At 67.7% G+C, this 54,722-nt stretch carries 55 protein-coding genes (2 of these 55 only partly in view); 25 read left to right on the top strand and 30 right to left on the bottom strand.

Annotated features, from left to right (window positions below; genetic code table 11):
• Positions 1-69 carry the 3' portion of a GAD-like domain-containing protein gene (locus tag ACSVDM_RS16150; protein ID WP_439265866.1) on the top strand. Its footprint begins 594 nt before the window's first position, so only the last 69 of its 663 coding nucleotides appear in the window; its start codon lies off the left edge, out of view; it ends in the stop codon at positions 67-69.
• Positions 70-137: 68 nt separating this feature from the next.
• Here the strand turns inward: ACSVDM_RS16150 and ACSVDM_RS16155 are convergent, their stop codons facing one another.
• From ACSVDM_RS16155 to ACSVDM_RS16165, 3 genes are all read right to left on the bottom strand, one after another.
• Positions 138-1,904, bottom strand: a complete 1,767-nt coding sequence (locus ACSVDM_RS16155) for a glycosyltransferase family 87 protein (RefSeq protein WP_439265867.1) — start codon at positions 1,902-1,904, stop codon at positions 138-140.
• A 21-nt stretch (positions 1,905-1,925) separates the two neighbouring features.
• A complete protein-coding gene (locus ACSVDM_RS16160; RefSeq protein ID WP_439266101.1) occupies positions 1,926-4,097 on the bottom strand; it encodes a transglycosylase domain-containing protein in 2,172 nt (723 codons plus the stop codon).
• 789 nt (positions 4,098-4,886) lie between these two features.
• Positions 4,887-5,306 (bottom strand): DUF5318 domain-containing protein, encoded by a 420-nt coding sequence (locus ACSVDM_RS16165; RefSeq protein WP_159372838.1) that lies wholly within the window; start codon positions 5,304-5,306, stop codon positions 4,887-4,889.
• A 123-nt stretch (positions 5,307-5,429) separates the two neighbouring features.
• On the opposite strand from ACSVDM_RS16165, the gene ACSVDM_RS16170 reads away from it, so the two are divergent.
• The 4 genes from ACSVDM_RS16170 (at position 5,430) to ACSVDM_RS16185 (ending at position 9,101) form a co-directional block, all read left to right on the top strand.
• Positions 5,430-6,494 carry a DUF1707 SHOCT-like domain-containing protein gene (locus ACSVDM_RS16170; RefSeq protein ID WP_439265869.1) on the top strand — a complete coding sequence of 355 codons (1,065 nt, stop codon included), beginning with the start codon at positions 5,430-5,432 and terminating at the stop codon, positions 6,492-6,494.
• Positions 6,495-6,498: 4 nt separating this feature from the next.
• Entirely contained in the window at positions 6,499-7,287 is a 789-nt protein-coding gene (locus tag ACSVDM_RS16175) for a DUF1707 SHOCT-like domain-containing protein (RefSeq protein ID WP_439265871.1), read from the top strand.
• A gap of 154 nt (positions 7,288-7,441) precedes the next feature.
• Complete coding sequence (locus tag ACSVDM_RS16180) at positions 7,442-7,999, top strand: PadR family transcriptional regulator (RefSeq protein WP_067497596.1); 558 nt, start codon at positions 7,442-7,444, stop codon at positions 7,997-7,999.
• Positions 7,992-9,101, top strand: a complete 1,110-nt coding sequence (locus ACSVDM_RS16185; RefSeq protein ID WP_439265872.1) for an inositol-3-phosphate synthase — start codon at positions 7,992-7,994, stop codon at positions 9,099-9,101. The genes ACSVDM_RS16180 and ACSVDM_RS16185 overlap by 8 nt, the downstream gene beginning before the upstream one ends.
• Before the next feature lie 55 nt (positions 9,102-9,156).
• Here the strand turns inward: ACSVDM_RS16185 and ACSVDM_RS16190 are convergent, their stop codons facing one another.
• The 6 genes from ACSVDM_RS16190 to ACSVDM_RS16215 form a co-directional block, all read right to left on the bottom strand.
• Complete coding sequence (locus ACSVDM_RS16190) at positions 9,157-9,588, bottom strand: GyrI-like domain-containing protein (protein ID WP_067643408.1); 432 nt, start codon at positions 9,586-9,588, stop codon at positions 9,157-9,159.
• A gap of 3 nt (positions 9,589-9,591) precedes the next feature.
• Positions 9,592-10,056: a GyrI-like domain-containing protein gene (locus tag ACSVDM_RS16195; RefSeq protein ID WP_067497606.1), complete on the bottom strand. Its 465-nt coding sequence runs from the start codon at positions 10,054-10,056 to the stop codon at positions 9,592-9,594.
• A gap of 170 nt (positions 10,057-10,226) precedes the next feature.
• Positions 10,227-12,494 (bottom strand): transglycosylase domain-containing protein, encoded by a 2,268-nt coding sequence (locus ACSVDM_RS16200; protein WP_439265875.1) that lies wholly within the window; start codon positions 12,492-12,494, stop codon positions 10,227-10,229.
• 65 nt (positions 12,495-12,559) lie between these two features.
• Positions 12,560-13,459, bottom strand: a complete 900-nt coding sequence (locus ACSVDM_RS16205) for a carbohydrate ABC transporter permease (RefSeq protein WP_084476968.1) — start codon at positions 13,457-13,459, stop codon at positions 12,560-12,562.
• On the bottom strand, positions 13,459-14,436 hold the full coding sequence (locus ACSVDM_RS16210) for a carbohydrate ABC transporter permease (RefSeq protein ID WP_067643411.1): 978 nt from the start codon (positions 14,434-14,436) through the stop codon (positions 13,459-13,461). The genes ACSVDM_RS16205 and ACSVDM_RS16210 overlap by 1 nt, the downstream gene beginning before the upstream one ends.
• 45 nt (positions 14,437-14,481) lie before the next feature.
• Complete coding sequence (locus tag ACSVDM_RS16215) at positions 14,482-15,759, bottom strand: ABC transporter substrate-binding protein (protein ID WP_067497614.1); 1,278 nt, start codon at positions 15,757-15,759, stop codon at positions 14,482-14,484.
• A 320-nt stretch (positions 15,760-16,079) separates the two neighbouring features.
• Between ACSVDM_RS16215 and ACSVDM_RS16220 the strand changes: the two genes are divergently transcribed.
• A complete protein-coding gene (locus ACSVDM_RS16220; protein WP_439266103.1) occupies positions 16,080-16,877 on the top strand; it encodes a DUF2786 domain-containing protein in 798 nt (265 codons plus the stop codon).
• The gene (locus tag ACSVDM_RS16225) at positions 16,874-17,416 is read left to right on the top strand and encodes a TIGR04338 family metallohydrolase (protein WP_439265877.1); all 543 of its coding nucleotides are present in this window, start codon (positions 16,874-16,876) and stop codon (positions 17,414-17,416) included. Before ACSVDM_RS16220 ends, ACSVDM_RS16225 begins: the two co-directional genes overlap by 4 nt.
• A 7-nt stretch (positions 17,417-17,423) precedes the next feature.
• Here the strand turns inward: ACSVDM_RS16225 and ACSVDM_RS16230 are convergent, their stop codons facing one another.
• From ACSVDM_RS16230 to ACSVDM_RS16250, 5 genes are all read right to left on the bottom strand, one after another.
• The gene (locus ACSVDM_RS16230) at positions 17,424-17,675 is read right to left on the bottom strand and encodes a hypothetical protein (protein ID WP_439265879.1); all 252 of its coding nucleotides are present in this window, start codon (positions 17,673-17,675) and stop codon (positions 17,424-17,426) included.
• A gap of 136 nt (positions 17,676-17,811) precedes the next feature.
• The gene (locus tag ACSVDM_RS16235) at positions 17,812-18,234 is read right to left on the bottom strand and encodes an organic hydroperoxide resistance protein (RefSeq protein ID WP_378670410.1); all 423 of its coding nucleotides are present in this window, start codon (positions 18,232-18,234) and stop codon (positions 17,812-17,814) included.
• Between the two features lie 8 nt (positions 18,235-18,242).
• Positions 18,243-18,674, bottom strand: a complete 432-nt coding sequence (locus tag ACSVDM_RS16240; RefSeq protein ID WP_439265881.1) for a MarR family winged helix-turn-helix transcriptional regulator — start codon at positions 18,672-18,674, stop codon at positions 18,243-18,245.
• 88 nt (positions 18,675-18,762) lie between these two features.
• Entirely contained in the window at positions 18,763-19,749 is a 987-nt protein-coding gene (locus ACSVDM_RS16245) for an o-succinylbenzoate synthase (RefSeq protein ID WP_439265883.1), read from the bottom strand.
• Between the two features lie 199 nt (positions 19,750-19,948).
• Positions 19,949-21,118: a thiolase family protein gene (locus tag ACSVDM_RS16250; RefSeq protein ID WP_439265885.1), complete on the bottom strand. Its 1,170-nt coding sequence runs from the start codon at positions 21,116-21,118 to the stop codon at positions 19,949-19,951.
• Between the two features lie 92 nt (positions 21,119-21,210).
• Here ACSVDM_RS16250 and ACSVDM_RS16255 point away from each other — a divergent pair, with 92 nt between their 5' ends.
• On the top strand, positions 21,211-21,735 hold the full coding sequence (locus ACSVDM_RS16255; RefSeq protein ID WP_439265887.1) for a winged helix-turn-helix transcriptional regulator: 525 nt from the start codon (positions 21,211-21,213) through the stop codon (positions 21,733-21,735).
• A gap of 55 nt (positions 21,736-21,790) precedes the next feature.
• Here the strand turns inward: ACSVDM_RS16255 and ACSVDM_RS16260 are convergent, their stop codons facing one another.
• The gene (locus tag ACSVDM_RS16260; protein WP_439265889.1) at positions 21,791-22,873 is read right to left on the bottom strand and encodes an ABC transporter ATP-binding protein; all 1,083 of its coding nucleotides are present in this window, start codon (positions 22,871-22,873) and stop codon (positions 21,791-21,793) included.
• A 117-nt stretch (positions 22,874-22,990) separates the two neighbouring features.
• Between ACSVDM_RS16260 and ACSVDM_RS16265 the strand changes: the two genes are divergently transcribed.
• From ACSVDM_RS16265 to ACSVDM_RS16285, 5 genes are all read left to right on the top strand, one after another.
• Positions 22,991-23,326 carry a hypothetical protein gene (locus tag ACSVDM_RS16265; RefSeq protein ID WP_439265891.1) on the top strand — a complete coding sequence of 112 codons (336 nt, stop codon included), beginning with the start codon at positions 22,991-22,993 and terminating at the stop codon, positions 23,324-23,326.
• Between the two features lie 45 nt (positions 23,327-23,371).
• Positions 23,372-24,166 carry an LLM class F420-dependent oxidoreductase gene (locus ACSVDM_RS16270; protein ID WP_067497643.1) on the top strand — a complete coding sequence of 265 codons (795 nt, stop codon included), beginning with the start codon at positions 23,372-23,374 and terminating at the stop codon, positions 24,164-24,166.
• Between the two features lie 79 nt (positions 24,167-24,245).
• Positions 24,246-26,042: an ABC transporter substrate-binding protein/permease gene (locus ACSVDM_RS16275; RefSeq protein WP_439265893.1), complete on the top strand. Its 1,797-nt coding sequence runs from the start codon at positions 24,246-24,248 to the stop codon at positions 26,040-26,042.
• A gap of 40 nt (positions 26,043-26,082) precedes the next feature.
• The gene (locus ACSVDM_RS16280; RefSeq protein WP_357150704.1) at positions 26,083-26,808 is read left to right on the top strand and encodes an amino acid ABC transporter ATP-binding protein; all 726 of its coding nucleotides are present in this window, start codon (positions 26,083-26,085) and stop codon (positions 26,806-26,808) included.
• Positions 26,809-26,892: 84 nt separating this feature from the next.
• A complete protein-coding gene (locus tag ACSVDM_RS16285; RefSeq protein WP_067497651.1) occupies positions 26,893-27,189 on the top strand; it encodes a hypothetical protein in 297 nt (98 codons plus the stop codon).
• A gap of 182 nt (positions 27,190-27,371) precedes the next feature.
• Here the strand turns inward: ACSVDM_RS16285 and ACSVDM_RS16290 are convergent, their stop codons facing one another.
• The 4 genes from ACSVDM_RS16290 to ACSVDM_RS16305 all read right to left on the bottom strand — a co-directional run bounded on the left by ACSVDM_RS16290 (position 27,372) and on the right by ACSVDM_RS16305 (position 32,924).
• Positions 27,372-28,589, bottom strand: coding sequence for a CHAT domain-containing protein (locus tag ACSVDM_RS16290; RefSeq protein WP_439266105.1), 1,218 nt, complete (start codon positions 28,587-28,589; stop codon positions 27,372-27,374).
• Positions 28,590-28,782: 193 nt separating this feature from the next.
• The gene (locus ACSVDM_RS16295) at positions 28,783-30,294 is read right to left on the bottom strand and encodes a tetratricopeptide repeat protein (RefSeq protein ID WP_439265896.1); all 1,512 of its coding nucleotides are present in this window, start codon (positions 30,292-30,294) and stop codon (positions 28,783-28,785) included.
• A gap of 48 nt (positions 30,295-30,342) precedes the next feature.
• Positions 30,343-31,419, bottom strand: a complete 1,077-nt coding sequence (locus ACSVDM_RS16300) for a hypothetical protein (protein ID WP_439265898.1) — start codon at positions 31,417-31,419, stop codon at positions 30,343-30,345.
• Entirely contained in the window at positions 31,419-32,924 is a 1,506-nt protein-coding gene (locus ACSVDM_RS16305; protein ID WP_439266107.1) for a hypothetical protein, read from the bottom strand. Before ACSVDM_RS16305 ends, ACSVDM_RS16300 begins: the two co-directional genes overlap by 1 nt.
• Positions 32,925-33,071: 147 nt before the next feature.
• Here ACSVDM_RS16305 and ACSVDM_RS16310 point away from each other — a divergent pair, with 147 nt between their 5' ends.
• From ACSVDM_RS16310 to ACSVDM_RS16325, 4 genes are all read left to right on the top strand, one after another.
• Positions 33,072-33,584: a lipoprotein LpqH gene (locus ACSVDM_RS16310; RefSeq protein WP_439265900.1), complete on the top strand. Its 513-nt coding sequence runs from the start codon at positions 33,072-33,074 to the stop codon at positions 33,582-33,584.
• 47 nt (positions 33,585-33,631) lie between these two features.
• On the top strand, positions 33,632-34,432 hold the full coding sequence (locus tag ACSVDM_RS16315; protein ID WP_439265902.1) for a hypothetical protein: 801 nt from the start codon (positions 33,632-33,634) through the stop codon (positions 34,430-34,432).
• A gap of 123 nt (positions 34,433-34,555) precedes the next feature.
• Complete coding sequence (locus ACSVDM_RS16320; protein ID WP_439265904.1) at positions 34,556-36,604, top strand: PhoX family protein; 2,049 nt, start codon at positions 34,556-34,558, stop codon at positions 36,602-36,604.
• Positions 36,605-36,739: 135 nt separating this feature from the next.
• A complete protein-coding gene (locus ACSVDM_RS16325) occupies positions 36,740-37,411 on the top strand; it encodes a pentapeptide repeat-containing protein (RefSeq protein WP_439265906.1) in 672 nt (223 codons plus the stop codon).
• Here the strand turns inward: ACSVDM_RS16325 and ggh are convergent.
• Positions 37,408-38,748, bottom strand: a complete 1,341-nt coding sequence (gene ggh, locus ACSVDM_RS16330; protein WP_067497672.1) for a glucosylglycerate hydrolase — start codon at positions 38,746-38,748, stop codon at positions 37,408-37,410. The two genes, ACSVDM_RS16325 and ggh, sit on opposite strands and share 4 nt — an antisense overlap.
• 54 nt (positions 38,749-38,802) lie before the next feature.
• Positions 38,803-39,348 (bottom strand): DUF6069 family protein, encoded by a 546-nt coding sequence (locus ACSVDM_RS16335; RefSeq protein ID WP_067497675.1) that lies wholly within the window; start codon positions 39,346-39,348, stop codon positions 38,803-38,805.
• 84 nt (positions 39,349-39,432) lie between these two features.
• Between ACSVDM_RS16335 and ACSVDM_RS16340 the strand changes: the two genes are divergently transcribed.
• Positions 39,433-40,122 (top strand): SDR family oxidoreductase, encoded by a 690-nt coding sequence (locus ACSVDM_RS16340; RefSeq protein WP_439265909.1) that lies wholly within the window; start codon positions 39,433-39,435, stop codon positions 40,120-40,122.
• Between the two features lie 254 nt (positions 40,123-40,376).
• Positions 40,377-41,165, top strand: a complete 789-nt coding sequence (locus ACSVDM_RS16345) for a polysaccharide deacetylase family protein (protein WP_439266108.1) — start codon at positions 40,377-40,379, stop codon at positions 41,163-41,165.
• Between the two features lie 138 nt (positions 41,166-41,303).
• Here ACSVDM_RS16345 and leuS read toward each other — a convergent pair whose 3' ends face one another.
• Positions 41,304-44,147: a leucine--tRNA ligase gene (gene leuS, locus ACSVDM_RS16350; protein WP_439265911.1), complete on the bottom strand. Its 2,844-nt coding sequence runs from the start codon at positions 44,145-44,147 to the stop codon at positions 41,304-41,306.
• Between the two features lie 169 nt (positions 44,148-44,316).
• Here leuS and ACSVDM_RS16355 point away from each other — a divergent pair, with 169 nt between their 5' ends.
• From ACSVDM_RS16355 to ACSVDM_RS16365, 3 genes are all read left to right on the top strand, one after another.
• The gene (locus tag ACSVDM_RS16355; protein ID WP_067643483.1) at positions 44,317-44,724 is read left to right on the top strand and encodes an SdpI family protein; all 408 of its coding nucleotides are present in this window, start codon (positions 44,317-44,319) and stop codon (positions 44,722-44,724) included.
• A gap of 74 nt (positions 44,725-44,798) precedes the next feature.
• A complete protein-coding gene (locus tag ACSVDM_RS16360; RefSeq protein WP_439265914.1) occupies positions 44,799-45,095 on the top strand; it encodes a hypothetical protein in 297 nt (98 codons plus the stop codon).
• Positions 45,096-45,186: 91 nt separating this feature from the next.
• Entirely contained in the window at positions 45,187-45,555 is a 369-nt protein-coding gene (locus ACSVDM_RS16365) for a hypothetical protein (protein ID WP_439265916.1), read from the top strand.
• A 2-nt stretch (positions 45,556-45,557) separates the two neighbouring features.
• Here ACSVDM_RS16365 and ACSVDM_RS16370 read toward each other — a convergent pair whose 3' ends face one another.
• The 5 genes from ACSVDM_RS16370 to ACSVDM_RS16390 are packed head-to-tail and all read right to left on the bottom strand — an operon-like array spanning position 45,558 to position 50,386.
• Positions 45,558-45,941 carry a hypothetical protein gene (locus tag ACSVDM_RS16370; protein WP_067643490.1) on the bottom strand — a complete coding sequence of 128 codons (384 nt, stop codon included), beginning with the start codon at positions 45,939-45,941 and terminating at the stop codon, positions 45,558-45,560.
• Positions 45,938-46,987 (bottom strand): aminotransferase class I/II-fold pyridoxal phosphate-dependent enzyme, encoded by a 1,050-nt coding sequence (locus ACSVDM_RS16375; RefSeq protein ID WP_439265918.1) that lies wholly within the window; start codon positions 46,985-46,987, stop codon positions 45,938-45,940. The genes ACSVDM_RS16370 and ACSVDM_RS16375 overlap by 4 nt, the downstream gene beginning before the upstream one ends.
• The gene (locus ACSVDM_RS16380) at positions 46,984-47,997 is read right to left on the bottom strand and encodes a 3-oxoacyl-ACP synthase III family protein (protein WP_439265920.1); all 1,014 of its coding nucleotides are present in this window, start codon (positions 47,995-47,997) and stop codon (positions 46,984-46,986) included. The genes ACSVDM_RS16375 and ACSVDM_RS16380 overlap by 4 nt, the downstream gene beginning before the upstream one ends.
• A gap of 2 nt (positions 47,998-47,999) precedes the next feature.
• Positions 48,000-48,659, bottom strand: a complete 660-nt coding sequence (locus ACSVDM_RS16385; RefSeq protein ID WP_439265922.1) for an SRPBCC family protein — start codon at positions 48,657-48,659, stop codon at positions 48,000-48,002.
• 17 nt (positions 48,660-48,676) lie between these two features.
• Positions 48,677-50,386, bottom strand: coding sequence for a thiamine pyrophosphate-binding protein (locus ACSVDM_RS16390; protein ID WP_439265924.1), 1,710 nt, complete (start codon positions 50,384-50,386; stop codon positions 48,677-48,679).
• A 140-nt stretch (positions 50,387-50,526) separates the two neighbouring features.
• Between ACSVDM_RS16390 and ACSVDM_RS16395 the strand changes: the two genes are divergently transcribed.
• The 3 genes from ACSVDM_RS16395 to ACSVDM_RS16405 all read left to right on the top strand — a co-directional run bounded on the left by ACSVDM_RS16395 (position 50,527) and on the right by ACSVDM_RS16405 (position 52,891).
• Positions 50,527-51,051, top strand: coding sequence for an EXLDI protein (locus ACSVDM_RS16395; RefSeq protein ID WP_439265926.1), 525 nt, complete (start codon positions 50,527-50,529; stop codon positions 51,049-51,051).
• Between the two features lie 104 nt (positions 51,052-51,155).
• Positions 51,156-52,112 (top strand): ATP-binding cassette domain-containing protein, encoded by a 957-nt coding sequence (locus tag ACSVDM_RS16400; RefSeq protein WP_439265928.1) that lies wholly within the window; start codon positions 51,156-51,158, stop codon positions 52,110-52,112.
• Positions 52,109-52,891, top strand: coding sequence for an ABC transporter permease (locus ACSVDM_RS16405; protein WP_181699830.1), 783 nt, complete (start codon positions 52,109-52,111; stop codon positions 52,889-52,891). Before ACSVDM_RS16400 ends, ACSVDM_RS16405 begins: the two co-directional genes overlap by 4 nt.
• A 42-nt stretch (positions 52,892-52,933) precedes the next feature.
• Here the strand turns inward: ACSVDM_RS16405 and ACSVDM_RS16410 are convergent, their stop codons facing one another.
• The 3 genes from ACSVDM_RS16410 to ACSVDM_RS16420 all read right to left on the bottom strand — a co-directional run.
• Positions 52,934-53,608: a zf-HC2 domain-containing protein gene (locus ACSVDM_RS16410; protein ID WP_439265931.1), complete on the bottom strand. Its 675-nt coding sequence runs from the start codon at positions 53,606-53,608 to the stop codon at positions 52,934-52,936.
• Entirely contained in the window at positions 53,605-54,114 is a 510-nt protein-coding gene (locus ACSVDM_RS16415; RefSeq protein WP_067497718.1) for a sigma-70 family RNA polymerase sigma factor, read from the bottom strand. The genes ACSVDM_RS16410 and ACSVDM_RS16415 overlap by 4 nt, the downstream gene beginning before the upstream one ends.
• A gap of 67 nt (positions 54,115-54,181) precedes the next feature.
• Positions 54,182-54,722 carry the 3' portion of a YqgE/AlgH family protein gene (locus ACSVDM_RS16420; protein ID WP_084457503.1) on the bottom strand. Its footprint extends 98 nt past the window's final position, so the window shows 541 of its 639 coding nt (coding positions 99-639); its start codon lies beyond the right edge, outside the window — the gene reads right to left on this strand; it ends in the stop codon at positions 54,182-54,184.

Here is a 54,722-nt window from a genome sequence, read left to right on the forward strand (position 1 = left end):
AATGCGGTCGACCACGTGCGGTTCCTGAGTACGGTTACACCGCGTCAGGTTATGAACTGGAAGTTCTGATCGCAACGGTGCGGGGTGCCTGGTTATAACCGACTGGGCACACCCGCTGCCTACGGATGTAGGACTGCTCAGACGACGCGGGGTGGTTCCGCGTCTACAGGGGCGGCGTATGGCGGGGCGGCGTCGGTCCAACTCCTCCGTGGCTGGAGGAAGTGGGGGAGCCAGGGGAGGAGGGGGTCCGGGGCGCGGTCGAGGATGCCGCCGGCGGGGTCGTCTACGTGGTCGCGGCGGACCAGGTCGGCTTCGGGGCGCAGGATTTGGTAGATGATCATGGCGCACAGGCCGACGACGGCCAGGTCACGCAGTACAACCGTGCTGGTGAACCACTGTTCGGGCAGGCCCTTGTTGTCTTCGCCGAGGTAGTAGAACATGCGTGGCACCCAGACCAGGGCGTCGACTGTCATCCAGGCCAACAGGATTCGGCGGTGGGGAAGGGCCAGGACGGCGAGAGGTACCAACCACAGGGAGTACTGCGGGCTCCACACCTTGTTGGTGAGCAGGAACGCGGCGACCACCAGGAAGCACAGCTGGGCTAGGCGGGGGCGGCGGTTGGCGGTGAGTGCCAGGTAGGCGATGCCCGCGCAGGCCAGGACGAACAACAGGAGCGAGACCGTGTTCAGGATGGTCGGGGGCTCACCGTGCGCCAGCGGACCGTCGAAGCCCTCCCAGCCGGTGAACGAGGAGATCACGTTGTAGATCGAATCGGGGTCGGCATGACGGGTCGTGTTGAGGCGGAAGAACTCTCGCCACCCGTTCGGGAACAGCACCGCGATCGGCAGGTTCACCGCACCCCACGTACCGAGGGCCGCCGCCACGGCGAGCGTGGCCGAACCGAGCGGACGCTGCGCGAAAACCTGTGTCCGCGTCGGCGTCGCACGCAGCCAGGCCAGGGCCGCTGCGAGACTGTCGATATCGCGTAATCGCAGACCGGCCTGGGCGGCGGGCAGACGTTGCATCGGATCGGTGCGCAGACACAGCACGATGATCGGTCCGAGCAACAGCAGCGGATACAACTTCGCCGCACCGCCCAGACCGAGCAGCACCCCGGCGAGCACCGGCCGCCGCCGCGCCCACGCCAGCAGCCCGGTGGCCGCGAAAGCCGTTGCGAGGGCGTCGAAATTGGTGAAGATGTGCACGATCACCAGTGGCGACACCGCGATCAACGCGGCATCCCACACCCGGCGCCCGGCTAGTCGCGACGACGCCCACACCGTGATCAACCACCCCACGGCCAACCCGAGCGCGACCACATTGAAGTACACGACAACCGACAGCGCACCGGGCAGCGGCAGGTGATCCCACACATTGCCGATCTGCATGGCCGCGTACTGGTAGAGCCCCGAAAGCACCGGGTACTCCATGTATCTGACCTCGGTGCCACCGTCGGGCGTCGACTCGAGCCAGTACTTCTTGTACGGGAACGCGCCCTCGTTGAGCCGCTCGGCGCCGTAGAGCGGCACCGTGTCGGAGTAGCACATGGCCACGTATTGGCGGCCGTTGTTCCAGTCGAGCATCAGCCCGCCCGCGCCGTCGTCGGTCTGCTGGATGCAGCCCGCCTTCGTCGCCCAACCGAGCGCGAGGAAGACGACGGTGAAGGCGAACAGCACCCGCAGCGGCGTCCAGAACCGGACCCGCCCGATCAGCGCGTGCGCGCCGACCGGGCCGCCGATCACCGTCGACAGTTGCGAGGTGAGGGAATCGTTGCGGCTCGGGCGGTCTCGCCCGTCGATCGAACGCAGGTCCGGTGCCAGTGGCGCGGGCGACACGTACCGCGGCTCGCGGCCGGGCCAGGTGTCGTTCGGCGCCGGCTGGTCCGCGAGTTGCTGATCGGTCACGACATCCGAGGCTACCGGTGGCTATCGGGAACGCGTCGGTGTGGCTCCCGCGCCGCCGCTCTCCTCGTCGTCGTTGCCGCCACCACCAGGCCTGCCGTTGCCGTTGCCGTTGCCGGGCGACTCACCCGGCGTCGCGGTCGGCTGACCGGGCAGCGGGCCGGTGGTCGGCTCGGCCTGCTGCGGCGCCTGCACGGCGGGCTGCTGCACACCGGGCACGGGGATGCGGATACCGGGCAGGATCTCCACTTGCGACGGCACGATCACCGGCGGCGCGATGGTCGGCGCGGTGGTCTCCGGCGCCGTGTAGGGCGCCGACCATTCCGGCACACCGGCCTGGCCCTTGATCGCGGCGGGCTTGGGGAACGTCTCGGTGGGGGTGCCCGCCAGGGCGCCGTCCATCGTGGCCTTCCAGATGTCGGACGGTAGGCCGGAACCGTAGATGTGCGAACCGCCGTAGTTCTTCAGCGGGTCACCCTGTTCGGTACCGACCCACACCGCGGTCGACAGCGACGGCGTGTAGCCGACCATCCAGGCGTCGCGGTTGTTGCCGGTGTCGCCGAGCTGGTGGGTACCGGTCTTGGCGGCCGATTCCCGGCCACCGGCCAGGTTGTGGTTGTTGGAGTAGGCCGCGATCGGCTTCATCGCCGCGGTGACATTGTCGGCGACGGCCGCGCTCACCCGCTGCTCACCAGCCGGTTCGCCGCGATCGAGCAGCACCTGCCCGTCGGCGGTGACGACGCGCTGCACGAAGTGCGGTGCGTGGTACATGCCGGAGGCGGCCAGCGTGGCGTAGGCCGAGGCCATGTCGAGCGGACGCGACTGGTACTGGCCGAGGATGATGCCGTTGTTGGGGCCGGCGCCGTCGGGTTCGGTGAGCGTGGGGCCAACGCCCGGCAGTTCCTTGGCGATGCCGAGCTTGTGACCCATGTCGGCGATCTTCTGCGGACCGTTCTGCATGTCGAGCTGCATCCGGTAGAAGCTGGTGTTCAGCGAACGCTTCAGCGACTCGGCGATCGTGCACATACCGCACGACTGGCCTTCGACGTTGTTGATCTCGATGCCGTTGACCTTGAGCGGCGAGCTGTCGTACATCTGCGACAGCGGAATGCCCTGCTCGAGGTTGGCGGCGAGACCGATCACCTTGAACGACGAACCGGTCGGCAGACCCGCGTTGGCGAAGTCGTAGCCCTGGCCGTCCTCACCGCCGTAGTAGGCGCGAACGGCACCGGTGCGCGGGTCGATGGACACCACCGCGGTGCGCAGGTTCTCGGGTTCGCCGTCGAGCTTGTTGCGCGCGGCGTTCACCGCGGCTTCCTGCGCCTTCGGGTCGATGGTCGTGGTGATCTGCAGGCCCTCGGTGTTGAGCTGCTGCTCGCTGATCCCCGCGGCCGACAGCTCCTCGAGCACCCGGTTCTTCACGTGCCCCTCGGGGCCGGAGTCCAGGCTGTTCTCGCCGAGCGAGGCGGCGGGCACCACGGCCGGGTACTGCATCGACTGACGTTCGGCCGCGGCGAGGTTGCCGCCCGAGACCATGCCGTCGAGCACGTAGTTCCAGCGCGACTTCGCACCGGTGGGGTTCTTCTCCGGGTCCAGCAGCGAGGGCAGCTGGATGGTCGCGGCGAGGACGGCGCCCTCGGACACGGACAGCTCCTGCACCGGCTTGCCGAAGTAGGCCTTGGCGGCGGCGTCGATGCCGTACGCGCCACGACCGAAGTAGATGGTGTTCAGGTAGGCGGCAAGGATTTCCTCCTTGCTCCACTGGCGGGCCATCTTGGCCGAGATCACCAGCTCGTGCATCTTTCGGGTCATCGAGCGCTCGTCACCGACCAGCGCGTTCTTCACGTACTGCTGGGTGATGGTCGAACCACCACCGGCGCTTTCCTTGCCGAGGATGTTGTCGCGGGCGGCACGGGCGAAGCCCGACACCGAGAAGCCCGGGTTGGTGTAGAAGTCGCGGTCCTCGGCGGCGATCACGGCATTGCGCACATGCGGCGGGATCTGGTCGATGGAGACCTCGGTGCGGTTGCCCTGCGGCGGAACCACCTTGCTGATCACGCTCGTGCCGTCGGAGGCGTAGATCATGGCGACCTGATTGGTCTCCAGATCCTCCGGCTTGGGCACAGAGACGGCGGTGTAGGCGACGAGGAAAACGGCACTCGGCACGACGATGGCCAAGGCCATCAGGACATACATTGTCCGGCGCACGGCACGCCACGGCGATTTCTTGGTCACCGAACCATCCCTACCCGAGCCGTCGTCGCCCCCGCCACCATCGCGGCGATTGCGTGGCCCGACCGGCGGGGGTGTGCCGCCGGTTCCGGTGGCGCGGCGTTCACCCGTGGTCGGTCCGCCCGGACGACGACCCGCGCCGGGTCGCGCGGCGACGGGCGTGCCACCGGTGCGGGGACGACCCGCCTCCTCGCGCACGGTCCGCGGCGGATGACTCGCCCGCACCGTCGACTCGTCGACACCGGGACGGGGAAGTTTCTGAGTGGCGCCGGCCGCCCCTGCGGCGGGCGCGGCCGGGCGACCCGGGGCGGGCCTGCCCTGCGGCGCACCGGGACGGTCCTGCGGCGCACCGGGTCGCTGCGGCGGCTGACCGGGCCGACGCGGCGGCAGCCCACCCGGCGGCGGGGCGGGCTGACGGTTCTGCGGCTGCGGACCACGTGCACCCGGCGCGGGCCCACGTCCGGTCGGTGCGGGCGGACGCCCACCCGGTCCACCCTGTGGGCGCGGCGGTCCGGCGGGCGGCGTCGGCCGACGCGGCGGCCCGACAGGACGATCACCGGACTGCGGACCTGGTTGTGCACCCCGCGACGGGCGGCCGCCGCGCGGATCGTCACCGTAGGGGGAGGGCTCGTAGGGCGAACTCACTGACCAGATCTCCATAACTCGTAAGGTTCGACCGGCACACAACATCCGCGCCGGAGGACCGGCGCGGATATTTTGCACCCCGAACTGCGGCGCGTCACGCGGCCGCTGTCATTCGGCCGCAGAGCGACGTCCCGCTCTCGGTCCCGCCCGGCGACGGGCGGGCGCGGGCGCCGACCCGAGCACGTACGACTGCACCAGGTGGTTCCAGCTGCACGAGCGGCACACCTCGACGACATGCACCGAGAATTCCTCGTTCGACTCTGCCATCCGCGTCAACTCGTCGGGTGTGCGCGCCGACCCGGCCGCCTGGCCGAGCCCGTCGCCGAACACCCACGACACCAACGTCAGCTGCTCTTTCCGGCAGATCGGGCAGGTCACCTCGCTGCCGCGACCGTGGAACTTCGCGGCCCGCAGCAGGTAGGGATTGGCATCGCACACCTCGGCGACGCCGACCCGCCCCGCGTAGACATCGGCGAGCAGCGACCTGCGCCGGAGCGCATAGTCCACCACCTGCCGCTGAATTCGCACGATCACCAGAGTAGCCGGGATTGATTTCCACCGCCGGTGCCACCGCTTGTTGCCCCCGACGGCCTTAGACTCCCGATACCGGGTACTTTCCGGGTCTTTTCGCAGGTGAGGCATGGCAAGTAGATGGCAGATTCTCCACAGGCGCGCTCCGTCGCCGATCCCCGGACAAGGGCGCGTGATATCGATCGCGCCGAGGTGTCGACCGTGCTTGACGCGGCCTACGCGGAGGGCCAGCTCGGTGCACAGGAGTACCACGACCGGGTGAAACGGGCCGGTTCGGCCCGCACACTCGGTGAATTGCGTGGACTGACCGGCGATCTGCAGTCGCCCGCGGTGTTCGGCCCGACCACCGAACGGAAGCGCTTCGGCCGCAAGCATTCCGGCGAGTACCCGGCCAGGACCAAGGCGCGCGACGACGACCGGGCACGCACGATCGCCGCCCTCGACACCGCCCGCGCCGACGGTCAGCTCGATGCCGAGGAGCACACGGCGATGACCGAGCTGGCCGCCGAAGCGCGCACGCTCGGTGAGCTGGCCACCCTCGTCGCCGAGCTGCAGCAGCGCCCGGCGCCACCGGTGAAACCCAAGGCGCGCAACACCTTCCGCATCGTGACGATCGCGGCCGTCGTGCTCGCGGCGGTCGGCGGCTTCGCCTGGACGATCCGGGCCGACGAGCCGGCGGCGAAGGAAACCGCCGCGTCGGTCGACTACGACGCGGCCCCGCCCCTGGTGATCCCCACCCCGAACCTCAACACCATCGCCGGATTCGTACAGTTCCGCGACGACTACCGCACCAAGTTCGGCGACGCCGTCGTCGACGAGGCAGTGCTGCACGATGAGCACGCCTCAGCGGTCCGCCGCGCACCCGACAACGGCGACTGGACCGTGACCTACAACTATCGCGGCGGATTCGAACGCTCGAATTCGCAGGTCACCACCCGTGACCGCCAGGCGGTCGACATCGACCTGACCCAGGTGAACACCGACGCCCTCGCCGCGGTGCTGAACACCGCCGCCACCACCCTCGGTGTACCCGGCGGCGTGGTCTCCCACTACCGGATCGCCAACGACACCTGGGTCGGCCGTCCCTCGATCACCGTCTACGTGCGCAACGAGGTCTCCCAGTCCGCGCATCTCGTCCTCGCGCTCTCGGGCGAAGTGCTGAAGACCTACCCGTACGAAAGATGACGCCATGAAGACCACCTCCCCGGCGAAGGACCTGCGGGCCCGCGACGCCGACCGCGCGGACGTGTGCGCCCTGCTCGACGCCGCCCTGGCCGACGGCCAGCTCACCGAGGCCGAGCACGGCAAGCGCACCGCCACCGCCATGCGCGCCGAGACCTTCGGCGACCTCGACCGCCTGGTCGACGACCTGCAGATCCCCGACGGGCTGGCCGCCACCCCGGTCGCGCGCGGTGTCCCCCGCGCCCCGCGCCGCTGGTGGATCCCGGTGGGCGCGGTGGTCCTCGCGGGCCTGGTCGGCGCGGGTGCCGGTCTGCTCGGGCGCAGCACCGTCCTCGCGCCGCCGCTGCCCGATCTCACCACCGGCAACGGCTTCGCCCATTTCCTCGCCGACTACCGCGCCGAATACGGAAGCGCGCTCGCCGACGAGTTGACGCTCTATCCGGAGTACGCGCTGGTCGAGCGCGATTCCGGGAAGCCGGGCAAGCAGGACGAGCTGCAATATCGCGGCGATTTCGACCGGTGGGGTTCACCCGGTTCGCGACCGCCGGGCACCCGCTCGTTCGACCTGGCCACGGTCGACCTGGCGAAGTACGCGCGCCTGATGTCAGGCGCCCCGCAGACCACCCGCGTGCCCGGTGGTTGGGTGTCGCACGTGCTCGTCCGGTTCCCACCGGCCGGCGGCAAGGATGCCGAACCCGAGATCAGCATCTACGTCAAGAACGAGGCGGAACAGAGCGGGTATCTGAAGATCCGGCTCAGCGGCGAACCTATCGCGGTGTACCCGGCAGACTCCTGACCTGCCGAATCGCTCGGTCCCGACGGTCGGTCCCCCACTCATGTGACGGATACGACTACGCCCTGATGTATCGCTCCGATATAGTGGGAAGTCGCATCCATCGGTTAGGTCCGTTCGGCCTGTCAGGCCGTCATAGTCAGGGAGTGAGGTCGGCATGCTCGAGTTGGCGATTCTCGGCCTGCTCCTCGACGCGCCCATGCACGGTTACGAGCTGCGCAAGCGGTTGACGGGCCTGCTCGGGGCGTTCCGGGCCTTCTCCTACGGTTCGCTCTACCCGACGCTGCGCCGGATGCAGGCCGACGGGTTGATCGCCGAGGAGATACCGGAGGGCGCGACCGCGCGCCGTGCGCGCCGCGTCTACCGGCTCACGCCGGTCGGGCGGGAACGGTTCAAAGAACTCCTCGCCGATACCGGTCCGCAGAACTACACCGATGACGGCTTCGGTGTTCATCTGGCCTTTTTCAGCCGCACCCCCGCCGAGGCGAGGATGCGGATCCTGGAGGGCAGGCGACGCCAGGTCGAGGAGCGCCGAGAGGGTCTGCGGGAAGCGATCAAGAAGGCCAGTGGCTCGCTGGATCGCTACACCCGCCAGCTCCACCAGCTCGGATTGGAATCAAGCGAGCGCGAAGTGCGCTGGCTCAACGAGTTGATTGCGGCGGAGCAATCGACGAAGGCGGCACCACAGAAAGAGGGAAAGAGCGGCCATGAGTGATGTCAACAAGGTTGGATCCGGCGAAGTACGCGTCGCGATCGTCGGTGTCGGCAACTGCGCATCGTCGCTGGTGCAGGGCGTGCAGTACTACAAGGACGCCGATGAGAACGCGGTCGTTCCGGGTCTGATGCACGTCCGGTTCGGTCCCTATCACGTCAAGGACGTGAAGTTCGTCGCCGCGTTCGACGTCGACGCCAAGAAGGTCGGCTTCGACCTGGCCGAGGCCATCTTCGCCAGCGAGAACAACACCATCAAGATCTCCGACGTGCCGCCCACCGACGTGACGGTCCTGCGTGGCCCGACCCTCGACGGCATCGGCAAGTACTACGCCGAGACCATCGAGCAGTCCGAGGCTCCGGCGGTCGACGTGGTCAAGGCCCTGAAGGATGCCGAGGTCGACGTCCTGGTCTCCTACCTGCCGGTCGGCTCCGAAGAGGCCGACAAGTTCTACGCCCAGTGCGCCATCGACGCGGGTGTCGCGTTCGTCAACGCGCTGCCGGTGTTCATCGCCTCCGACCCGGTGTGGGCGAAGAAGTTCACCGACGCCGGTGTGCCGATCGTCGGCGACGACATCAAGTCGCAGGTCGGCGCGACCATCACCCACCGCGTGATGGCCAAGCTGTTCGAGGATCGCGGCGTGGTGCTCGACCGCACCTACCAGCTCAACGTCGGCGGCAACATGGACTTCAAGAACATGCTCGAGCGTGATCGCCTGGAGTCGAAGAAGGTCTCCAAGACCCAGGCCGTCACCTCGAACCTCACCGGTTCGCTGGCGGGCAAGGTGCACGACCGCAACGTCCACATCGGTCCCTCCGACTACGTGGAGTGGCTCGACGATCGCAAGTGGGCCTACGTCCGCCTCGAGGGCCGTGCCTTCGGTGACGCCCCGCTGAACCTGGAGTACAAACTCGAGGTGTGGGACTCGCCGAACTCGGCGGGCATCATCATCGACGCCGTCCGCGCGGCCAAGATCGCCAAGGACCGCGGCATCGGTGGACCCGTCATCCCGGCCTCGGCCTACCTGATGAAGTCCCCGCCGGAGCAGATCGCCGACGACGTCGCGCGCACTCAGCTCGAGGCGTTCATCATCGGTGCGGACTAGTCACTGAACGAAAAGGCCGGGCACACAATGGTGTGCCCGGCCTTTTTCGTGGGACTCAATCCAGGGAGACGTACACCTCGACCGAGGTGGGCCCGGTGTAGCGCTCCAGTTCCGCGGTGTGGGAGCGGGTGATGGTTCCGGCGTTCTCGGCTTTGATCACCTGGGCCCAGGCGGTGCGCAGCAGGTCGTAGGGCTTGTCGGAGACGACGAATTTGGCGTAGCGGCCCGCGGGGATGCGGGTCAGGACATCGCCTTCGTCCACGTCGTCGAGGCCGGCGACCTCGTAGCCGAGGACGGCTACGGCGTGGTCGTTCTGGCCGATGTAGGCGGCGGCCCGGGTGACCGGCTTCTCGCGGGACAGGTAGCGGTCCCAGGTGAAGTTCACCAGGTCGAGATCGCGGGCGGTGACCTCGCGACCGGCCAGCGGCACGGTGAGTCCGGCGATCAGGCTGTTGTCCAGGGTGACGATCTCGAAGTCGGCGGTCATCGGCTATTCCCCGCTCTGCGCGTCGTCGGTCAAGGAAACGAAGATCTCGACGGTGCGTTCGTCGGGGTACTGCTCGCAGTCGCCGGTGTAGGCGCGTACGAACTCGCCCGCGGCCTCGGCGTCCCAGACCTGCCGCCACAGGGCGACGATGGTGTCGCCGATCTCGTCACCGTGCGCCACGAACCGCGCGTAGCGGCCCGCCGGAATCCGCGCGAGCACATCGCCTACCCGCAGGTCGGCGAGGGTTTTGCATTCGTAGCCGACGATATGGGTGAGGTAGGAGTTGATCTCGGGCGCGAAGTCGACATAGCCCGTCGCGAACGGTCCGGGTAAGTCCTGTCGTGCCCGTAGCCGCTGCCACGCTTCCACCACTTTGGCGCGTCGTGGCCCCTCCACAGCGAGCGCCGGACTGCGCAGCACTGTGCCCGCGATCAGCATCTCGGGACGGTCAACGACATTGAAATCCACCTGCGTAGCCCCTATGTCTAGTCTCGTCGTCGCTCGAGCGCACATCTTCCCGCATGGATACGACAGGTTCCGCGCCGGGATTCCGCCGGCGCCCGATCTCCGGATGCGCACTGGCCAACGATGTTGCCATGTTCGTGCAGATGTGTGGTCACGCCTGTCCAATCCGTGATCTAGCGCGGCGCCTCACCACCCAGTCCGGGGAACCATTCGCCGGGTGTACTCGGGCTCGGAGCGGGCGGGATGATGATGATCGGCGCCGGATTGCGTGGTGTGTCGCTCGGTGGGTTGAGGATGTCGAAGCCACCACCGCCACCGCCACCGCCGCCACCGGACGAGGGCGGCGGAGCAGGTACCAGTGACCCGCTGCCGCCCAGCGGCGGAGTCGGGAATTCCTCCACGGGCGAACCGGCGAGCGCGGTGTCCATCGTCTGCTTCCAGATGTCGGCGGGCAGCCCCGAACCCCAGATCGGGTTGCCGCGTCCGTCGCGCAGCGGCTGCGGATGCTCGGTGCCCACCCACACCGCCGTCGACAGCGACGGTGTGTATCCGACCATCCAGGCGTCCTTGTTTGCTTTGGTCTCACCCAACTGAGTCGTCCCCGTCTTGCTCGCCGACGGCCTGCCCCCGGCCAGCCCGTGCCCGTTGGAGTAGTTGGCGATCGGCTCCATCGCCCGCGTGGTCGCGTCGGCGATGGCCGGGCTGATGCGCTGCTCCGGCTCCGGAAGTTGTTTGCCCCTGCGGGTTTCCGGCGGACCACGATCGAGCAGCACCTGACCGTTGCCGGTGGTCACCCGCTGCACGAAGTACGGCTGCCGGTACACCCCCGACGCGGCGAGCGTGGCATACGCCGACGCCATATCGATCGGTCGAACCAGATACTGCCCCAACACGATTCCGTTGAGCGGCGGCTCGCCGTTCTCGGTGAGCGTCTCGCCCTCGACCCCCGGAATGTGCTCGGGGATGCCCGCGAGATGTGCCGCCTGTGCCACCGAGCGTGGACCGTCGGCCATCGTCATGGTGAGCCGGTAGAAACTGGTGTTGAGGGAGCGTTTCAGCGCCTCGGCCAGCGAACACCGCCCACACGAGTCGCCGTCCACGTTGGTGATGGTCGTGCCACGGTCGGTGATGGGTGAACTGTCGATCGCCCGCGTCACCGGGATGCCCTGCATCTGGGCCGCGACGAGCGCGAAAACCTTGAAGGCCGAACCGGTTTGCAGCGGCGCCTGGGCGAAGTCGAATCCGGTGCCGTCCTCGCCGCCGTAGTAGGCGCGCACCGCACCGCTTCGCGGGTCGATCGACACTACGGCCGCCCGCAACTCCGGTGGCTGCCAAGAGGATCGGGCGCGCACGCTGTCGACAGCCCCCGCCTGCGCGACCGGATCGATGGTCGTGGTGATCTGCAGGGCGCCGGTATTGATGTCGGCATCGGTGAGCCCGGCGGCACGCAGTTCCCGCAGCACCATGGTGCGGATGTGGCCCTCGGGCCCCGATGTCTCGGGTTCGGTCGCCACGTCGTCGAGGGCGAGGATCGGCGGGAACACCGTCGCGTCACGGTCACCGGGCGCGAGTACGCGCATCTCGACCATCCCGTCGAGCACGTACTGCCAGCGGGCGCGCAACTGGTCGAAGTGGGTTTCCGGGTCGAGCACCGAGGGCGAACGGATCACCGCGGCCAGCACCGCGCCTTCGGCCAGAGTCAGTTCCGGCACCGGCTTACCGAAGTACGCCTTGGCCGCCGCCGCGATGCCGTAGGCGCCGCGACCGTAGTAGATGGTGTTCAGGTACGCGGCGAGGATCTCGTCCTTGCTCCACTGCCGCGACATCTTCGCCGCGATGATGAGCTCGCGCATCTTGCGGGTGACGGTGCGTTCGGAGCTCAGGAAGGCGTTCTTCACGTACTGCTGGGTGATCGTCGACCCGCCACCGGCGTTGTCGTGCCCGGCCAGGTTGTCCCGTGCCGCGCGCAGGAACCCGCTCGTGGAGTATCCGGCGTTGGTGTAGAAGGTGCGGTCCTCGGCCGCGAGCACCGCCTCCCGCACGTGCATGGGCACCTCGGTCAGCGGGATGGGGATCCGGTTGCCTTGCGGCGGAATGATTTTCGCCAGCACCGTCGTACCGTCGGCGGCCAGCACCGTCGCCGGTTGCTCGACGGCCACCTCGCCCGGTTCGGGGATCTCCGAGCTCCAGTACACCGCGAAGAACAGCAGCGCGGGCACACACACGAAGATCACGAACAGCGCGAAGACCAGCCGCCGGATCCGCTGCGCCCTGGTACGTGGCGGGCGGGGTTCCGGGGCGTCGCCCGCCAGCCGGGCAGCCTGGGCTCGCCGGGCCGCACCCTTGCGCGGCTGCTGCTCGCGCAGAGGATCCCGGAAGCCTGCGATCGACGTATACGGCACGTCCTCGTCGGAACGCCCGCGCCTGCCGGCCACGACCATCTCCTCCCGTCGGTGCAGGCGACTTTACCCGCCTGCACCGGCACAACCCGGGAGGAGCACGCCCGTCAGCTCTTCACGCCGCCCGCGGTGAGGCCGGAGATGATGCGGCGCTGGAAGATCAGCACCATGATCACCAGCGGCACGGTGACGATCACACCGGCCGCCATGATCGCCGCGTACGGTTGGACCAGCGGGTCGTTGCCGGAGAAGCTCGCGATGGCGACCGTCACCGGCTTGGTCTGCTCACCGGAGAGCAACCGGGCGAGCAGATATTCGTTGACCGAGGCGATGAACGCCAGGATCGCGGTGGTGAACACCGCGGGCGCCGCAAGCGGCAGCATGACCAACCGGAACGCCTGCAGCTTGCTCGCACCGTCGATGCGCGCGGCTTCTTCGAGCTCCCATGGCAGTTCGGCGAAGAACGACGCAAGGATGTACACCGTCATCGGCAGTACGAACGAGATGTTCGGGATGATCATCGCCTGGTACTGGCCGATCCAGCCGAGGTCGGTGAACAGCTGGAACAGCGGCGTCACCAGCACGACGGCAGGGAACATCGACGCCGAAAGGATCAGCCCCGAAACCAGGTACTTGCCCGCGAAGGTCATCCGGGCGAGCGCGTACGCGGCGAGCACGCCGAGCAACAACGCGACCACCGTCGTCACCGAGCCGATGATCACGCTGTTGAGCAACGCCTTGCCGAAGTCGTTGCCGCGGCTGGTGTCGAAGGCGTTGCGGAAGTTCTCCAGCGTCACGTGGGTCGGCCACGGAGTGCTGTCGAAGGTGTGGGCCGGGTCGCGGAACGCGACAACGGCCATCCAGTAGAACGGCCCGAGCCCCCATACGAGCACGATCGCCACACCGAGGTACAGGCGAACGGTTCCGAGCCGTTTGCGCCACGAAACCGACTGTGTCGCAACAGGTTCGCGTTCGGCGGTGGGCTCTTTGGTCATCGAGATGCTCATCAGTTCGCCTTCCGCTGCTCTTCCTGCGTGCGAACGGCGTTGGCGCCCAACACCTTCACCAGCAGGAAGGCGATCGCGAACACCAGCACGAAGGTGATCGTCGACAGGGCGGCCGCGCTGTTGGGACCTTGGCGCACCTGGTCGACCACCAGGATCGACAGGGTGCTGGTGGCCGGGTTCGCGCCGGTCATGATCGCGGGCAGGTCGTACATGCGCAGCGCGTCCATGGTGCGGAACAGCACCGCGACCAGCAGTGCGGGCTTGAGCAGCGGCAGCGTGATGTGCACGAACCGCTGCCAGGCCGACGCGCCGTCGACCTTGGCGGCCTCGTACACGTCGTTCGGGATCACCTGCAGCCCGGCCAGGATCAGCAGCGCCATGAACGGGGTGGTCTTCCACACGTCCGCCACGATCACCGCGAACCGTGAGGCCCACACATCCGAGGTCCACAGGATCTCGGTGCCGAGCACCCGGTTCACCACGCCGTCGTACTGGAACATGAACTCCCACAGCCGCGCGGTGACAGCGGTGGGGATGGCCCACGGGATCAGCACCGCGGCTCGCAACAGCGCCCGGCCGCGGAAGGTCTTGCCCATCACGATGGCCATGCCGAGGCCGAGGGTCGCCTCGATCGTCACGGTGACCACTGTGAAGAACAGGGTGACCCCGACCGCCGCCCAGAACTGCGACCCGAGTGTGCCGGTCGGGCACGACACCGTACCCATCAGCGAATTGCATTGCTGCAGTAGCCAATGGGTGTAGTTGTCGAAACCCGCGCTGCCGCCCTCGACGAACATGCCGGTGGCGGGGTCGATGCCGGCGTCCTTGCGGAACGACATCCACAGCGCCTGGAACACCGGATAACCGATGACCACGGCCAGCGCCACCATCACCGGCGTCACGAACAGCCACGCCCGCCGTGATTGCCTCAGTTGCAGCGCTAGCCCGCGCTGCTTGGCTCCCGAAGGATCCGACACCGTTTCTACTCTCCTACGGTCTGGTCGGGTCCGCTGCGCGTACCGCTACGAACCAGCGGTCTCGATGCCCTTTTGCATGCCTGCGACTGCGTCGTCGACGGACTTCGTGCCGTTCAGGGCAGCATATGCGTTGTCCTGGATGGCCTTTGACACCGCCTCGTAGAACGGCGAGACCGGTCGCGGCACCGCGTTGGCGATCGACTCCTTCAGCGCGGGCAGGTACGGCATCTTCGCGATCAGGGCCGGGTCGTCGTAGAGCGAGGTACGCACCGGCGGGAAGGCGCCCTGGGCGACGATCTGCTGTGCCTCTTCGCTGACCATGAAGCGAACGAAGTCGGCGGCGGTGGCCTTGTTCTTGGAGAACGCGCTGATCGCGACGTTGTAGCCGCCGAGGGTCGAGGCGCCGACATCGGTCTTGCCGGGCAGCGGTGCCACGCCGAAGCGGTCCTTCACCATCGAGCCCTCGCCGTTGGCCTGGCCGTACAGGTACGGCCAGGTGCGCAGGAACAGCAGCTTGCCCGACTCGAACGCGTTCGCGCTCTCGCCTTCCTTGAAGCTGATGGCCTCTTTGGGGATGTCGCCGCGCTGGTAGGCGTCGACCAGAACCTTCAGGCCCTCTTTGGATTCGGGGCTGTTCACGGTGGGGGTCTTGCCGTCGGCGCCGACGAAGCTACCGCCGTAGGCGTTGATGACCTCGGAGGTGTTCACGGTCAGGCCCTCGTAGGGGAACAGCTGACCGGCGTAGCAGCCGATGTTGTTGTCGCGCGCGATCTGGCACTGGCCGAGCATCTCCGACCAGGTGCGCGGCGGGTTGGGAACCAGGTCCTTGCGGTAGTACAGGAGACCGCCGTTGGTGTTGCGCGGTGCCGCGTACAGCTTGCCGTTGTAGGTGGCGCTGGCAACGGTCGGCGCGAGCAGCGGCGCGGTGTCGATGGCGAAGCTGCCTTCGAGCGGCTGGATCCAGCCCTTGGCGGCGAACTCCGCGGTGTAGGGCACGTCGAGGGCGACCACGTCGTAGCCGTCCTGCTTGGAGCGGAAGTGCTCGGCCATGTCGTCGCGCTGCTGGTCGGCGTCGGCCGACTGCTCCTTGAACGTCACCTGCTCGTTCGGGTGCGCGGCGTTCCAGCGGTCGATGAGCTGCTTGACCATGCCGGTCTCGGAGACGTCCTTACCCTCGACGTAGGTGATCGGCCCACGCCCGGTCAGGTTCTGGTCGAGGGCGTTGCCGCCGTTGTCACTCGAGCAGGCGCTGGCGAACGATGCGGTAAGCAACGCAATCGAGGCAGCAGCCATCGTCGCTCTGGGGACAAACTTCAAGGCCATCGCAGACACTCCAGGGTCGAGACAGTGAGCAGCAGCACAGTGCGTCGGTGCAGGGGCAAACATACAGGATTTGTGGCGGCGCGGGCGCCGCGTGTTCGCGGCCCCGCCGGTCCCGACGATCAGGTACCGTGGCTTGCTCCTTCGTCGCCTACGCCACGGCACCTGATCGTCGGGACGGCCGCGAACCGCCGCTGCGCGGCGATCCCTCCTCGAGGTCGGGATGTGGTGGCGGGTAGTGCGGTTATGCGTGCTGAAGTGTGTCGGTGTGGTGGCCTACCCTCGATCGAGTGACCATTGCATCGTCGGCGGGGCCGGACCGGATGCTGTCCCGGATCGGTGGTTTGCTGCGCAAGGCCGAGGCCACCGACAACGAACACGAGGCCGAGGCCTTTCTCGCGGCAGCGCAACGGCTCGCGACGAAGTCGTCGATCGATCTGGCGGTGGCGCGCTCGCATGTGGCGCGGCGCGAGCGCAGGTCCACCCCGGTGCAGCGGATCATCCCGATCGGGGAGCCGGGGCGGAAGGGGCTGCGCACCTACGTGCAGCTGTTCGTCGCCATCGCCACGGCCAACGATGTGCGCTGCGATGTCGCGCGCACCTCCACGCAGGTCTACGCCTACGGTTTCGACGCCGATATCGACGCCTGTGAGGCGCTGTACGCGAGTCTGCTTGTGCAGATGGTGCGGGCCTCGGATCACTACATCAAGTCGGGTGCGTATCGCGAGGCCACGGTGGTGAAGGTGGTCACCGAGAAGCGGTTCGGCCGCACGGTGCGCCGCAAGGTGCAGGCCCCGGTCGCCGGTGTGACGGCGCGACTGAATTTCCAGATGGCGTTCGCGGCGCGGATCGGCGCGCGACTGGCCGAGGTGAAGGCCGAGGTGGTCGCCGAGGAATCGGCGGTCGAGTCGACCGGAACCGCACTCGCCCTGCGCGACAAGGAACTCGCCCTCACCGACTTCTACACCGCCACCTCGGAAGCGCGCGGCACCTGGCGCGGACCGCAGACCTCCACCGGCCATTCGGCCGCGGCCCGGCAGGCGGGCGACCGGGCGGGCCGCAACGCCCGCCTCGGCCCCTCCACCGAACTACCCGCCGCACGCGGCGAACTCACGGGATGAACCGCGAGCCCGACGATGTCTCCGGTCCGGCTCCACGACGCGACACCCAGCGGGCGCGGGTGTACGACGCCGAGCAGTTGGTGCGCGGTGTCTTCGATCGCGCCGAGGAATTCGGGCATCGCACTGTCGATATCTACGGTTCACAGGTGACCTTGCCGGTCGAGCGGCGATTCGCGTCGGTGGAATCGGTGCAGAGTTATGTCGACAAGGTGCTCGCGTTGAATTGGGTTCGAGCCCAATGGGATCGGGCGGCGATTTCCGTGCGGGTCCGTGCGCGGGCGGGCACGGCTGCGGCACACTACGAACGTGACGCTGCCGTGCTGGCCGTCCCACTCCATACCGGCGCCACCGCGTGGGCGCTGCGCGAACTGGTTGTTCTGCACGAACTCGCCCATCATTTGGCGCCGACCCCCGACGAAGTGTCGCACGGACCCGAATTCTGCACTCGCTATGCGGAATTGGTCGACGGCGTGATCGGTCCCGAAGCGGCTCTGCTGATCCGGGCGACATTCGCCGGTTGCGGAGTCCGCTTCGGGTGAGCCTCGATCACCGGCCCCCGGTGCTGCCCGGGGCGCTGCCGCGTCCGCCCTGTCCGCTTCCGCGCGGACCGGTCGAGGTGCAGGACTTGCTGTCCGTGCAGGGGGAACCGCTGGTCGAACCGCCACCGCCGCCCCCGCCGAGCGATCCCTGAGCTGCGACGAAACTCGACTGCGTGATGTCGGGTGTCGCGGCGGCGGCCGCACCGACGCCCATCACGCTGAACGCGGCGATCATCGCGGCGGCAATTGCTGTTTTCATTGTTTCCCCTTTGTTCTCGGCTACGAGTTGATCGTGCGGGAAGGGGACTAATGAATTCTCAACGGGCGCTTGTAGATAAGGCTCGAGGCCCCGGCACATGAGCACCGGGACCTCGATTCGACGCGGGTGTTGCCGATCAGTCGTCGGCCACCTGGACGTCGACGTCGATATTGCCGCGGGTCGCGTTGGAGTACGGGCACACCTGGTGTGCCTGGTCGGCCAGTTGCTGTGCTTCCTCGCGGGTGAGGTGGGGGAGGGTGACCTCGAGGGTGACGGCGAGCTGGAAGCCGCCCTTGTCGTTCGGGCCGATCGAAACCTGCGCGCCCACCGCCGAGTCGGCGATATTCGCGCCTGCCTTCTTGCCGACCAGGCGCAGCGCGGAGTGGAAGCACGCGGCGTAACCGGCCGCGAACAGCTGCTCGGGGTTGGTGCCCGCGCCGTCGCCGCCCATTTCCTTCGGCGGGGCGAGCACCACATCGAGCTTGCCGTCGGTGGTGCGGGCGGAGCCGGTGCGGCCTTCGCCGGTGGCAAGGGCTTCGGCGGTGTAGAGAACCTGCATGGGGAGTCTCATTTCTCGATGAGGGAATCGGTCAGTTTGCGGAGCAGAGTGCGAAGGGCGGCGGCTTCGTCGCCGGTCAGGCCCGCTGCTCGAGCCATTTCCGTGGGGATGGCGCAAGCTCGGGCGCGGACGGAACGCCCGTGCTCGGTGAGCACGATGTCGACGCGGCGTTCGTCGTCGGCCGCGCGTCTGCGCTGCACGAATCCGGTCGCTTCCAGTCGCTTGAGCAGTGGTGACAGGGTGCCGGAGTCGAGATCGAGCGCCCTGCCGAGTTCGCCGACGCTGCGGCCGTCGCGTTCCCACAGCGCCAGCATCACCAGGTATTGCGGGTAGGTGAGCCCTAGTTGTTCCAGTTTCGGACGGTAGACCGCCGTCATCGCTCGCGAGGCCGCGTAGAGCGGGAAGCACAGCTGCTCGTCGAGGGTGAGTCCGTCGGTCATGTGGGTAACTGTAGCGCACAATTAAGTTGTGCACAACTAATTAGGTCGAGTGCTCGCCGGTCGGTGGTCGTACCGGTGTGGTCGGCGTCTACGAAACGGAGCCGGACGCCGGCGTGTCCTCGAGTAACGCGCGCACCCGCTCGTACCGTCGCAGCCACCACCGCACCCGCTCGGCATCCGGATGTCGGTATCGATCCATCGCCGCCGGATCGGGCTCCGGCGCACTGGTCGGCACCGTCAACCACCCGTCGACCGGGCGCAGCGAATCCGCGACCAGATCACCTTCGAACAGCGCGAGAGTGCCCAGCCCGCAGGCGAATTCGAGATCCGGCAGCGTCCCGGCCAGAGCGATCTGGGCTGCCAGTCCCACACTCGTCTCCAGTGCCGACGAGACGACCGTCGGCAGCCCCGCGGCCTCGGCAACCGCGAGCGCCCGCCGCACCCCACCGAGCGGCGTGCATTTGAGCACCGCCACATCCGCCGCCCCCGCCACCGCGACGCGCAGCGGATCCTCCGCCCGCCGAATCGACTCGTCGGCCGCGATCGGCACCGAAACCCGCGCCCGTACCTCCGCGAGTTCCTCGATACTCCGGCACGGCTGCTCGACGTACTCCAATCCGCCCGCCGCCGAATCTATTTCCCCAATTCGCCGCACCGCCGTCTCGACATCCCACACCGCATTGGCATCGACCCGGACGGCGCCGGAATCCCCGAGCGCCGCCCGCACCGCCGCCACCCGCGCCAGGTCCTCGGCTAGCGAATCAGGATGATCGGCGACCTTCACCTTCGCTGTCGCACAACCGGATTCACGGACGATTCGCGCCGCACGTTCGGGATCTACGGCAGGCACGATGCAATTCACCGGTACCCGCTGCCGCACTGGCGCGGGCCACCCGATCGTCGCCTGCTCGACAGCGGTAGCCAACCACCCCGCCGCCTCCCGATCGTCGTACTCGGGGAACGCGCAGAACTCCCCCCACCCGTTCTCCCCCCGAATCAACATCCCCTCGCGCACGGTGATCCCCCGAAACCGCGTACGCAGCGGAATCGCATAAACGAAGGTCTCGAAGTCCACGCCATCACCCTAAGCGTTGCGCAGTATCGGACAGGGTGACCTGCTCTGCCTACTTGTCCGCCGGACCGTAGAAGTCAGAGCGCAGGCCAGGCCACAGAAACGGGCGCGGTCGGATACGTCGCACCGGTGACGGGTCTCGGCCGTAGCCGAGGACGGCCGTCGGCGGCGGCATTCGCGTGGACGCCGCCGCCGACCGCACTCACAATCTTTCGATGATGGTCGCGTTGGCGAGCCCACCCGCCTCGCACATCGTCTGCAACCCGTAACGGGCACCGCGCTGGTGTAGGGCATGGACCAGCGTGGTCATCAGCCGTGCCCCGGAGGCGCCGAGCGGGTGGCCGATGGCGATGGCACCGCCGTTGACATTCACCTTGCTCAGGTCGGCGCCGGTTTCCTGCGCCCAGGCCAGGACGACGGGAGAGAACGCCTCGTTGATCTCGATCAGGTCGATGTCGGACAGGTCGAGGCCCGCCCGGCGCAGCACCTTCTCGGTCGCGGGGATCACCGCGGTGAGCATGAGCAACGGGTCGTCGCCCGCGACGGCGAAGCTGTGCAGCCGGGCGAGCGGGCGCAGACCGAGCTGCTCGGCCCGCTCGCCCGACATGATGAGCACGGCCGAACTGCCGTCGCTGACCTGGCTGGCGGAGGCCGCGGTGATCTCCCAGCCGATCCGCGGGAAGCGCGCCGCCATGGCCGGGTCGTAGTAGGCGGGCTTCAGCTTCGCCAGCGTCTCCAGTGTGGAGCCGACGCGGATGCCCTCGTCGGTGGTCAGCCCGTTCAGCGGGGCGAGTTCGGCGGCGAAGAGCCCGTCTTTGGTTGCGCGCGCCGCCTTTTCGTGGCTGCTCAGCGCGAACTCGTCGAGCTGGGTGCGGCTCAGCCCCCACTTGGCGGCGATCAGCTCGGCGCTGATGCCCTGCGGGACCAGGTCCTCCGGATACCGCTGCGCGAAGGCGACCCCGGACAGGTCGGCGGCCCCGAGCGCACTGGAACCCATCGGAACCCGCCCCATGGACTCGACGCCCGCCGCGACGACGATGTCGTACGCGCCCGCGATCACGCCCTGCGCGGCGAAATGGATGGCCTGCTGGCTGCTTCCGCACTGCCGGTCGACGGTGGTCGCCGGCACCGACTCGGGGTATCCGGCGGCCAGTGCGGCCCGCCGGGTCATGTTCACGCCCTGCTCGCCGACCTGGGTCACGATGCCGCCGATCACGTCGTCGACCAGTGCCGGGTCGATGCCGCTGCGCTCGATCACCGCGCGCAGGCTGTGCGCGAGCAGGTCGACGGGATGGACGTCGTGGAGTGCGCCGTCGGGTTTGCCCCGCCCGATGGGGGTGCGTACCGCTTCGACGATGACCGCGTCTCGCATGGGAGTCCTCTTCCCTCTGGCTATATCAGACAATAGCCAGATTAGACGCTAACTATCATCTGCTCAAGTCAGGGAGGCGTATGATGTCGGCTATGGCAGCGGTGATGGAAGGACCCTTGGCCGATCTGAGCAGGTGGGAGACCGAAGGCTGTTCGATCGCCAGAGCCATGGAGCTCATCGGTACCCGCTCGGCCGTCCTCATCCTGCGCGAGGCCTACTACGGCACCACCCGCTTCGACGGCTTCGCCCGCCGCGTCGGCATCACCGACGCGGCGGCCGCGAGCCAACTCCGCAAACTCACCGCGGCGGGAATCCTGGAAAAGCGCCCCTACCAGGAGGAAGGAAAGCGCACCCGGCACGAGTACGTCCTCACCCAGATGGGCAGGGACCTACTCCCGGTGGTCGTGGCGCTGTGGCAGTGGGGCGACACCTACCTCCAGCCGGGCCCGGCGCCACTGCTGCGCGTCGACACCGAGACCGGCGAGCCGGTGCGGGCTCGGCTCACCACCCCCACCGGCACTCCGGTCGAACTCGAACAGCTCGGCGTTCGTGTCAACCCGGAGTACCTGCGTGCCCGCAAGAAGGCAGGTCGCCCGCCGAACGACACCGGTGCCTGAGGACAGCCGACCGCACCGATGATGCGGTCGGCTTGTCAGGTCGTCGAGCGGCGGATCAGCGCAGCCGCCGACCGTTCTCGGCGCTGAAGAAGTAGAGGTTCGCCGGATCGGTGGTGAGCGAAAGCCGCTCGCCCTTGGCCGGTGGGTTACGCCAATCCACCCGTGCCACAAGGGTTTCCCCGGACGTGCCGCTGGCACCGGTGGACAGTGCCCGGCCGTAGACGTACGCGTCGGAACCCAGTTCCTCCACCACGTCCACTTCCATCTGCATCCCCTGACCGCCGACCTCGAGATGCTCGGGACGGATGCCGAGCACCACCGAACCCGCACCCGCGTCGACCACCGCGCGCGGCACCTGCACCGGGTAGCCGCCGATGGTGACGGTGCCGTCGGTGACCGGCAGCGTGAACAGATTCATCGCCGGCGAGCCCATGAACCCGGCGACGAACACATTCGCCGGGTCGCGGTACAGGTCGCGCGGCGACGCGCACTGCTGCAGCAGGCCGTCCTTGAGCACGGCGACGCGGTCACCCATGGTCATGGCCTCGACCTGGTCGTGGGTGACGTACACCGTCGTCGTCCCGAGCCGCCGCTGCAGCTGGGCGATCTGAGTGCGGGTCTGCACGCGCAGCTTGGCGTCGAGGTTCGACAGCGGCTCGTCCATCAGGAACACCTGCGGCTGCCGCACGATCGCGCGCCCCATCGCCACGCGCTGGCGCTGACCGCCCGAGAGCGCCTTGGGCTTGCGGTCCAGGTACTCGGTGAGGTCGAGCAATTCGGCTGCCGCGCGCACCCTTTCGTCACGTTCGGCCTTGGACACCTTGGCCAGCTTCAGCGCGAAACCCATGTTCTCCGCCACCGACATGTGCGGGTACAGCGCGTAGTTCTGGAACACCATCGCGATGTCGCGATCCTTGGGTTCGGCGTGGGTCACATCGTTGTCGCCGATCAGGATGCGCCCGCCGTTGACCTCCTCGAGGCCGGCGAGCATGCGCAGCGAGGTCGACTTGCCACAGCCGGAGGGCCCGACGAGAACGAGGAATTCGCCGTCGGCGATTTCGAGGTCGAGGGCGTCGACAGCGGGTTTGCCCGCGCCGGGGTAGAGCCGGGTGGCGCCTTCGAAAGTCACGGTAGCCATGCGTAGATCATTCTTCCCATCCCGGCAGGAACGTGCCGGACGATCCGAGTACGGGTGCTTCGGTACGAGCGCCATCACATTAACCGCTGGGCGTGGCGCGGGCTCGTGGGATCCTCGATGGCCATGTTCGTTCCCGGCCTCTGCGTGAACCTCGTCGGCCTGGCATTGTTGCCGCGCCGCAGCGGAACGGTCGTCACCGTTGTCGGGCTGCTGCTGCTGATGGGCGCGGCAGCCATGATGTGTGTGGGCATTTTCGAGGATGCGCTGAGCGGTCTCGATGACGACCCCCGCCTGATCCCGAAGCTGTCGATCCCCGAAGCGGTCGCGACCTCGGTGCCCTACGCAGCCGTCGTGATCGCCGGCCTCTGCGCCACTTTCTTCGTTGTCGCGGCCGCCCGCGACTCGCAACTGCTCGTGTCGCGCGACGATGCGACCATCTCGGACGCCGAGTAGCCTCGATCGCGGAGCAGATCGGCGAGCCCTCGAGGAGCTAACGGTATGAGTCGTCCAGTTCGTATCGGAGTCCAGCTTCAGCCTCAGCACGCACCGGATTACGGGCTGATTCGTGATGCGGTGTTGCGGGCCGAGGACGCCGGGGTGGACATCGTCTTCAACTGGGACCATTTCTATCCGCTCACCGGTGATCCGGCGGGCGCGCATTTCGAATGCTGGACCATGCTCGGCGCGTGGGCCGAGCAGACCGAGCGGGTGGAGTTCGGTGCGCTGGTCACCGGCGGTGGCTACCGCAATCCCGATCTGCTCGCCGATATGGCGCGCACGGTCGACCGGATCAGCGGCGGCCGGTTGATCCTCGGCATCGGTGCGGGCTGGTTCCAGCGCGACTACACCGAATACGGGTACGAATTCGGCACGGCCGGTAGCAGGCTGAACCTGTTGAAGGACAACATGTCCCGGCTCACCGCCCGCCTGCGCGTGCTCAGCCCGCCACCGGTGCGTGATATCCCGATCCTCATCGGTGGTGGCGGCGAGCGCAAGACGCTGCGGCTGGTCGCCGAGTACGCCGACATCTGGCATTCCTTCGTCGACGTGGAGACGCTGGCGCACAAGAACAAGATCCTGGCCGAGCACGCGGCCGCCGTCGGCACCGACGAGAGCCGGATCGAACGGTCGGTGCAGTGGCAGGGCCGGGCGCAGGCCGAACAGTTGCGCGCGGCGGGTGTGAGCCTGTTCACCATCGGCGTCTCCGGTCCCGACTACGACCTCGCCGAGGTGCGCCGCGCGATCGAGTGGCGCGACGAAGTGAACCCGGAATTACTCGAAGGCCTGGCATAAAATCTTTGACCTGCCCGGATGCACCACACCAGGCGCGGGTGGCGAGTGGGGACACGGGCGGGCATTAGGGTCTATCGGCATGGCAGGTGTGCGTGCTGTGCGAACCCGGGCGCGGATTGCCGCGCTGTTGCTCCTCGTCGGCGTGGCCGCGACCGGATGCGGTGGCTCCGGTGGCGAGACGTCGACGGGTGACCTGTGCTCACCTCCCGGCCAGAGCGCGGCGGCCGCGGCGCCGACCAACCTCGCTTCCTCCGAGACGGCGGGCACCGACCGCTACACGACCCCGACCACGGTGCCACTCGAGTCGATCGACACCAGCAAACTCGGCCTGCTGAGTCCGGGCAAGCTCAGCGTCGGCACCCTCTCGGACGCGCCGCCGAGCATCTGCGTGAACGGTCAGGGCACCTTCACCGGCTTCGACAACGAACTGCTGCGCGAGATCGGCGCGAAACTCGGCCTACAGGTGGAGTTCTCGGGCACCGAGTTCGCCGGGCTGCTCGCCCAGGTGGCGGGCAAGCGCTTCGATGTCGGCTCGTCCAACATCACCACCACCGACGCCAGGCGCGAACTCGTCGGCTTCACCAACGGCTACGACTTCGGCTATTTTTCGCTGGTCGTGCCGCAGGGTTCGGCGATCAAGGGTTTCGGTGACCTGAACGCCGGTTCGCGGATCGCCGTGGTGCAGGGCACCGTGCAGGACGAATTCGTGGTGAACCAGCTGCGCCTGGACCCGGTGAAGTTCCCCGACTACAACACCGCGTACGCGAACCTCAAATCCGGCCAGGTCGACGCCTGGGTCGCCCCGTCGGCGCAGGCCGAGGGCGCGATCAAACCGGGCGACGGAATCGTGGTGTCGGAGAACACCTTCAGCCTCGACAACTTCGTCGGCTACGCGGTGGCCAAGAACAACCAGCCGCTCATCGACGCCCTCAACGCGGGCTTGGACGCGGTGATCGCCGACGGCACCTACGCGCGCCTGTACGCCGACTGGGTACCGCGCGAGCTGCCACCGGGCTGGAAGCCGGGCTCCAAAGCCGCACCTGCGCCGGAGCTTCCGGACTTCGCCGCCATCGCCGCGAGCAAGCAGCCAGGCGAAGCCGAAGTGGCACAGCAGAAATCGACCATCCAGCAGTTGAAGGACACCTTCTTCGACTGGTCGCTCTACACCAAGGCCATCCCCGACCTCATCAAGACGGGTCTGCCGAATACGCTGATCCTGGCCGTGGTTTCGGGTGTCCTCGGCACCGTGCTGGGCATGCTGCTCGCGGTGATGGGCATCTCGCGCACCCGTTGGTTGCGCTGGCCCGCCCGCGTGTACACCGACATCTTCCGCGGCCTGCCCGCCGTGGTCATCATCCTGCTGATCGGGCTCGGTATCGGCCCGGTGGTTCGCAATGTCACCGGCGGCAACCCGTACTGGCTCGGCGCGGTGGCGTTGGCGCTGTTGGCGGCGGCGTACATCGGTGAGATCTTCCGCTCGGGTATCCAGTCGGTGGAGCCGGGTCAGCTCGAAGCGGCCCGTGCGATCGGGTTCGGGTACCGCCAGGCGATGACCCTTGTCGTGATCCCGCAGGGCGTGCGCCGGGTGCTGCCCGCGCTGATGAACCAGTTCATCGCCCTCATCAAGGACTCCTCGCTCATCTACTTCCTCGGGTTGCTCGCCTCCCAGCGTGAGCTGTTCGCGGTCGGCCGCGACCTCAACGCCCAGACCGGCAACCTGTCCCCGCTGGTCGCGGCGGGTCTGATGTACCTGGTGCTGACCATCCCGCTCACCCACCTGGTGAACTACATCGACCGCCGGATGCGCACCGGAAAACCGGTTCCCCCGGTCGATCCGCTCGAACAGGCCGTCATCACGGAAGGCCGGGGCGCATGACCGCCACGTCCGCCCGCGCTTGCGAAGGAGTTACAGCTCGATGAGTGCATCCCTGACCGGTACCGGCCTGCATCTGACGCTTGGCAACAACCACATCCTGCGCGGCGTCGACATCCACGTCGACGCGGGCCGGACCACCACCGTCATCGGGCCGTCCGGTTCCGGTAAGTCGACTCTGCTGCGGGTGCTCAACCGCCTGCACGAGCCCGATTCCGGCGACATCCTGCTCGACGGCGAATCGGTGCTGCGCGAAAACCCCGACCGCTTGCGTCAGCGCATCGGCATGGTGTTCCAGCAGTTCAACCTGTTCCCGCACAAAACGGTCGCCGACAATATCGCCCTCGGGCCGCGCAAACTGCGCGGACTCTCGGCCGAGCAGGCGCGGGCGCTCGCGGTGGAGCAGCTCGAGATCGTCGGCCTGGCCGACAAGGCCGACGCGCGACCCGGATCGCTCTCGGGTGGGCAGCAGCAGCGCGTGGCTATCGCCCGCGCCCTCGCCATGAAACCGGAACTGATGTTCTTCGACGAGGCAACCTCTGCGCTCGACCCCGAGCTGGTGAAGGGTGTGCTCGCGCTCATGGCCGACCTCGCCGCCGGCGGCATGTCGATGATCGTGGTGACCCACGAGATGGGGTTCGCGCGCAGCGTCTCCGACAGCGTGGTGTTCATGGACCAGGGCCAGGTCGTGGAGACCGGCGCGCCCGCCGAACTGTTCGACGACGCCAAGACGCCGCGTCTGCGCCGCTTCCTCGATCAGGTCCTCTGACCAGCACGAAGGGCTCGCAGCAACGCATGCGCAACTGCTAATGTCGGAAGCGTTGCAAGCTCGATTCGATCCGGAGGAGAGCAGATGACCACCGCGCACGCCGAACATCCGCAGCACACCCACGTCCACGGCCCCACCTGCGGGCACGTCGCCGTCCCCCACCAGGACCACGTCGACTACGTCCACGACGGGCACTTACACCGCGAACACGAGGGCCACTTCGACGAGTGCGAACCCTCGTCCCACGTCGCCTGCTCCAACCACGACCACGTCCACGGCCCCGGCTGCGGGCACGTCGCCGTCCCGCACAACGACCACGTCGACTACATCCACGACGGTCACCGCCACGCACCCCACGACGGGCACTACGACGACCACTGACCGCCCCGGCACGCTGTGGTGCCGCCGGCCGCAGCCGGGTCTTCGAGGATGTCGCTGAACGCGAGGGCGGCTGAACCCGAGACATCGCCGTCGAGGCTGCCCGTCGCGGCCGAGACCGGGGTTGCGGTCGGGATCGCCGGTTGAGCGGTCGCGGTGGTTGCGTCGCCGACCAGGCAAGCTGGTCAATCGGTGACAGTGGCGAAAGCCGACCAGAGGAGCGGGGAGTTCTCGGGGGTCGGGGTGGTTTGCCATGCTGCGAGTTGGGTTCGCTGCCAGTTCAGGAGGGTCGATACCGGGGTGGGGGAGTCGTGGGCGGTGTCGACGGCTCGGATGGCGGATTGGAGTGGGTGGCCGGTTGTCGCTGTGAGGGTGTGGAAGGCGTGGTCGGTGGGGAGTGGCCAGCGGGTGGCGGTGACGAGTTCGGCGCCTGCCGACAGGGCGGCGGCTGTCAGGCCGAGGGCTTCGGTGAAGCGCAGGTCGCCACCGCTTTCGCAGGCGATCAGCGCTACCCGGCTCGGCATCGGCCACAGGTCGCGGCCGGGGACCGGTGCGGGGTCGAGGGTGTAGGTGCCGAGCAGCAGGTCCTTGGCCGACAGCGGGCGGTGTGAGCGGGTCGGCGCCGCGAAACCGCGGGTGTCGGTGGTGCACGTCAGGTGCAGTTGCGCGTGCTCGCTTTCCCCGGACTCCGGTGCAGGCGCGGTGACATGCCCGACGTAGATCAGGCGGCTCGCACCCGCGCGGAGTGCGTCGGACAGCCAGTCGCGGTCCAGATCGGTGCGCCGGAACAGTTCCACCGGATCGGCGACCGTGGGCACGATGCGGTCGCCGTAGGTACTGAAATGTTGCGCCACAATGGAATCCGCACTCGGGCGGCCGAGCACGGACCCGAGCTCGGAGTCCGCGCGGAAGCCGGGGACTCGTGGATCCAGCACTGCCACCACCGGCAGATCCCGAGTCTCGCTCCAGCGCCGCGCCATTCGATCCGGCGCCCGAACCACGGACACCGGCGCCAGCAGGCTCACATCGGCGATATCGAGCAGCCGGATCGCCGGATCGGGCGCGATGATCTCCCACGGAACCTGGGCGAGCCGAGGCGACGGCTGAATCCGCAGATGCGGCCGGATGCCCCGCTGCGACAGTTCGTACAGTTGCACTGCCAGCCCGTATGGGAGCAGTGCCCGCGACAATGCCTGCGCCAGTGCGTTTTCCGCCTCGGGATCGACCAGTGCGCCCTCGGTCATCACCCGGCTGAACTCGTCCGGGCGGCTGGGATCAGGCACAGCGGCGGCCAGCTGTCGCAACACCGCACGCACATCATCGCGCGGCAGCATCGCCACCCCGCGCGCCGAAGTGTCGCCGACCCACCGCCAGGAAACGTAGACGTCGCCGGCATCGGCCATCCGGATCAGCGTGGTCGGCTGTTCAATGCTCACGGTCACTCACTCATTGCTCTCGGGGGTCGACAGCCGCAGACACGGACCCGTGGCGCGCACGCACTCGCTGGCGTTCGAGGACGGGCCACCGGGTACACACTGGCTGCCTTCGACGCCGCAGTTGCCGAGTGCACACTCGCTGCGCTCGGGAGTGCGGCGGTCACAGGGCGATCACCCGTTCGTCGCGGATCAGCCGGCCGTACCGCTGTTCGGCGTGGGAAATGTAGTCGGACAGGAGGAGTCGACCGTTATCGGCGAGGCGGGGCGGTGGGGCGACGGGGATTCCTGCTGCTGCGGCTACGTCGGCGAGGGCGGTGCCGAGGTGAAGGGCTGGGGTCGCGTCGTCGGGTGAGGGCGGGTCGAGCAGCTCGAATTCGAGAGTGGCCGAGGGCGCTTCGGCCAGGGGGCCGACATCGAGAGCTGTTCCCGCGCAACGGCTGTCGACCAGGTCGGCAACCAATTGTCCGTCTCCGGTGCGGGCCGCGCACTGAAAGGCCAGGCGCATGGCGGGTTCGGCGACCGTGCGGTGCCAGTGCTCGCGCTGATTCCCGTTGGGCAGAGTGTGGCGGACCGCATCGATGGCCAGCGCGGCGGGGACCGCGAGGGTGAGCGCGCGCGACAGTGTGGCCGGATCGGGATGAGCGTCGGCCGCGATCGTCCGGTGCAGCAATTCGGCGTGCCAGTAGTCGAGCTGGGCGCAGTGCATTCCGAGACCGTATTCGGCGTAGACCTCGAACGACATCGCGAGCAGTTCCTCCGCGAGGGCGAGGTCGTCCTCGGCGGCGGCGACGGTGGCCAGCCGCAACCGCACATCGGCCGCGTCGAGCACCGCACCGGCCTTGTCGAAACAGTCGAGCGCATGCCGATATCGGGCCCGCGCGGTGTCGAAGTCGCCCCTGCTTTCGGCCAGGTAGCCGTAGGTTTTCGCGCCGATACCCGCGCGATGCTCTAGCTCGGCGCCCTCGAAGAATCCCTGGCTGGTCCCCAACGGTTCCTCGGCATCGTCGTAGCGGCCCGACCGCACGAACATGATGGCCAGGTTCTGCTGGGTTTCGGCCACGGCCGCGGCATCGCCCGCCGCCTCGAACGCGGCCAGCGCCTGCCTCGCGAAGTCGACGGCCAGCTCACGTCGGCCGATCTCGAACGACGCGCCCGCCAGATTCATCAACGGATGACCGATCAGTTCGGGCGCCAACCGGCGGGTCACGTCGAGCGACTCGGCGGCGAGCTCATGGGCCCGCGCCCACTGCTGGCGGTGCAGTGCGACCGCCGTCAGCGAGAGCAGGCAGGCCACCGGCAACAGGCCTTGGTCGGTGCCGTCGGCGAGCAGCGACCGGGCCTCTTCCAGCGTTTCCTGGGCGGAATCGAGCTCACCCAGGTGCTGGTAGGCCTGCGAGAGATTGACCAGGGCGGCCGGTCGTTGATGAGCCGCGTCGGCGGGCAGCACGGCAAGCGCGGTCCGCATCAGGCTCACCGACCGCCGATGTTCACCCAGCTCGTCGGCCATGCTCGCCGCATTGATCAGCGCCGCGCTGCGCAGTCGGGGCGGCGCGTCCTGCGCGGCGCGCTCGAAGATCTCCAGCGCCCCGAGCACGTCACCACGCTGGTAGGCCGCGTAGCCCGCGGCGAGCTGGTCGTCGTCGCCGTCCGATGTTCTACCGGTCGCTGCCATCGCATCGGCTCCTTGTCGTCCGGGCGCGCTCGGCGATCCGTGCGCGCATCAGAAGTCGTCATCGGATTCCGCGGCTGCGGATTCGGCGGCCAACAGGTCACCCGCCTGTCCGGTTAGCCGGCTGCGGGCGAAATCGCGGATGCGCGCACGCATGGCGGACTCGTCGGGATATGTGGTCGCGGGGCCGAGACCAGGAACGAAAACCGTGAGAGTTGTGAAGGTTTCTGCGCTCTCGGGCAGTTGTATCTCCGCCGACCAGCTGTCCGTCCGCAGATGCAGCTCGGCTGTGTCGGCGGCAGCGGTTCGGTTGTCCGTGTCGAGCCGGACATGTGGACGAAGGTGCTCGGGAATGTGCCGTGGACAGTCCGGCGCGGCGACCACCGTGACCCGCGCTGTCGAAATGCCCGAGGTCCGGGTGACCGTCCAGGACAGCGCCTCGGCGCCCGCGTCGAGAATGCCAGGCGGACATCGCCGCCAGTCCCAATCGCCGCTCCCATGTGCGACGATCAGCCCGTCGCCGGGCTGCTTCCCGCCTGCGGCAAGCGCGTAATCATCGGCACGAGTGGAGGATTCGAAGACCGGGCGAGATTGTTGGGAGCTCGCCTCTGGGCCTGCGATACGTCGAGGACTCAGCTCCGCGGAATTGTCGATCGGCCCGTCGCCATCACTCGGAGTAAGTGAGAGAAGCTCCGAATCCGCAAGCACCATTTCACACATCTCGCTGAGCTGCCCGATTTCATCGTCAAGCAGGAGCGGGTCGAGAGCCGGAATGTCATCGACAGTCGACGCAGGCCACCATCGAGAAGCCCAGTGTGCGTACGCAAGTCGCCGCAAGGCGGCAACCAGCTCAGGCCGAACCGATTCAGCGGCGATTTCGCCGTCCACCCCGTCTGCCACTGCGATCGCGACATTCTCCCCATAGACCGCCCACAGCCACTCCTGCGCGGCTTCGCGATCGTCGAGCACAGCAGCAGGCAGCTGCCGATCATCGAGCACGCTCCAACTGAGGTGTGCACCAACAACTTCGAGGACCATCGCGTCCAAGGGCGCCAGGGCGTCGGTGACCAGCGGAGTTTCACCAGGAGTGATGGTCAGCAGACCATCGGAGCGACTGAGCCGAATCATCAACTGGCCCTCGCTTCCTCGACGTCGTCCAGGGCCACGGTGAGCGCCTGCTTCACTCGCGTCCGATGGTCGAGCATCACCGACCGCGCGACCCCGTCGAGCAGATCCCACAGCTCGACCGGATCGAACACCGCCAGCTCCCGAACGTCACGTCCGTGCAACCGAACCCACAGTCTGCGCAGGTAGGGCCGCCACGGTGTCCGCAGTTCAGCGGCGACCACCGCCAGTGGTCCACTCACCGCCTCACCGAGGTGCACCGAGTAGCGCCGCGCTTGCAGGACGTACGCTTCTCGCCGCCATCGCGCGTTCACCACCGCGTGCGCCCGCGACCCGAGGCCGGGCTCGCCGGCGTCCGCCCACTGCCCCTTCGAGCCGCACTGGGCAGCCCCGCCATCCGTGCCGACCGGACCCCGCACCCTGCTCTCCGCCGAGAGTGTAGTTCCGGCATGTAGTCCCGCATCCGGTCCATCCTGCGCCGATTCCGCAGACCGTTCGCTGCGGTCTCCATGAACGCCGGACAACTCTGTTGCGACCAGGGTCCGCGCCAGAGATACCGCACCCAACGGTGAAAGTCCTAGGGCCAGTTCGCAACCAGCCGCCGCTGTCACGCGAAGAGACTCGTCGAGCAACCCCCACGGCGAACAACTCCGGGTCACCTCGGTGCTCACCAACGTCGGCAGATCGGGCAGATCGGTCCGGTCGATGCTGCCGTGCAGAACGGTGAAGACACGTTCGTAGATACTCCGGTCGAACGGGAGCGCGAGGGTGGCGGTCGAGGCAGTGGCGCCGACTACGGGGCGTTGAGGGCACTCGTGCACGGTCAGGCCCAGGTCGTCGGCTCCGTACCTGGGATGCGCGCGCCACAGCGCGATGCCCCGGTGGGTGCCCACCTTGTCCTCGATCAACTCGTCGAGCAGCGGCCCGGCGTCGGCGGGGTCGCCCTCGCGGGCCAGAGTGCTCGCGTCGAGTAGTTCGATCAGCGAGGAGGCGAGGTCGCGCGCACCGGAGTTCACCAATGGCCGTGTGCGCCAAGCGGAATCGATAATCGATGTCAGCTGGGCGAGCCGGTTCGGTTCGGTCACCAGGTTTTTCAGCGCCGTCGTGGTGCGCCCGCCCGTTCCCTCGTGTACCTCGCGCAGCACCGCGGCGGCACGCTCACGGGCATCCGCTCCCGGCTCGCCGTGCAGAGTCGCCAGCTCGAAGCATCGCTGGAAGTAAAGATCCTGTGCGTTTCCCTCGGTGATCCGTAAAGCGCGCCGCGCCTGTTTGAGGACGGTGAACCAGCTCGCGCACGCCCGCAGCGCATCGGAACGCGCGAGTACCAGGGACGTCAGCAAGGTGACACCGTCGGCGTCGAGAACGCTGCCCGCGCACAGCGGATGCTGCATCGGTCGAATGACCAGCGGATCGAGGATCAGTTTCACGGTGCGCCGCAACGGCGCACCCTGTGGTCCGCTCAAGGCGTCGACACCGTCGAGCCCGCGCCACACCTCGTCGAGCACCATGGCGCGGGGTCTTCGCATTCGACCAGGGTAACCGCAGGTCAGCCGACTGTCCGAGGGAAAACTTGGGATCGGTAGGCGGCGGGGGATTTCTACCTTTCTCTCAACGGGTTCACCGACCCGCTCACATCGAGAGAGAACGGAAACACCATGAACACCAAGCTGATCGCCACCCTCGCCGCCGCCTCCGCCGCGACCGCCCTGTTCGTCACCGGCTGCAGCGACACCGGCAGCTCCACCAGCACCCCGTCGAGCACCGCCGCCCCCGCGCCGGCCGCGGGCAAGTCCACCGCCAGCGTCGACGGCAAGGAACTGACCGCGAAGTTCGACACCACCTGCGCCAAGCAGGGCGGGACCCTGGCGCTCGCCCTCACCGATACGGCCAACGCCACCTACGGCAGCCTCTCGGTGAGCGCCACGCTGGAAGGCGAAACGGTGCAGGCCGTCGCCATCGCGGGCAGCCAGGGCGGATCGAGCGGCATGCCGTACGCGGTGGGCTACGGCAACGGCCAGCCCGGCGGCTCGGCCACCCTCGCCAAGGACGGCAATACCTTCCGCGTCACCGGCGAGGGCGTCGGCGCCCCCGACATGACCAACCCGCTGGCGGGCCCGTCGACGGTGAAGTTCGACATCACCTTCGCCTGCTCCACCATCGTCGGCTGACCCGACCCCCTGATCGCGATCCGGTCGCATCCATCCCGAGGAGAATCATGAAATCCAAGCTGCGTGCGGCCGCGGTCGCCTTCGGAATCCTGGCCATCGGCTACTACCTCTACTACGGCCTCACCTACACGCCCGACGAATTCACCGGCACCATGCTCGGCTGGGTCGGCCCGCAGATGGCGTTGCCCATCATCGCGCTGACGATCGTGCCGATGGTCTTCGCCTTCACCGGCGACGGCATCTTCGAGGCCTTCACCGGTCACAACAGCTCGGAGTTCCGCAGCGGTGAGATCGGTATCGGCACCATCACCTCGTTCCGCCAGACCGGGGTGTCGGTCAACGACCAGCCGCAGGTGCGGATCGAATTCCGGGTCGAAGGCGCCGACGGCAAGACCTTCGACTCCCACGCGAAGATGATCGTGCCGCTCACCGAACTGGCCCTGCTGCGCCCCGGCGTGCTCCTGCCGGTGCGATACCTGCCCGGCCGCACCGACAAGGTGGAGGTCGACCGCTCCGGCGACGCAGGCGCCGCCCAGCGCGCCATGAACGAATCGCTCATCCGCAAGGGCATCACCACCCGCGACAAGCTCGACATCGCCGAACGCGGCATCGCTGCCCAGGCGGTGGTCCGCAGCCTCGATGTGCCCGGTCGCATCCGCGGCGGCTACACCGAGGTGGTGCTCGGGCTGGTCGTCACCCGCCCCGACGGCAGCACCTTCCAGACCAGCGCCGAGAAGTACCTGCCACCGACCGCGATCGGATCGGTGCAGGTGGGACGCATCATCGGCGTCCACTACCTGCCCAGCGACGAACAGGAGGTGGTGATCTCACTGCCCATCAATGCCTGACCCACCACCCACTCGGCGCGTGCTGCCCACGCGCCGAGTTTTGGTCGTGCGTTCACCTCCACGTTCCCGACGCCTCGCCTGCGCTGCCTACCGTGCCGGAAACCGCACTAATCAGGAGTAATCGTGAGTCTGAAACCGCTCGCCCTTTTCGTCACCCACGACGGTCAGTCGTCACGCTCGGCCATCACCTGCGAATACAAGTGTGGCAACGCCTGCTTCCACGAGGTCCCCAACACCTCCGACGGCGAGTACTTCGGTGACATCGTCGCCCGGCTGAACCGTCGCGGACTCATCAAGGGCGGTGCCGCGGCGGTGCTCGCCGTCGGCGCCGCGAGCATGCTCGCCGCCTGTGGCGACGACAGCTCCGACACCGGTTCGGTCGGCTCGCCCGGCACCGGCACCGGCTTCACGCCCGTCGCGCCGAACAAGGAAGACGCCGTCGTCGTCCCCGAGGGGTACGAGCAGTCGGTGCTGATCCGCTGGGGTGACGCGGTGATCGAGGGCGCGCCCGCCTTCGACTTCGAGAAGCAGACCCCGGCCGCCGCCGCTCAGCAGTTCGGCTACAACTGCGACTTCGCCGGCCTGCTGCCCATCGAGGGCGAGGCCGACAAGTACGTGCTGGTCGTGAGCCACGAGTACAGCACCGAGCCGATGATGTTCCGCGGCTACAACAAGGACGCGCCGACCCGCGAGCAGTTCGAGATCGCCCTCGCCTCGCACGGCCTGAGCGTCGTCGAGGTGCACGGGCAGGCCGGATCGGGTCAGCTGAAGCCGGTGTTCGGCAAGTACAACCGCCGCATCACCGCGACCACCGAGTTCGAGGTGCGTGGTCCGGCCGCCGGGAGCGCGCTGCTGAAGACCAAGGCAGACCCGACCGGTACCAAGGTGCTCGGCACGTTGAACAACTGTTCCGGTGGTGTAACCCCCTGGGGCACAGTGCTTTCCGGCGAAGAGAACTTCAACCAGTACTTCGGCAACGCCGAGAAGGTGACCGACGCCGACGTCGCCAAGAAGCTGAAGCGCTACGGCATCGAGGGCGGCGCGTCGGAGCGTCGCTGGGAGAACTTCGACCCGCGCTTCGACCTCACCCAGGAACTCAACGAGGTCAACCGCTTCGGTTACGTCGTCGAGGTGAACCCGTGGGATGCGTCCTCGGCGCCGGTGAAGCACACCGCGCTCGGCCGCTTCAAGCACGAGGCCGCCACCATCCACGTCACCGCCGACGGCAGCGTCGTCGCCTACAGCGGTGACGACGAGCGCTTCGACTACATGTACAAGTTCGTCTCCGCCAAGAAGGTGCAGCCGGGCGTCGGTGCGTCGAGCATGCGCCACAACATGACCATCCTCGACGAGGGCACCCTCTACGTCGCCAAGCTCACCGGCGACCATGCCGCCGAGATCGACGGTTCCGGCACGGTCCCCACCGGCGGCTTCACCGGTAAGGGTGAGTGGATCCGCCTGCTCGAGACCGGCGCCGACGGCAAGGGCAAGTCGTTCGTCGACGGCATGTCGGCCGAAGAGGTCGCCGTGTTCACCCGCCTGGCCGGTGACAAGGTCGGCGCGACCAAGATGGACCGCCCCGAGGACTTCGAGACGAACCCGAAGACCGGCAAGGTGTACGTGGCGCTGACCAACAACACCAAGCGCGGTGAGGAAGGCAAGCCGGGCCCCGACGAGGCCAACCCGCGCAAGCTGAACAAGAACGGCCAGGTCCTCGAGCTCACCGACAACCACACCGGCACCGAGTTCACCTGGACCCTGCTGCTGGTCTGCGGTGACCCCGCCGCCGCCGACACCTACTTCAGCGGTTTCGACAAGTCCAAGGTCAGCCCCATCTCCTGCCCCGACAACCTGGCCTTCGACCCGTACGGCAACCTGTGGATCTCCACCGACGGCAACGCCCTGAAGTCCAACGACGGCCTGTTCGCCGTGGTCCTCGACGGCCCCAACCGCGGTGAGACCAAACAGTTCCTCACCGTCCCCCGCGGCGGCGAGACCTGCGGCCCGATCATCACCGAGAAGCAGGTCATCGTCTCCGTCCAGCACCCCGGCGAGTCCGACGACGCCACCGTCGACAAGCCCCTGTCGAACTGGCCCGATGGCGGCACCACCCAACCCCGCCCGTCGGTCGCGGTGGTCTGGAAGAAGAACGGCGGTCGCATCGGCGTCTGACCCCGCCGACACCGATCTGCTGACGAAGCCGCTACCCGACTGGGCGGGTAGCGGCTTTGTCATGTCATCGGCGCCGGATCAGGATTCGTCGGTGGTTGGACGTATGTTGGGGCGCACGGCGGCGATGGGAGTGGTGTGAAGGTGGGTAGGCGGGTGCGGTTCGAGCCGGGGGTCGCGGTGTTGGGGGAGCTGCGGGCCGCGGTTTCGCCCGATGACGATCCGGTGGGGGAACGCGAGGTTTCCGGGGTCGAGTATCGGGACGTCGATTTCGCCGATGCGCAGGTGTACGGGTTCGGGGCCGAGGGGTGCCGGTTCGTGAGTGTGCGGTTTCCGACTTTGTTGCGGCAGGCCACTATCGCGGAATCGGAATTGCAGGTGTGCGATCTGGCGAATGTGCAGGCCGATGATTCCTCGATGTTCGAGAGTGTGGTCGGCAACGGCCGGATCACCGGGTTGTCGTGGACCGCAGGGGTTCTGCGTGACGTGCTCGTAGAGTCGACGCGAGCCGACATGGCCTCGTTCGCCGAATCCCGGTTGAGCAAGGTTGTTTTCCGGGACTGCGATCTGCGCCAGGCCGACTTCCAGCGCACCGACTTCCGCAATGTGCGCTTCGAACGCTGCAATCTCGCGGGTGCCCGGTTCACCGGCGCCCGCATCCAGCAGGACCTTCGATTCGAAGACTGCGATCTCACCGGCATCTACGGGGTCACGGCATTGCGTGGGGCGACGATCCAGGGTGGTGACCTCGAAACGCTGGCCGCCACACTGGCCCGCGAGCTTGGCATCACGGTGGAGCTCGGAAGCTAGCCCAACCAGTCGAGGACCGAGGCGGCCGTCCAGGACTGTTGCATGCTGCCGAGCGGGGCGCCGGTGAAGGGTTCGTAGTACTCGGCGAAGCTGCCGTCGGCGGCTTGGCGGAGGCCTTCGGCGCGCAGGAGGTAGGCGCGTTCGGCCCAGCCTCGGCGGGCGAAGGCCCAGGAGAACAGCCAGCTCATGACCGGCCAGACGGGGCCGCGCCAGTATTCGCGGGGGCGGAAGTCCTTGGCGACGGGGGAAGTCGACGGTGGCAGGGCGTAGCGCAGGTCGGGGTGGCCGCAGAAGCGTGGGCCCTCGAAGGTGTTGAGCAGGGCGCGTTCGGCGGGCCGGGACAGGCCGCCCGAGATCAGCGGCGCGAACATGGCCAGCGTCTCGGTGTTGATCCACCGGCCCAACCGCACGTCGTAATCCTTTGCGGCACCGGTCCGTTCGTCGGCCGTGGCCGCCACACCCTTGCGGAAGCGCGCCGCCCAGCCGTGCAGTTCCCGCACATCGGAATGCGGCTGCTTGTACTCCTCGCCGATATCGGCGAGCACCTCGCAGGCCAGTGCGAAGATCGCGGAGACGAACACGTCCTCCACGGCGAAACTCATCACCGAGGTGAGCTGGAAGTCGTCGTAGTTGGCGCGCCGCATCTGTTCGACCAGCCACAGGTACCGGTCGTACTCCCGGTCGCTCGGTCGTTGGGTCGGGTCGGAGATGACGACGGTGTCGGCCCGGCGATATGGCGGAAGATCCACGCCGGGAACGACATTGGCGTAGGCACGGTCCCAGCGTGGCGAGTTGTCCATGCCGGATTCCCACCCGTGGTACAGCGTGATCCGGCCGTTCTCCTTGGGGTCGCGCGCATGGGCGAGCCACCGGTGCCAGCGCACCAGATCCGGCCACCGCCGATTCAGGAACTCCTGCGCCACCGCCCGCGTGGAACGCCCGTGCCTGCGCGAATGGTCGAGAATGCGCTGCACGGCGATGGCATGGACGGGCGGCTGGGTGATGCCGGAGGTGTCGGGTCCCTCGGGGGCGTTGGCGGCCAGCCTGCGGCACTCCCAACGCGCGGGCCCGGGGAAATACCCGTCGACACCGTTGGCGAACACGATGTGCGGGATCATCCCGTTCTTCCACTGCGCCGATAGCAGCGTGTCGAGTTCGACGACCGCCCGCTCCACGCTCAACGGCGCGAGCCCGACCGCGACGAACGCCGCGTCCCAGCTCCACATGTGCGGATACAGGCGCGGCGCGGCACTGGTCATGGTGCCCAGGTCGTTGCCGCGCAGAAGGTAGGCGGCGCGTGCCGCGAGCTGCGTGGGGGTGAAACCCGGGTCGGTCATCTCCCTATTCTGCGGCGGAGCAGCACCGATGGCATCCCGACATGACTGTGACGATCAGTACCCGGTCTCGCGGGTGACATTCTGCGACGCCGTGCCGACCGAGCTGAGCATGGTGGTGATGCACAACCCGAGCACCAGGTTGATGACCGCGGTCGCGATCTTGGCCTCGATATCGGCGACGAAGGTGAACGGCAGGATCACCGCCACGGCCGTGAGCAACAGGCAGATCCAGGTGAAGAATGTCATCGGACTCGGCATCGCCAGCAGCAGCACCATCAGCAGCGCGGTGGCCAGCAGGGCGGCACCCGCGGCGGCGACGGCATACGACGTGGTGGAGACGGTGCCGTAGGCGCCCGCACCTTCCGGGGAGAGGATCGCGATGCCGAGCACACCGCGCACGAGCATGATCGCGACGACCGCGAGCAGCGCGGCGACGACGGCCGTCCCGATGCCGCCCGCCCACAGCTTGCCCACATTCACCTTGGGCTCCTGGGGTTCGCCCGGCTGCGGGGCGTACTGGCCCTGGCCGTAGTGCGGCTGGCCCTGCTGCTGCGGATACTGCGGGTCCGAGGGTCCGTAGTTGTACCGGGGATCGGTCATAGTGCGACGGTACTAGTGCACGCCGACATCCGCCCGAGGAACGCACAGGTGTCGGTGTCCGTGCGCCGGATTAGCGTGGGGCCTATGACGGTGACAAGTACTCCCGCTCCGATTGCCCTCATCACCGGCGCGAGCCGCGGCCTCGGTGCCGCCATCGCGCGCGACCTCGCGCCGACCTACGATCTGCTGCTCGGCGCCCGCTCCGCCGACTCGCTCACGCCGATCCTGGACGAGCTGCCGGGTGCGACCGGTTGGCCGGTGCCGCTCACCGACTATCCGGCTGTCGCCGAGGCCGCCGCACGCATCGAGCGACTCGACGTGCTCGTGCACAACGCGGGCATCGCCGACCTCGGCACCGTCGCCGGATCCTCGCTCGACCAGTGGCGCAACACCCTCGAGGTGAATCTGATCGCGGTCGCCGAGCTCACGAGGCTGCTGCTTCCCGCGCTGCGCGCCGCGAACGGACATGTGGTGCTGATCAATTCGGGTGCGGGACTGCGGGCCAACGCGGGGTGGGGTTCGTACGCGGCGAGCAAGTTCGGGTTGCGGGCCTTCGCGGACGCGTTGCGGCTTGAGGAGCCGCAGTTGCGCGTCACCTCGATATTCCCCGGTCGCATCGATACGGATATGCAGCAGGCGATCGTGGCCGAGGAAGGGCGGGAGTATCGGCCGGAGGAATTTCTCACCGCCGAAACGGTGGCGCGAGCGGTGCGAAACGCCGTCGACACTCCGCGCGACGCGCATCCGACGGAGATCGTTCTTCGCCCGCGCTGACGGTGACATAGCGGCTGGCGCCGCGGTTCTCGGCGCTTGACTCCGCCTCTTCCCTCCCTCCGGGCGCCCCTTCGTCGCATCTTCCGGTCAGTCCAGAGTCGGAGGCGCGCCGAGAACACGACAGGGTTCGCGTAGGTGTTCGTCCCAAAGTGGTCCCTGGTTCTTCTCTTCGAGGGAATCTCGGGTTACGGTGCCGCTGAGCTGCGTCTATGGCGCCCGGCCGTGAGGAGGAGTGTGGAGTGGACAGACGTCGAATGCTGACCTTGCTCGCCGCGGGGACGGTCGGGGCACTGGCCGGTTGCGCCAGCGCGGGCGGCGAGACCGCACCTGTCGGTGAGGCGGTCGTGCCGGTCCCACCGCCGCCCGCACCGACGCCGAAGCAACCGGTGCTGCCTCCGCCGCCGGGTGGTCCGAAGTCGATCATCGGCGCCGAGACGATCACCGCCCTGCCCGGTCAGGGCTCGAGCATGGCCCTCACCGTCGACGACGGCGCGAGCCCGGAGGTGGTCGGCGCCTACATCAAGTGGGCCCAGGACACCGGCGCCCGCTTCACCTTCTTCGTCACCGGTTCGTTCGAGGCCTGGACCATCCACCGCGATGCCCTGCGCCCGCTGGTCGACTCGGGCCAGATCCAGCTCGGCAACCACACCTGGAGCCACGAGGCACTCACCAAGATCGGTGCCGACGGGGTCGTCGACCAGCTGAGCCGTACGAAAACCTTCCTGCACAACAACTTCGGTGTCGACGGCACCCCGTTCTATCGTCCGCCCTTCGGCTACCACAACGCCACGGTCGACAAGATCGCGGCCGACCTCGGTTACACCGTGCCGACCATGTGGTACGGCTCGCTGTCCGACTCGGGTCTCATCACCGAGGAGTACCTGATGGAGTGCGCCCGAAAGTATTTCGCCGCGCAGGCCATCATCATCGGCCACGCCAACTTCCCGCCGGTCACCCACTGCTACGGACAACTCGTCGACATCATCCGCGAGCGCAACCTGTCGCTGGTCACGCTGAACGACGTCCTGGAAGTCCGCAGCTGATGGGCGTGTTCCGGTGGACCTGGTTTCGCACGAACATGGGTAACTCGCCGGGCACGGGCTAACCCGCCACTGCACAAAAGCTTGCCGCGTCCCCGACTCTCCCCGGGCCTGAGTCTGGCCAAAGACCCGGGGAGGCGGTCACAGTACGATGTTGACCATCTTGCCGGGCACGACGATCACCTTGCGAGGGGCCGCCCCCTCGAGCAGTGCCACGACCTTCTCGTCGGCCAGGGCAGCCGCCTCGATCGCGGCCGGGTCGGCGTCGGCGGGCACCTGGATCCGGCTGCGCACCTTGCCCTTCACCTGAATCGGGTACTCCACCGAATCAGCGACGAGCAGTGCCGGATCGGCGGTCGGGAACGGACCGTGGGCCAGGGAAGTGTTGTGGCCCAGCCGTTCCCACAGTTCCTCGGCGATGTGAGGCGCCAGCGGAGCGAGCATCAGGACCAGGGGTTCCACGGCCGCGCGCGGTGCGCCGTCGGGGTAGTTCTTGGTCAGGTGGTTGGTCAGCTCGATCAGCTTCGCGCCCGCCGTGTTGTCGCGCAGGGCGGCCAGATCCTCGTCGACACCGGCGATGGTCCGGTGCACCAGCCGCAGCGTCTCGTCGGACGGTGCGGCATCGGTGGCCTTCACCGCGCCGGTTTCCTCGTCGACAACCAGTCGCCACACCCGCTGCAGGAAGCGGTGCGCGCCGACGACGTCCTTGGTCGCCCACGGACGTGAGGTGTCCAGCGGACCCATCGACATCTCGTAGAACCGGAAGGTGTCGGCGCCGTACAGGTCGCACATCTCGTCGGGGGAGATGGCGTTCTTCAGCGACTTGCCGATCTTGCCGTATTCCTGGGTGACCTCGATCTCGGCACCGTCGGGACCGGTCCAGAAGAACTTCGAGTCACGCTCCACCACCTCGGCGGCGGGCACGTACGCACCGCGCTCGTCGGTGTAGGCGTAACCCTGCACGTACCCCTGGTTGTAGAGGCGCCGGTACGGCTCGCTGCTCGACACATCGCCCAGGTCGAACAGCACTTTCTGCCAGAACCGCGCGTAGAGCAGGTGCAGCACCGCGTGTTCCACACCGCCGACGTACAGGTCGACACCACCCGGGTCGTTCGGGCCGTGCTTGTCGGTGCGCGGGCCGAGCCAGTACTTCTCGTTCTCCTCGGCGCAGAACGTCTCGGTATTGGTCGGGTCGGCATAGCGCAGCTGGTACCAGGAGCTACCCGCCCAGTTGGGCATGACATTGGTGTCGCGGCGGTACCGCTTGGGCCCGTCACCCAGGTCGAGCTCCACGTTCACCCAGTCGGTGGCCTTGGCCAGCGGCGGGGACGGCTCGGAGTTCGCGTCGTCGGGATCGAAGGTGACCGGCGCGAAGTCTTCCATTTCTGGAAGTTCCACGGGCAGCATGGATTCCGGCAGGGCGTGTGCGACACCGTCGGCGTCGTAGACGATGGGGAACGGCTCACCCCAGTACCGCTGACGGGCGAACAGCCAGTCGCGCAGCTTGTACTGGATCTTCCCGGTGCCGTGGCCCTCCGCTTCGAGGTGGCCGATCATGGCCGCCTTCGCCTCGTCGACCGAAAGTCCGTTCAGGAAGCCGGAATTCACCAGCTCACCCTCACCCGACCAGGCCGCCTCGGTGATGTCGCCGCCGGAGATGACCTCGACGATCGGCAGGCCGAGGGTGGAGGCGAAGTCCCAGTCGCGCTGGTCGTGGCCGGGCACCGCCATGATGGCGCCGGTGCCGTAGCCGCTCAGCACGTAGTCGGCGATGAAGATCGGCACCTGGCTGCCGTCGGCGGGGTTGGTGGCGTAGGAGCCGAGGAAGACGCCGGTCTTCTCCTTGTTCTCCTGCCGCTCCAGATCCGACTTGGCCGCGATCGATTTACGGTACGCCGCAATGGCTTCCGCCGGCGTGGCGCTGTCGTTGGTCCAGCGGGGGTCGGTATCGGCGGGCCAGGCGGCGGCGGTCAGCTTGTCGACCAGCTCGTGTTCCGGCGCGAGCACCACATAGGTGGCGCCGAACAGGGTGTCGGGCCGGGTGGTGAACACCTCGATCGTCTCGCCCTCGGGCGCGTCGAAACGCACCTGCGCACCGCGCGAACGCCCGATCCAGTTGCGCTGCATGGACTTCACGTTGTCGGGCCAGTCCAGCTCGTCCAGGTCGTCGACGAGGCGGTCGGCGTAGGCGGTGATCCGCATCATCCACTGCCACATGCGCTTACGGAACACGGGAAAGTTGCCGCGTTCGCTTCGCCCGTCGGCGGTGACCTCTTCGTTGGACAGCACTGTGCCGAGGCCGGGGCACCAGTTGACGATCGAATCCGACTGGTAGACCAGGCGATACGAGTCGAGCAGGGCCGCACGCTCGGTGGCGCTCAGCGACGCCCAGTCACCTTCGGGCACCGGGCGTGCACCGCTGGCGAACTGCTCTTCGAGCTCGGCGATCGGCCGGGCACGACCGGCCTCCTGGTCGTACCAGGCGTTGTAGATGCGCAGGAAGATCCACTGCGTCCACCGGTAGTACTCGGGATCGGTGGTGGCGAAGGAGCGACGCGGGTCGTGGCCGAGGCCGAGCCGGTCCAGCTGACGCTGCATCGTCGCGATGTTCGACTCGGTGGTGACGCGCGGGTGCGCACCGGTCTGCACGGCGTACTGCTCGGCGGGCAGGCCGAAGGCGTCGTAGCCGAGCGCGTGCAGCACATTGCGCCCGCGCATGCGGTGGTAGCGGCCGAACACATCGGTGGCGATGTAGCCGAGCGGATGACCCACGTGCAGGCCCGCGCCCGACGGGAACGGGAACATGTCCTGGATGAACAGCTTGTCGTCGGGGGTGTCGCCCGCGAGCGGCCCGACCGGGTTGGGCGCGTTGAAGGTGCCGCGTTCGGCCCAGGTGCGCTGCCAGCGCTGTTCGATCCGCCCCGCCAGCTCGGCGTTGTACCGGTGCTGAGGTACGTCACTCTCGGTCGCACGAGTGTCCTGCACGGTCCCGCCTTCTTGTTCTCGCCGATCAGGGGTAAACATCGTCTAACAGGGTAGAACGTCGTAGCGAATTCATTTCCGAAGGGCTGCGCAGCGAGGCGCGCTGTGCGGCGGGTCACCTCGGTGGGGAGCGCCGGATCGGTACTCGACAAGGGTGCGCTAGCCTGCATGAATGGTCGTCGTCGCTCTTCTGCTCTTCGCGCTGGCCGCGGTCGCCATCACGACCGGTGTGCTCGGGCTGCTCGGCAAGTTGCCCCGCAATCGTTTCCTCGGTGTCACCACCGAGGCGGCCCTGCACAGCGACGACAATTTCCGCATCGCCAACCGCATCGCCGCCCCGACCTCCGTCGGCGCCGGCGCCCTGCTGTTCGCCGGCGGCCTCGTGGTCCTGGTCGCGGGCGGTTTCGCCGCCCTCGGCGTAGCCGCCGCCGTCGCCGTGATCGCCATCTTCACCCTCGGCGCAGGCGCGAACGCCGCCGCCCGCACGGTAGAACCCCTCCTGCCCCCCGCCCCGGTCGGCGGCTGCGGCTCCTCCTGCGGCAGCTGCTCCCTCCGCGACACCTGCGCCCCCGCCAACTGATTCCTGGTCCCGCCGCCGCCCTTCCGGTACAACGGAAGTAGGTACTTACCGGGGGGTTCATGATGATTTTCGGAGTGGTGGTTCTCGTAGCGTTCGGTGGCGTGGTCGCCGTCAGCTTCGTTCCTTGGCTCGGCATCGCCTTGTTCGTGCTCGCGGGGGTGCTGTTCGTCGTGGGCATCGTGCAGAGCAGGCGTGAGCGGGTCCTGTTGACGAAGCCGCAGGCTCGTCGTGCCGGCGCGGCGGGTGCCAGTGGTGGCGGTTGGTCGGCGGCGGGGTTCTTCGACTGGGGCGGTGGCGGTGGTGGTCACTCCGGAGACGGCGGCGGTGGTGGCGGCTGCGGCGGTGGTGGCGGCTGCGGCGGCGGCAGCTGACCGGGTGGCGCTGCTAGTTCGCGGTAAGTGAATCGCAAGGTGGCGCACCTAGATTCGGGATCGAGAGGCAGATCCCGAATCAGGAGGAGCCATGAGTTTTGTCGATCTCGTCGGCACGGTTCTCAGTGTTGGCGTCGCTGTACTGGTGGTGGCGATGGTGGTGTTCGTTCCGCTGGCCATTCTCGCCGCGATCCTGCAGGCGGCGCTCAATTCGGGATCTCGGCAGTCTCCGCAGTACCGGCCGGGCCCGCGTCAGCGCCGGAACCGGAACGACCGCTGGTCCAGTGGTAGCGACTGGACCTACAACGGTGGCTACGCGAGCGGCGGCTATTCGGGCGGCTCGTCCAGCAGCTGGTCGGACGGCGGCGGTTCGTCGAGCAGCTGTGACTCCGGTTCGAGCTCGTCGAGCAGCTGCGGCGGGGGCAGTAGTAGCAGTTGCGGTGGAGGCGGCAGCTGCTGAAATCAGCCGCCCGACGGCGGTGGCACCTGACGCGACAGCGGCGCACCCGCCGGGTTCACGTAGAGCACGAGGATGCGGACCTCGGTGGTCCCGTTGTTGCGGGCGACGTGGGCGTTGTCCGGCCCGCTCGGCTCGCGGAACAGCCGGAACCGGCGATATTCGGCGGGTCCGCGAGCAAGGTAGGGATGGTCGAGCACACCGCGGGTGACCAGCACGAACAATGTTCCGTCGTGGAAATGCCAGCCGCTGGTGCCGCCGGGGACGATACGGGTGCGGCGGACGACGATGTCGCGGCCCGCCAGCCGCAGGCGCAGCAACGTACGGCTGGCGGTGCCGACCGCCGGAGCCGGGTTGGCGACGAACTCTCGGGTGCACCTGCGGATCATGTCGTCATGAAACCACCTCCACGCAGCCAGGCGAGGGCAGCGTGCACGGCGCGTCCCGCCGCCGGATCGCCTACCGCGATGCGGGCGCTGCCGTCGGGGTAGGCCTTGGCTTTGATCCCGGCCCGGCGCAGTGCCGTCGCCACGCCGGGGCCCGGCAGGTACAGGAAGTTCGCGTGACTTTCCGGAATGTCGAAACCGCATGCCCGCAACGACAAGCGCAACACATCGCGTTCCCGATTGATGTGCTCCACCCGCTCGCGCAGTTCCTCGCCCGCCGCGTAGGCGGCCCGCACGGCGGCGACCGAGGCGGTGGTGACCCCGAACGGCAACTGCTGCGCGCGGACACGCTCGATGAGCGCACCGCGCCCGACGCAGTAGCCGATACGCAGCCCCGCCAGCCCGTACGCCTTGGAGAACGTCCGAAGGACGAGCACGTTCGGATGCCGGGCAAGCAGAGCATGCAGATCGAGCCGATCGCCCGCCGCGAGGAATTCGACGTAGGCCTCGTCGAGCAGCACCGGCACCCGCTGCGGCACCGCCGCGACGAACTTGCGAACGGCGCCCGCGTCGAGCACCGTCCCGGTCGGATTGTGCGGCCTGCACAGCACGACGAGCGCCGTCCGCCGGTTCACCGCGCGTCGCATGGCGGTGAGGTCCTGGTTGCCGGAGAGATCGAGCGGCACCGGGACGACCGTCATCCCGGCCATCTCCGCCATGATCGGATACCCGTCGAATGTCGGTGTGCTCGTGACGAGTTCACCGCCACCCAGGGCGCGCATCACCTGCATCGCGACCCCGGTGGCCCCGGCACCGACCACCACGTCGGCGGAGGAGACACCGAGGTGCGTGGCGATGATTCGGGGCAGTTCCTGCGGCAGAAACTCCGGGTACCGATTGGCGTGGGCGAGTGTCTCTTTCACCGCGGCGAGAACAGAGGGTAGAGGCGGAAAGGGATTCTCGCTGAGGCCGAGGTCGAACGCGGTCGGCACCGGTGCGGTGCCGAACCGCTGCGACGGGCTGGTCGGCTCGACCAGCCGCACACTCATCGGGCCGCTCCCCAGCGCACCGCCGCGGCACCGGCGAAATCACCCGCGTGCGCGAACGCCGACAGCAGCACAACCGAACCGTTGCGCAATCGTCCGGCCTGGTTCTCCACGTCGAGCGTTACGGGAATGCCTGCGGCGAAAAGGTTTCCGCACCGGTCGAAGGTGTCCGGGTGACGGTCGGCGGGCAATTCCAGTGCGTCGTGCCAATTGCGCAGGAACAGCCGATTGGGCTGATTGGTGACGAAGGTATCGATATCGCGGCTCTTCACCCCGATCCGATCACACACCGCGAGCGCCACTTCCGGAACGAGCCGGTTGCCACGCGCGAACACCTTGGTGATCTTCGATTCGGAGAAACTCACGCACCCCTGGCCCTCGCCCGGTTCCCAGTACTTGCGGGTGCCGTTGGTGGTGAAGTCCATATCGCCCGCGAATTCGGGGTAGGTGCGGCATTCGATATCCAGAATCGGCGCCGAATCTTCCTTGCGCAGCAGACCGATTCCGCAACCGTCGCCGGGCACCGGAGCCTGGGCGAGTTTGCGGATATCGGGCTGGGTGAACACCGGGCCCGCGCAATTCTGGGCCGCGACGATCAACGCCGTCTTCGCGTCGCTCGTCGCCATCATCATCCGCGCCATCGCCATCATGTGCACGAAGGCCGCGCAGCCGCTGTTGTGCACGTCGAGCACCTGGGTGGGGCGCGCACCGAGCCTGCGGGCCAGCTCGGGTGCGGCGCCGAGCACCGGATTGTCGGGCAGCTGGGTATGGGTGATGATGATGTCGATCTCGGCGGCGAGGTCGGCGCCGTGGCGTTCGCGCAGCACGTCGAAGGCGCGTTCGGCCATGTCGACGGCGGTTTCGTCGCGTGCCACATGGTGGCGGCCGGTGGGCGAACGGAACATCACGTTCTTGGCCATCCGCTCCGAGCGGGAGAACTGGGTGAAGTATTCGGTCGGCACCGGGGCACCGGGCAGGTAACTCGCGACATCGACCAGACTCACTGACGGCATACTCACTGCATCCACTCCGGCTTGATCGGCAGCCCGTTGGCCGCGCGGTATTCACAAATGGCCTTGAGGTTGTCCAGCTCCAGCTGGTGACCGGCGGAGAACATCTCCCAGAAATCGCCGACCCACACCGGCCGCTTCGGCGGCGCGGTCTCGGGATAACCGTTCTCGTCGTAGAAGGGGTGCTTGCAGTTCACCCACAGCACCACCGAACCGGGCTTGTCGAACACCACTTGCGCGTCGACCACTCGCATCAGGTAGATCATCCAGAGGTGTTCGGACTGGTCCCAGGCGCAGTGATAGTCGACGGTCATCGCGTCGGAATGGGCGACGGTGCGGGTGAAACACTTGGTCTCGTCACCGAGCCGGTCGTAGGAAAGCCACAGCCCCGGTTCGTCGGTTTCGGTGAATCCGCGCAGGCTGTAGGTCCATTCCTCGAGTGAGCGGGTGTCGGCGAGATACTCGAAGACCTCGCGTGGCGGTGCGTCGATATAGGTCTGGACCGGGCAGTAGTCACCGAAGATCTGGTCGTGCGGGTACACCGAACGCAGCATGTCCATGATGATCGGGGTCGTCGCCTCCCGATCCGAGTTCTCGATGCGCAGCACGCCGGGCACTGTCTGGCCGGGAATGTCGCTGAGTGCGGGCAGGGCACTTGTTGTCACGGTGTTCTCCTCGTCGGTCAGGAAAGGAAGGGCAGGAACGGCGGGATTTCGTCGGGGTCGCAAAGGATTTCGACGAAGGACGGACCGTCGGTGGTCAGGCAACGGTGCAGGGTCGCGTCGAGTTCGGTGGGGTCGTCGACGGTGTGGGCGGGTAGTCCGGGGAACATGGCGGCGATGCCCGCCCCGAGACGTGTTGTGCGGAAACGGTTGAAGCTGTATCGATCTCGGTAATAGAGCTGCTCACGGGTGACGCACATGGCGTGCGCGTTGTTGTTGAACACCACGAAGGTGATCGGCAGGTCGTATTCGACGGCGGTGTGGATCTCCATGCCGTGCATGAAGAACGACCCGTCGCCGGCGATCACGACGGTGCGGTGGGCGGCACCGCGGGCGAACGCCGAACCGATTCCGGCGCCGAACGCGTAACCCATGCCACCCATGCCGAGCGCGACGACGAATCGTCCACCCTCGGGCACCCGTAGGTAATGCACCACCGAGGCGCCGGTGTTACCCGCATCGACGAAAATGTCGGCGCCCTCGGGCAGTTCGCGCTGGATCGCCTCCACGACTGAGCGGTAGCGCAGGCCGGGGCCGTCGGCGGCCGGAACGGACATGAGGGTGAGGTCGGTGTTGTGCGGTTCGGTGCGTGTGGCTACGGCTGAGTCGTGGTCGACCACGGGGTGGTGTCGCTCGGGATGCAGGACGGTCAGCGCGGTCGCGAGGTCGGTGCTGGTCGCGTGCGTGGCGGGCAGGTAGGGGGTCAGCGCTCCGACGCTGAGCAGGGGTAGCCCGGCGAGGGCGTCGTCGAGGCCCACGCGGGCGGTGACCGGGAGGCGGGTGCCGACCAGCAGGCAGGCGCTCGCCGATTCGAGCGCCTCGAGCAGGTCGGCGTGGCCCATGCTGCCCGCGACACCGCAGAAGCCGGGGCCGGTGTTGGAATACACGTCCTTCGCGTCCGGTGCCACACCGATCGAGGCATCGAGTGTCTCGACCAGTTCCGCGAGTTCGATGCGGGCATTGTCGCGGGCGACCTGATCGCCCGCGATGACCACGACCTTTCCCAACCTGCGGGCGGTGGCGAGCTGAGTGGCAACCTCGGCAAGGGCGCTGTGCTGGTGGATGGCCGAGCTGGTCGGTCCGGTGACTGCCCGGCCGACGGTCGCGGGCCGTTGACCATTGCTGTGTGCCGCGATCAGATCCGGCATCATCTGCTGCTGAATATCTTTGGGTAGCAACAACACCGCAGGCCCACCGGACTCGGCTGCCGCGATTGCCTCGGCGAGCTGCCCAGGCACCTGCGCCGGTTCGGTGACCCGCCCGCAGTATCGGCTCACGGTCGCGAACAATGCTGCGGCGTCGAGGGATTCGGCCAGTCCACTGGAATCCTGGAACGCGCCGCGGCCTTCCAGGCTTGTCGGCGGCTGACCGACCAGCGCGAGTACCGGCACCCGCGATGTAAATGACTCGGCCAGCCCCGCAACAAGATTCACCGCCCCACCACCCGAAGTCGCGGCGACGACCCCGAGTCCACCGGTGGTGCGCGCGTACCCGTCGGCCATGGTCGCCGCCGAGAACTCGTGTTTGGCGATGATCCCGGCCGGGTGACCGCCCGCGTCGAAGATCGCGTCGTAGAGATCTTCGATATTGGCGCCGTCGACGCCGAAGATCTGGCCGATGCCCCGGTCGGCCACCGCCCGTACCAGGTAGTCCACCACTCGGTCCGGCATCGGCACTCCTTCTCCGCCACGCAATCCACAGCGGTATCCACCGCCGTCACCTGGGATTACGTGGCACGCCGACACCGAGTTCAGAGGGTGGGCGAATACCAACCCTTGTGTGTACGTATACATCTATGTATATTGAGTTCATGCCCAACAAGACGATCTACGTATCCGACGACGACCTGCCGGTGTTCCAGCGGGCTCAGGAGCTCGTCGGCGGCAACCTCTCCAGCACGGTGGTCAGCGCACTGCGCAAGCTCATCGAGTCGGAGGAGGGTCGTGCGGCCGGGTTCGACGAGGTCGTCCTGAGGGTTGGTCGCGACGGCGTGCGGCAGGTGCGGTTCCAGGGCGTTCTGCTGGGCGAATGGCGCGATATGACCGACAAGCGGACGCTGCACCAGCAGGTGTATCGCAGCCGCAAGGGCAAGTTCGTGCTCGCCACCCACACCGCGAAGTGGAAGGATTACCCGTCCGACGACCTGGGTGACCTGAAGGACTGGAAGAACTGGCGGCGCCTGCTCGGCATCGGCGAGCAGGCCACCGACTGGGGCGACTACGAGTACGAGATCCTCGACGATTTGAAAGACCTGAAGGGCCGCATCCCCGACAACCTGTACCGCAAGGTCGAAGAGGTCACCGCGCACCCGCGCATCGAAGACCTCGACATCTAGCGCACCACAGCAACTCTCACCGACACCGCGGCCCCTGGGGGCGGTGTGGCTAAAACATGCACTTATTCGCACCAATGAATGCAATCTTCTGGAAAGGGACGACCATGGTCCACCCGGCCATCACCGCCCGCGGCCTGCGTAAGGCGTACGGCGAGCACACGGTTCTCGACGGCATCGACCTCACCGTCGCCGAGGGCACGATCTTCTCCCTGCTCGGCCCCAACGGCGCGGGCAAGACCACCACCGTGCAGATCCTCACCACCCTGATCGGCGCCGACGACGGCGAGATCCGGGTCGGTGGCCACGACGTACGCTCCTCGGTCGACGACGTGCGGGAGCACATCGGAGTCACCGGCCAGTTCGCCGCCGTCGACGAGTTGCTCACCGGCCGCGAGAACCTCGAGCTCATGGGCGCCCTGAACCACCTCCCGAAGCGGGAGATCCGCAGTCTCGCCACCGAGTTGCTGGAACGGTTCGACCTCGTCGAGGCCGCCGACAAGCCGGCGAGCACCTACTCCGGCGGGATGACCCGCAGGCTCGACCTGGCCATGACCCTCGTCGGCGATCCGCGCATCATTTTCCTCGACGAACCGACCACCGGACTCGACCCGCGCAGCCGCCGGTCCATCTGGGACATCATCCGCACGCTCGTCGACGACCTCGGCGTCACCGTCTTCCTCACCACCCAGTACCTGGAGGAAGCCGATCAGCTGGCCGACCGCATCGCGGTGCTCGATCAGGGCCGCATCGTCGCCGAAGGCACCGCGGCCGAACTCAAACGGCTCATTCCCGGCGGACACATCCGCATCGACTTCGCCGACCGTGCCCGCCTCGACGCGGCGCGCTTCGCCCTCGGTTCCTCGGCGCAGGTGCTCGAAGGCAGCGACGGCCTCACCCTCGCCGTGCCGGGTGACGGTGGCGTGCGTTCGTTGCGCGCGGTGCTCGATGTGCTCGACGCCAATCACATCGAGGCGGGTGGCATCTCGGTGCACACCCCGAACCTCGACGACGTGTTCCTCACCCTCACCGGCAAGCCGACCACTCAGGAGACCGTGCGATGACCACCCAGACCGTCCGGCGCGATCACACGTTCGCCGACACCATGACGATGTTGCGCCGCAACATCACCCACGCCAAGCGCTATCCGAGCATGACGTTCAGCATCATCATCATGCCGATCGTGCTGCTGCTCGTGTTCAACTACGTGTTCGGCGGCGCGCTCGAAAAGTCCTCCGGCGGTGAGTACATCGACTACCTCGCCCCCGGCATGCTGTTGCTGCTGCCCGCCTACATGACGGTGTCTGTGGCGGTCTCGATAGCCACCGACGCCAGCAAGGGCATCGTGAATCGCTTTCGGGTGATGGCGATTTCGCAATCCTCGATGCTCACCGGCCATGTGCTCGGCGCACTCATCCAAGCGATGGCGGGTATCACGGTGATGACCGCTGTGGCACTGCTCATCGGATTCCGGCCCAACGCCAACGCTCTGGAATGGGTGGCGGCCTTCGGGTTGCTCGCGCTGGTGACCTTCGCCTTCGTCTGGCTTGCCATCGCACTCGGTCTGCTGTCGCCGAACGCCGAAAGCGCCAGCAACGCACCGTTTCCCATCGTGATGATGCCGTTCCTCGGCAGCGGCCTGGTCGCCACCGACACCATGCCGGTCGGCCTGCGTCAGTTCGCCGAGTACCAGCCCTTCACTCCCATCACCGAAACCCTGCGCGGACTGCTGATGGGCACCGAGATCGGGGTGAACGGCTGGGTGTCGCTGGCCTGGTGCGCCGCGATCGCAGGCGGCGGGTTCCTCTGGTCAAAATCCATCTTCCGCAAGCAAACCCGCTGAGACACACCAGGTCCGGCCGCCCGGAGTGAGCGGCCGGACTTTTCACATGTCCGCGACCAGAACCGTTCGTCCCGAATCGGCCCAGGTGATCTCGACCCGGTCGATCGACTCCGGTGCCGCGTCGATGGTGCGATCGATGGTGAGTTCGGTGCCGGGGCCGGCGGGCCAGCGGTCCAGCTCGGTGCGCTGACCGTCGGAGGCGGTCACCACCAGGGCGAGATTCGCGGTGTAGCCGTAGTCGCTTTGCCCATAGCTGCAGGTCATCACCAGGCGGGTGCGGTCGCCGTCGCGAATCAGGCGCACCTGAGCGCTCACCGGGGTCTGCGCCTGCGCACGCATCTGCTGCTCGGCGACGACCTGCTCGGCGGGCGGCCGGGTGACCTGCACCGTGACCGGAACGGCGATCACCGCGGCGGCCGCGGCGGCCCCTACCGCACCGGCGATCGTGGTGAACCGGCGGCGTTTGCGCCGCCGCTCGGCGGCACCGGCCAGCGACACCAGATCGGGTGTGGGGGAAGGTGGTTCGACCATCGACAGCGCAGTTTCGCGATCCACGAGACCGAGCATCCCCGGCATCCCCGCCAGCTCGGCGACCGCCTCGCGGCAGTGTGGGCAGTCGAGCAGATGGGCCTCGTACTCGCGGCGCTCGGCCGCGTCGAGCGAACCGAGGACGTAGGCGGCGTCCCAGGTGCTGTACTCGTCGGCGAGGTCGGTCATCGGGTCGTCACCCCCATCTCCTGTAGTGCCAGCCGCATCGCCCGCATGCCGTAGTGCAGCCGCGATTTCACCGTCCCCGGCGGGATACCCAGCTCCTCGGCGATCTGCGCGGCACCGAGCCCGCGATAGTAGGCCCGCACGATCACCTCCCGGTGATCCGGGCTCAACGTGCTCAGTGCGTCGGCGACCAGCCAACCGTCCAGCGCCCGATCCGATTGGTCGGGGCTCACCTGCTCCGGTGGTGCGTCGGTGCCGAACTCGCGGCGGTTGCGGGCGCTGCGATGCTCGTCGACGGCGAGATTACGGGCCACGGTGAACAACCACGCTCGCGGGGAGGTGCCGGTCTGCGCGAGCACCGCGGGTCGCTGCCAGGCACGCAGCAAGGTCTCCTGCACGATGTCCTCGGCGCGGCCGGGATCGCGGACCAAGCCGAGGGTGAAGCGCCACAGCGCGGGGGCGTGCTCGGCGTAGAGCGCACGCATCAGTTCGTCGCGACCGTCGTCCATCGGCGGTCCGGGTCACTGCTCGTCGGGGTTCATGGTGTTACTCCTGCTCGTCGCAGGGGTAACGGGATCAATTACGTTCTAGTTCAATCGGGTGGGTGGCCAGCAGCGACAGCGGCAACGGCTGACGCCGCAACACTCCTGCCCACAGGTCGTGGCGATCGGTCGCGACCGGGTCCGACGGCAACGCCGACACCACCACCCAGTCGTCGTTGTCGAGTTCACCCTCGAGCTGACCCATCGACCAGCCCGCGTACCCGGCGAACACGCGAATGCCCTCCACCAGCGGGGCGATCTCGTCGGGATCGGCATCCAGGTCCACGAGCACCACGCGCCCGTCCACCCGGCGCAGCCCGCGCACCTCGCCGATCTCGGCGCCGACCCGGAGCACGCCGAGGCACAGCGCGGCGTCGCGTTTCACCGGTCCACCGATGTAGAGCTCGGCCGGCTCGGCCACCAGGTCGGCCCACAGCGGCAGCACATCGCGCACCGGCGTCTCGCTCGGGCGGTTGAGCACCACGCCGAGACTGCCCGCGTCGTTGTGCTCGATGACGTACACGACTGTCCGCCGAAAAGTAGGTTCTACCAGGTCGATCGCGGACACCAGCAGG

The sequence above is a fragment of the Nocardia sp. JW2 genome, from assembly GCF_051843015.1.
Taxonomy (GTDB): domain Bacteria; phylum Actinomycetota; class Actinomycetes; order Mycobacteriales; family Mycobacteriaceae; genus Nocardia; species Nocardia coubleae.

What these genes read in the sequence shown, in the direction of transcription:
- ACSVDM_RS16160 (WP_439266101.1), bottom strand. Translation starts at nt 4,097, where the DNA reads ATGTATGTCCTGATGGCCTTGGCCATCGTCGTGCCGAGTGCCGTTTTC.
- ACSVDM_RS16170 (WP_439265869.1), top strand. Translation starts at nt 5,430, where the DNA reads ATGGCAGATTCTCCACAGGCGCGCTCCGTCGCCGATCCCCGGACAAGG.
- ACSVDM_RS16175 (WP_439265871.1), top strand. Translation starts at nt 6,499, where the DNA reads ATGAAGACCACCTCCCCGGCGAAGGACCTGCGGGCCCGCGACGCCGAC.
- ACSVDM_RS16180 (WP_067497596.1), top strand. Translation starts at nt 7,442, where the DNA reads ATGCTCGAGTTGGCGATTCTCGGCCTGCTCCTCGACGCGCCCATGCAC.
- ACSVDM_RS16185 (WP_439265872.1), top strand. Translation starts at nt 7,992, where the DNA reads ATGAGTGATGTCAACAAGGTTGGATCCGGCGAAGTACGCGTCGCGATC.
- ACSVDM_RS16190 (WP_067643408.1), bottom strand. Translation starts at nt 9,588, where the DNA reads ATGACCGCCGACTTCGAGATCGTCACCCTGGACAACAGCCTGATCGCC.
- ACSVDM_RS16200 (WP_439265875.1), bottom strand. Translation starts at nt 12,494, where the DNA reads ATGGTCGTGGCCGGCAGGCGCGGGCGTTCCGACGAGGACGTGCCGTAT.
- ACSVDM_RS16205 (WP_084476968.1), bottom strand. Translation starts at nt 13,459, where the DNA reads ATGAGCATCTCGATGACCAAAGAGCCCACCGCCGAACGCGAACCTGTT.
- ACSVDM_RS16215 (WP_067497614.1), bottom strand. Translation starts at nt 15,759, where the DNA reads ATGGCCTTGAAGTTTGTCCCCAGAGCGACGATGGCTGCTGCCTCGATT.
- ACSVDM_RS16220 (WP_439266103.1), top strand. Translation starts at nt 16,080, where the DNA reads ATGCTGTCCCGGATCGGTGGTTTGCTGCGCAAGGCCGAGGCCACCGAC.
- ACSVDM_RS16225 (WP_439265877.1), top strand. Translation starts at nt 16,874, where the DNA reads ATGAACCGCGAGCCCGACGATGTCTCCGGTCCGGCTCCACGACGCGAC.
- ACSVDM_RS16230 (WP_439265879.1), bottom strand. Translation starts at nt 17,675, where the DNA reads ATGAAAACAGCAATTGCCGCCGCGATGATCGCCGCGTTCAGCGTGATG.
- ACSVDM_RS16235 (WP_378670410.1), bottom strand. Translation starts at nt 18,234, where the DNA reads ATGCAGGTTCTCTACACCGCCGAAGCCCTTGCCACCGGCGAAGGCCGC.
- ACSVDM_RS16240 (WP_439265881.1), bottom strand. Translation starts at nt 18,674, where the DNA reads ATGACCGACGGACTCACCCTCGACGAGCAGCTGTGCTTCCCGCTCTAC.
- ACSVDM_RS16250 (WP_439265885.1), bottom strand. Translation starts at nt 21,118, where the DNA reads ATGCGAGACGCGGTCATCGTCGAAGCGGTACGCACCCCCATCGGGCGG.
- ACSVDM_RS16255 (WP_439265887.1), top strand. Translation starts at nt 21,211, where the DNA reads ATGGCAGCGGTGATGGAAGGACCCTTGGCCGATCTGAGCAGGTGGGAG.
- ACSVDM_RS16260 (WP_439265889.1), bottom strand. Translation starts at nt 22,873, where the DNA reads ATGGCTACCGTGACTTTCGAAGGCGCCACCCGGCTCTACCCCGGCGCG.
- ACSVDM_RS16265 (WP_439265891.1), top strand. Translation starts at nt 22,991, where the DNA reads ATGGCCATGTTCGTTCCCGGCCTCTGCGTGAACCTCGTCGGCCTGGCA.
- ACSVDM_RS16270 (WP_067497643.1), top strand. Translation starts at nt 23,372, where the DNA reads ATGAGTCGTCCAGTTCGTATCGGAGTCCAGCTTCAGCCTCAGCACGCA.
- ACSVDM_RS16275 (WP_439265893.1), top strand. Translation starts at nt 24,246, where the DNA reads ATGGCAGGTGTGCGTGCTGTGCGAACCCGGGCGCGGATTGCCGCGCTG.
- ACSVDM_RS16280 (WP_357150704.1), top strand. Translation starts at nt 26,083, where the DNA reads ATGAGTGCATCCCTGACCGGTACCGGCCTGCATCTGACGCTTGGCAAC.
- ACSVDM_RS16285 (WP_067497651.1), top strand. Translation starts at nt 26,893, where the DNA reads ATGACCACCGCGCACGCCGAACATCCGCAGCACACCCACGTCCACGGC.
- ACSVDM_RS16290 (WP_439266105.1), bottom strand. Translation starts at nt 28,589, where the DNA reads ATGGCCGATGCCGGCGACGTCTACGTTTCCTGGCGGTGGGTCGGCGAC.
- ACSVDM_RS16295 (WP_439265896.1), bottom strand. Translation starts at nt 30,294, where the DNA reads ATGGCAGCGACCGGTAGAACATCGGACGGCGACGACGACCAGCTCGCC.
- ACSVDM_RS16300 (WP_439265898.1), bottom strand. Translation starts at nt 31,419, where the DNA reads ATGATTCGGCTCAGTCGCTCCGATGGTCTGCTGACCATCACTCCTGGT.
- ACSVDM_RS16305 (WP_439266107.1), bottom strand. Translation starts at nt 32,924, where the DNA reads ATGGTGCTCGACGAGGTGTGGCGCGGGCTCGACGGTGTCGACGCCTTG.
- ACSVDM_RS16310 (WP_439265900.1), top strand. Translation starts at nt 33,072, where the DNA reads ATGAACACCAAGCTGATCGCCACCCTCGCCGCCGCCTCCGCCGCGACC.
- ACSVDM_RS16315 (WP_439265902.1), top strand. Translation starts at nt 33,632, where the DNA reads ATGAAATCCAAGCTGCGTGCGGCCGCGGTCGCCTTCGGAATCCTGGCC.
- ggh (WP_067497672.1), bottom strand. Translation starts at nt 38,748, where the DNA reads ATGACCGACCCGGGTTTCACCCCCACGCAGCTCGCGGCACGCGCCGCC.
- ACSVDM_RS16335 (WP_067497675.1), bottom strand. Translation starts at nt 39,348, where the DNA reads ATGACCGATCCCCGGTACAACTACGGACCCTCGGACCCGCAGTATCCG.
- ACSVDM_RS16340 (WP_439265909.1), top strand. Translation starts at nt 39,433, where the DNA reads ATGACGGTGACAAGTACTCCCGCTCCGATTGCCCTCATCACCGGCGCG.
- ACSVDM_RS16345 (WP_439266108.1), top strand. Translation starts at nt 40,377, where the DNA reads ATGCTGACCTTGCTCGCCGCGGGGACGGTCGGGGCACTGGCCGGTTGC.
- ACSVDM_RS16355 (WP_067643483.1), top strand. Translation starts at nt 44,317, where the DNA reads ATGGTCGTCGTCGCTCTTCTGCTCTTCGCGCTGGCCGCGGTCGCCATC.
- ACSVDM_RS16365 (WP_439265916.1), top strand. Translation starts at nt 45,187, where the DNA reads ATGAGTTTTGTCGATCTCGTCGGCACGGTTCTCAGTGTTGGCGTCGCT.
- ACSVDM_RS16370 (WP_067643490.1), bottom strand. Translation starts at nt 45,941, where the DNA reads ATGATCCGCAGGTGCACCCGAGAGTTCGTCGCCAACCCGGCTCCGGCG.
- ACSVDM_RS16375 (WP_439265918.1), bottom strand. Translation starts at nt 46,987, where the DNA reads ATGAGTGTGCGGCTGGTCGAGCCGACCAGCCCGTCGCAGCGGTTCGGC.
- ACSVDM_RS16380 (WP_439265920.1), bottom strand. Translation starts at nt 47,997, where the DNA reads ATGCCGTCAGTGAGTCTGGTCGATGTCGCGAGTTACCTGCCCGGTGCC.
- ACSVDM_RS16390 (WP_439265924.1), bottom strand. Translation starts at nt 50,386, where the DNA reads ATGCCGGACCGAGTGGTGGACTACCTGGTACGGGCGGTGGCCGACCGG.
- ACSVDM_RS16395 (WP_439265926.1), top strand. Translation starts at nt 50,527, where the DNA reads ATGCCCAACAAGACGATCTACGTATCCGACGACGACCTGCCGGTGTTC.
- ACSVDM_RS16400 (WP_439265928.1), top strand. Translation starts at nt 51,156, where the DNA reads ATGGTCCACCCGGCCATCACCGCCCGCGGCCTGCGTAAGGCGTACGGC.
- ACSVDM_RS16405 (WP_181699830.1), top strand. Translation starts at nt 52,109, where the DNA reads ATGACCACCCAGACCGTCCGGCGCGATCACACGTTCGCCGACACCATG.
- ACSVDM_RS16410 (WP_439265931.1), bottom strand. Translation starts at nt 53,608, where the DNA reads ATGACCGACCTCGCCGACGAGTACAGCACCTGGGACGCCGCCTACGTC.
- ACSVDM_RS16415 (WP_067497718.1), bottom strand. Translation starts at nt 54,114, where the DNA reads ATGGACGACGGTCGCGACGAACTGATGCGTGCGCTCTACGCCGAGCAC.